This window comes from Pseudomonas morbosilactucae (assembly GCF_023241715.1).
GTDB classification, from domain to species: Bacteria; Pseudomonadota; Gammaproteobacteria; order Pseudomonadales; family Pseudomonadaceae; genus Aquipseudomonas; species Aquipseudomonas morbosilactucae.
Genome location: NZ_JALQCW010000090.1, coordinates 57126 through 114796, shown reverse-complemented (window position 1 = coordinate 114796; position 57671 = coordinate 57126). Strand labels below are relative to the sequence as shown.

Below are 57671 nucleotides of genomic sequence, written 5' to 3'. Positions count from 1 at the left end.
TCTCGCTCACAGGCAAGCGCTACGGCTTCTAGAAGAGGACTGGTCAAGTGATGGCGGGCCTTTACAGTTCAAGTCGGCAGTGGAGCGGCCGTTAAAGGGATGCAGAATAAATGCATTCGCGGCCTGTTCTAGAGAGCTGCGTCAAACATTTGCAATGTTTTCACCACTGCCCGGAAGACGGGCGGCATTATACATGCGATGCCCTACTCTAAAGAGGGCTTATTTCCTCAGGTTGTGTCCAGATGTCAGGTGAAATCAACATCCCTCTATTGCCCCAGCTGACGCCCGCCAGCGCCCGCCTGTCGAGCCTCGCTGGAGAGTTGCTGAAGCTGGCCCAGCCCCTGGAAGGCCTGATCGCCGCCGGCCAGACCGCCAAGGCGGAAGTGCTGTCACTGAAGCAATCGGACCAGGCCTTTCAGCTCTTGCTCAAGGTCACCCTCGACAACGGCAAGCAGACCACCTTGCAGGCCACCAGCAGCCAGCCTCTGCCCCAAGGCACCAGCCTGGCGGTGAGCCAGCCCTCGGCCGGCAACCTGGCGATCACCGTACAACAGGCCCTGGCCTCCAGCGTTGCCACCCTGACCCGCCTCGACACGGCACAACTGCCTGCCGGGACCTTACTGCAAGGCAAGGTCCTGACCAGCCAGGTGCTGCCACAGGGCCCCGGCCAACCGGTGATCTACCGCTCCTTGGTGAGCCTGCTCAACACCGCACAGAGCGGCAGCACCCTGAGCCTCGAAAGCCCCCAGCCGCTGCGCATCGGCAGCCTGCTGAGTGCCTTGGTCGAAGACTCCCAGACCTTGCGTTTCGTACCCTTGAGTGGTCGCCAGGATCAATTGGCCGTGGCCCAGCAACTGGCCACCCAGCAGAATCGCCAAGCCTCTCTGAGCGGGCTGATCAGTGCCTTGCAGAACCTGCCAAGGACGGACGCCACGTCCACCGACCTTCGGGCGGCGGTGGATAAACTCTTGGCAGGGCTGCCGGACCTGCAGCAATTGAGCAATCCCAAAGGCCTGGCCCTGGCCCTGGCCAACAGCGGTGCCTTTCTTGAGTCGCGCTTGCTGGGCGGTGATAACCCGGCCCTGACGCCGGACCTCAAAGGCAACCTGCTGCGACTGATCGCCCAACTGGCGCCGGGGTTGCCGGCCAATAGCAACTTCAATGCGCTGATCGCCGCCAATACCCTGGCCCAGGCCTTACCGAGTTTTGTCCGCAGCGCCTTGGGCACCTTGGGCCAGGTCAGCGCCAAACCGACGCCCGGCGGCTTCCCCCTGCCCTCTCGGCTGCTCCAGAGTCAGGACGGCGAAGGCGACCTGGAGCACCTGCTGCGCCTGGCCGCAGCGGCCGTGTCGCGGCTGCAAAGCCATCAATTGGCGAGCCTGGAACAAAGTGGCCTGACCGACGATGGCCGCCTGCAAACCACCTGGCAGTTGGAAATCCCCATGCGCAACCTGCAAGACATCGTGCCCTTGCAGGTCAAGTTGCAGCGCGAGGAGCCGGCGGAACCCGAGCCCCAAGACAAGCGCGAAGAGAAGGAAGCCAAGCAGCCCCTGTGGCGGGTGGAACTGGCCTTTGACCTGGATCCCCTGGGCCCGCTGCAAGTACAGGCGCAACTGATTCAGGGCCGCCTGTCCAGCCAGCTCTGGGCCGAACAGCCCTACACCGCGAGCCTGATCGAAAGCCACCTGGGCCGCCTGCGCGAGCGCCTGCTGGCGGCCGGCCTGAACGTGGGCGACCTAGACTGCCACCTCGGCAGCCCACCCCAGGGCCCGCAAACCCGACTGGAACAACGCTGGGTCGACGAAACCGCATGAGCACTCACACACCCCGCCAGGCCATCGCCCTCAAGTACGACGGCCAGCAAGCCCCAACCCTGACCGCCAAAGGCGACGACGAGCTGGCGGAAGCCATCCTGAAAATCGCCCGCGACTATGAAGTGCCGATCTATGAAAACGCCGAGTTGGTGCGGTTGTTGGCGCGCCTGGAACTAGGGGACAGCATTCCGCCGGAGCTGTACCTGACCATCGCCGAGATCATTGCGTTCGCCTGGAACCTCAAGGGCAAGTTTCCAGTGGGGCATGACCCACGAGTGGCGCAGCAAGAGAAGGACGTCACCGAACGCGGGGACGATTATTAGGGAAGAGCAGCGGCAAGTTGTAAGCGGCAAGCTTGAAGCTTGAAGCTAAAAACTTGCCGCTCGCCACTAGCCTTTATGCAACTTACTCATGAGCTCCGCCTCGGCCTGGGTCAGGCCGCAGGACTGGGTCAGCTCATCGATGCTGGCGCCCATGCCCACCAGACGTGCGGCCTGGGCGAAGGACAGGCTGGAGGGATCACGCTGCTCAAGCTGCGCCAGTTTGTCCGGCAACGGCCCGACCACCGCGCGCAGCTCATGCAAGTCCTCGCCCATGCGCACCGTACCGTTCTGGTAGTCGTCGACACGCTTGGCCAGGTCCTTGATGCGCTGGTCACGCACCGCATCCCCCTGGGCTTGCTGCTCGGCAATCTGCCGCTGGTTACGGGCATAAGACAAAAAGAACGCGACAGAGGCGATCCACAGGATCGCCAGGACGATGACAGCCACCTCAAGCATCAATCAGATACTCTCCAGTTCCGACCACTCTTCTTCGCTCATCATCTTGTCCAGCTCGACCAGAATCAGCAGCTCGCCGTTCTTGTTGCAGACGCCTTGAATGAACTTGGCCGACTCTTCGTTACCCACGTTCGGTGCGGTTTCCACTTCCGACTGACGCAGGTAAACCACTTCCGCCACGCTGTCGACCATGATCCCGACCACTTGCTTGTCGGCTTCGATGATGACGATACGGGTGTTGTCGTTGACCTCGGTCGGCACCAGGCCGAAGCGCTGGCGGGTGTCGATCACCGTGACCACGTTGCCGCGCAGGTTGATGATGCCCAGCACGTAGCTTGGCGCACCGGGTACCGGAGCGATCTCGGTGTAGCGCAGGACTTCCTGGACGCGCATCACGTTGATGCCGTAGGACTCGTTATCCAGCTTGAAGGTTACCCATTGCAGGATCGGATCTTCGGAACTCTGTGCAGACGACGACTTATTCATACCCCTGACCCCTCAAATAACCGTTGAAAACGGCGTGTGTTCTGTAGGGCCGCACCCTGGAGGCGCGGCCTGTTATTGACTTATATCGGCCGCGGGGCCGGTTTACTGATATCCATATGCTTCGCGCCGCCACTGGCAATCAACTCTGCCAGTTCGGACACGTCCAGCAACGCACACATGTGTTCGATGACTGTGCCAGCCAGCCACGGACGTTGACCACGATGGCTGCGCCATTTGATTTCATTGGGGTCCAGGCGCAGCGAACGGCTGACCTGATGCACCGCCAGCCCCCACTCGTAGCCCTGGACCGAGATCACGTATTGCAGGCCCTGGCGGAAGTCATCGCGATAGCGATCGGGCATGACCCAGCGTGCGGTGTCCAGCACCTTGAGGTTGCCGGCCTGGCTCGGCAGGATCCCGAGGAACCATTCCGGCTGACCGAACAGCGGCGTCAGCTCGTGACCGGCCAGGGAATAGATCGAGCCCAGGCACACCAGAGGCACTGCCAGGGTCAGGCCGGCGACGTCGAACAGCAGGCATTCAAAGGGTTCGGCAGCCCAGCTTGGGCGATCGTTGCCCGGCACCACCGGCGGCGGGCTGCTGGGCGGCAGATGGACTTCCACCACCGGCTCGATCAACGCCTGCGGCACAGGCTTCACTGGAGCAGGCGGCGCTACCGGCTCGGCCAGCACCTCGGGCATCGGTGCCACCGGCAACAGCGAAGGCAGCAGCGGCGCGGGCGCCTCTGGCGGTGGAGCGAAATCCACCGGAGCCTGGGGCTGCGTCTGCGCTTGCACCTGGGCGCGAGCCTGGGGCGCCGGGCTTGGTCGCGGCGCGGCAGCGGCCGCATCCCGGGCCTGCTCTTCAAGCACAGCCAGCTGGAACTCATCGAGCACCGGGCTCGGCTCCGTCACCGTTGCAGGTGCAGGTGCAGGTGCAGGCGACCAGTCTTCCTCGGTCGCCTCGTGCAACAAGGAATCCAGGTAGGACTGCAAGGCCAGCTGCGGCCGACTCTTGGTATCGAGAGGACGGTTCATAAGGATGCCCACGAAAAAACCCCGCCACAGAGACCTGTGGTGGTTATCGGCACGAGCACCAACAGACTTGAGTGAAGAACCACGTCAGGCCACCTGCGCCACAAGCTGCTGGGCCAGCAGGTGTTTGAGCAAGGCGCGGTAAGCCAGGATGCCGCGGCTCTTGCCGTCGAACTGCGAAGGCGTGAGGCCAGCTCGGCTGGCATCCCGCAGGCGCGTGTCCACCGGGATGTAGCCCTGCCAGATCTCATCGGGAAACTTGTCGCGCAACACCCGCAGGGTACCCAGGGACGCCTGGGTCCGCCGGTCGAACAGGGTGGGCACGATGCTGAATGGCAGCGGTTGTTTACGCGAGCGGTTGATCATTGCCAGGGTGTTGACCATGCGCTCCAGGCCCTTGACCGCCAAGTGCTCGGTCTGCACCGGGATCACCAACTGCTGGCTGGCCGCCAAGGCATTGACCATCAGCACGCCCAGCAACGGCGGGCTGTCGATCACGGCGTAATCGAAGTCCTGCCACAACTGCGCCAGGCTCTTGGCGATCACCAGGCCCAAGCCGCTCTGGCCGGGCGACTGACGCTCCAGGGTTGCCAGGGCCGTGCTGGAGGGCAACAGGGAAATACGTTCGTCGCTGGTGGACAGCAGCAACTGCCCCGGCAGGTCCTGGGGTACGCTGCCGCGATGCAGGAACAAGTCGTAGCAACTGTGTTCAAGGCTGTCGGGGTCATAGCCAAAATAACTGGTCATGGAGCCGTGGGGGTCAAGGTCGACCATGACCACGCGCTTGCCCGCCTCAGCCAGCAAACCGGCTAAAGCGATGGAACTGGTGGTTTTACCAACACCACCCTTTTGATTGGCGACTGCCCAGACTCTCATTGGAATTGTTCCTCCCGGCAGGCGCAGAGCCTGCCGAGAAATAGCGCTCAGTTATAAAGCGGGTGACGGAGAATTGACGGCACTCCCCGGCACCGGCGTCTTGACGGGGGTTGGTGCAGTTTGTGTGCCAGCACGTCGCAACGCCGCGTCGGGGGTCGCATTGGCCGTACCGGTACCGGTCAGGCTGCGACGCACGTCGAGGTTGCGCGAGACCACCAGTACCACCCGGCGATTGCGCGCACGGCCTTCGGCCGTCGCGTTGTTAGCCACTGGCTGGAACTCGCCGTAACCCACGGAAGCCATGCGCGCCGGGTTCACACCCTGCATCGCCAGCATGCGCACGATGCTCGCCGAACGGGCCGAGGACAGCTCCCAGTTGGTCGGGTACTGGGCCGTCTGGATCGGCTGATTGTCGGTAAAGCCTTCGACGTGGACCGGGTTGTCGAAAGGCTTCAGGACCTTCGCCACCTTGTCGATGATGTTGAACGCCAAGTCACTGGGCATGGCATCGCCGCTGCCGAACAACAGGCTGGAGTTGAGTTCGATCTCGACCCACAACTCGTTGCCACGCACGGTCATCTGGTTGGAACTGATGAGGTCGCCAAAAGCCGCGCTGATGTCATCGGCGATGCTCTTGAGCGGGTCGCTGGCGCCGGCGATGCCGGCATCGGTCTCGTCGCTGTCCTTGACCAGGGGTTTGGCCGGGGTCACGGTCTTCGGCCGCTCGTCACCGATGGGGATCGGCTTCAGGGCCCGATCCGAATCGGTGAACACGCCGATCAGCGCCTCGGAGATCACCTTGTACTTGCCCTCGTTGATCGAGGAGATGGAGTACATGACCACGAAAAATGCGAACAGCAAGGTGATGAAGTCCGCGTAGGACACCAGCCAGCGTTCGTGATTGACGTGTTCTTCAGGTTGGCGACGACGAGCCATGGTTCATTCTCCCCATCAATCCATGAAGCCTTGCAGCTTCAACTCGATGGAACGAGGGTTCTCACCTTCGGCGATCGACAAAATACCTTCGAGCAGCATTTCCCGGTAACGGGACTGGCGCAGGGCAATCGACTTGAGCTTGGCGGCCACCGGCAGCAGCACCAGGTTGGCACTGGCCACGCCGTAGATGGTGGCGACAAAGGCCACGGCAATACCGCTGCCCAGTTGCGACGGATCGGCCAGGTTGCCCATGACATGGATCAGGCCCATGACCGCACCGATGATGCCGATGGTCGGCGCGTAGCCGCCCATGCTTTCAAAGACTTTGGCCGCTTCGATATCACGGCTTTCCTGGGTGTAGAAGTCCACTTCCAGGATGCTGCGGATGGCTTCGGGTTCGGCCCCGTCCACCAGCAACTGCAGGCCTTTGCGCGAGTAGTTGTCAGGCTCGGCATCCGCCACGCCTTCCAGGCCCAGCAGGCCTTCCTTGCGGGCGGTCAGGCTCCAGTTCACCACCCGATCGATGCCACCTGGCAGGTCGACACGCGGCGGAAACAGGATCCACACCACGATCTGCATCGCCCGTTTGAACGCGCTCAGGGGCGACTGCAACAACGCCGCGCCAATGGTGCCGCCAAGCACGATCAGCGCCGCCGGACCGTTGGCCAGGGCCGACAGGTGCCCACCTTCCAGGTAGTTGCCACCGATGATGGCGACGAACGCCATGATGATCCCGATAAGGCTGAGCACATCCATCAGAGACAGGCCTCGACCAGGTGCTTGCCGATATCGTCCAGGCCGTACACGGCGTCTGCCAGGTCCGCTTTGACGATTGCCATCGGCATGCCGTAGATCACGCAGCTGGCTTCATCCTGAGCCCAGACCGCGCTGCCGCCCTGCTTGAGCAGGCGCGCGCCTTCACGACCGTCGGCGCCCATGCCGGTGAGAACCACCGCCAGAACTTTGTCGCCGTAGGACTTGGCCGCGGAACCGAAGGTGATGTCCACGCACGGCTTGTAGTTCAGACGCTCATCGCCCGGGAGGATTTTCACCGCACCGCGGCCATCGATCATCATCTGCTTGCCACCAGGGGCCAACAGCGCCAGGCCCGGACGCAGGATGTCACCATCCTCGGCTTCCTTGACGCTGATGCGGCACAGCTTGTCCAGACGCTCGGCAAAGGCCTTGGTAAAGGCCGCCGGCATGTGCTGGATCAGTACGATGGGCGCGGGGAAGTTGGCCGGCAGTTGGGTCAGGACCCGCTGCAAGGCCACAGGGCCACCGGTGGAGGTACCAATCGCCACCAGCTTGTAGGCCTTGCGCTTGGGCACGGACGACGAACCAACGGCAGCACGGGCAGGCGCCGGGGCTGGAGCGGGTGCCGGACGTACAGGCGCACTGCTGCCAAAACTGCTGGTGCTCGATGCGGCTGGAGTCGGCGCGGGAGCAGGAGCGGCCACAGGTGCCGGGGCGCTGTAGCTGCTGAAACGACGGTTACTGCGGGAGATGCTGTGAACCTTCTCGCACAGCAACTGCTTGACCTTCTCGGGATTGCGCGAGATGTCTTCGAAATTCTTCGGCAGAAAGTCCACCGCCCCGGCGTCCAACGCATCGAGGGTGACTCGCGCGCCTTCGTGGGTCAGGGAAGAGAACATCAATACCGGAGTCGGGCAGCGCTGCATGATATGCCGCACCGCCGTGATGCCATCCATCATCGGCATCTCGTAGTCCATGGTGATCACGTCCGGCTTGAGGGCCAGGGCCTGATCGATCGCCTCTTTACCGTTGGTCGCCGTACCGACGACCTGGATATTCGAATCCGCTGAAAGAATTTCCGAGACGCGGCGGCGGAAAAACCCCGAATCATCCACCACCAGGACTTTGACTGCCATAAACACTCCATTAGGCGGCGAGACAGATCGCCCCGCCGCCGTAAATCAAATACGCCGTGCGGCGTAACGCTTGAGCATGCTCGGAACATCAAGAATCAAGGCGATGCGGCCGTCACCGGTGATGGTGGCGCCGGACATGCCCGGGGTTCCCTGGAGCATTTTGCCCAATGGCTTGATGACCACTTCTTCCTGGCCCACCAACTGATCGACGACGAAGCCGATCCGCTGAGTGCCCACCGAAAGGATCACCACGTGGCCTTCGCGCTGCTCTTCATGAGCGGCGGAGCTGACCAGCCAGCGCTTGAGGTAGAACAGCGGCAACGCCTTGTCGCGGACGATGACCACTTCCTGACCGTCGACCACGTTGGTGCGCGACAGGTCGAGGTGGAAGATCTCGTTGACGTTGACCAGCGGGAAGGCAAAAGCCTGGTTGCCCAGCATGACCATCAGGGTCGGCATGATCGCCAAGGTCAACGGCACCTTGATGACGATCTTCGAGCCCTGGCCCTTGGTCGAGTAGATGTTGATCGAACCGTTGAGCTGGGAAATCTTGGTTTTCACCACGTCCATGCCCACGCCACGCCCGGACACGTCGGAAATCTCGGTCTTGGTCGAGAAGCCCGGGGCGAAGATCAGGTTGTAGCACTCGGTGTCGCTCAAACGGTCGGCGGCGTCCTTGTCCATCACACCGCGCTTGACCGCGATGGAACGCAGGACATTGGGGTCCATGCCTTTGCCGTCATCGGAAATCGACAGCAGGATGTGGTCGCCTTCCTGTTCGGCTGCCAGCACCACTTTGCCGCCCCGGGCCTTGCCCGACGCTTCGCGCTCTTCCGGCGACTCGATACCATGGTCGACCGCGTTGCGCACCAAGTGGACCAGCGGGTCGGCCAGGGCCTCGACAAGGTTCTTGTCGAGGTCGGTTTCTTCACCGACCAGCTCCAGGTTGATCTCTTTCTTCAGTTGCCGCGCCAAGTCACGAACCAGACGTGGGAAGCGGCCAAAGACTTTCTTGATCGGCTGCATCCGGGTCTTCATCACCGCGGTCTGCAAGTCAGCGGTCACCACGTCCAGGTTCGACACCGCCTTGGACATGGCTTCGTCGCCACTGTTGAGGCCCAGGCGCACCAGACGGTTACGCACCAGCACCAGCTCGCCGACCATGTTCATGATCTCGTCGAGCCGCGCCGTATCGACACGTACAGTGGTTTCAGCTTCGCTGGCAGGTTTTTCCGGCGGTGGTGCTGCGGCTGCACGGGCTGGCGCCGGAGCGGCAGCAGGTGCAACGGCTGCCGCTGGCTTGGCGGGTTCTGCCTTGGGCTCGGGTTTCTTCGCTTCTGGCTTGGCCACGGCTGCCGGTGCGCTGACAACAGCCGCCGGTGCCTGGGTGGACGCGACAGCGCCGGTCGCGCCGGCCACTTCGGTGAACTTGCCTTTACCGTGCAGCTCATCGAGCAACGCTTCGAATTCGTGATCGCTGATCAGGTCGCCGCCCGCGGCTGCCGCTGTAGGTGCGGCCGCAGCCGGCACCGAAGCCACTGCGGAGTCGAGGGCTTCGACGGCAAAGTTGCCCTTGCCGTGCAACTGGTCCAGCAGCGCTTCGAATTCGTCGTCAGTGATTTCGTCACCGGCCGGTTTCGCGCCCGGAGCGGGCGACTCGCTGGCCATGACCACGGCGTCCGGCGCGAACTGGCCTTTCCCGTGCAACTGATCCAACAGGGACTCGAACTCGGCATCGGTGATTTCGTCGCTGGCGGCGTCGCCACCCGCAGCCGGTGCCACTGCCGCCGGGGCCGCAGCCTCGGCTTTGGCGGTGTTCAGGGAGTCCAGCAGCAGTTCGAATTCGTTATCGGTGATATCGCCCGATTCGCTCTCGGCGACGGGCTCGACGCTTTCCTCGACCACGGCAGCGACCGGCTCGGGTTCAGCGCCGGCAGGCTCGGCCAGACGGGCCAGGGCTGCAAGCAATTCCGGTGTCGCGGCGGTGATCTCGGTGCGTTCGCGGACCTGGCTGAACATGCCATTGACCGCGTCCAGCGCTTCGAGCACCACATCCATCAATTCCGAGTCGACACGACGCTCACCCTTACGCAGGATGTCGAAGACGTTCTCGGCGATGTGGCAGCACTCCACCAGCTCATTGAGCTGGAGGAAGCCGGCGCCCCCTTTTACAGTGTGAAAACCGCGAAAAATTGCATTGAGCAAGTCCGCATCATCCGGGCGGCTTTCCAGCTCGACCAGTTGTTCGGACAGTTGCTCTAGAATCTCGCCGGCCTCAACCAGGAAATCCTGAAGGATCTCTTCATCGGCGCCGAAGCTCATTAATGGGTGCTCCTAGAATCCAAGGCTGGAAAGCAAATCGTCTACATCGTCCTGACCGGACACAACGTCTTCCCGTTTATCGGCATGAATCTGCGGACCTTCACCCTTGGCGAGATGTTTTTGCGGATCTTTTTCCGCAAGCATCGATTCGCGGTCGTGTTCGATACCGGCAAAACGGTCGACCTGACTGGCCATGAGCACCAGTTTGAGCAAGTTGCTTTCGACTTCCGTGACCAATTGGGTCACGCGCTTGATCACCTGGCCCGTGAGGTCCTGATAATCCTGCGCCAGCAGAATGTCGTTGAGGTGGCCAGAGACGGTGCGGGTTTCCTCTGCGCTGCGCGACAGGAAACCGTCGACTCGGCGGGCCAGTTCGCGAAACTCTTCAGCACCGACCTCGCGCCGCATAAAGCGTCCCCAGTCGGTGCTCAAGGCCTGGGCATCAGTGCTCAGGCTGTTGACCAACGGGGTGCTGCTTTCGACCAGGTCCATGGTGCGGTTGGCCGCAGCCTCAGTCAGCCTGACCACATAGGACAGGCGCTCGGTGGCATCCGTGATCTGTGAGACTTCCTCGGCTTGCGGCATGTGCGGGTCAATCTGAAAATTGACGATCGCGCTATGCAGCTCGCGGGTGAGCTTGCCGACTTCCTGGTACAGGCCGCGGTCACGGGTCTGGTTGAGCTCATGGATCAGTTGCACAGCGTCGCCGAACTTGCCTTTTTCAAGGCTCTCGACCAGTTCGCGGGCATGTTTTTTCAGGGTCGATTCAAAATCGCCCAATGAAGATTCGTTATGCTCCATAGCTCCCCCGTGGCGGAATTCATCAACCGATGCGTTCGAAGATTTTTTCGATCTTCTCTTTCAACGCCTGGGCCGTGAATGGTTTGACCACATAGCCGTTTACACCGGCCTGGGCAGCTTCAATGATCTGTTCGCGCTTGGCTTCAGCGGTCACCATCAGCACCGGCAGGTGCTTGAGTTTTTCATCGGCGCGCACGTGGCGCAGCAGGTCTATACCGGTCATGCCGGGCATGTTCCAGTCCGTTACCAGAAAGTCGATGCTGCCGCTGTTGAGGACCGGGATAGCGGTAGTGCCATCGTCAGCCTCGACCGTGTTGGTGAAACCCAGATCACGCAACAGGTTCTTAATGATCCGCCGCATCGTTGAGAAGTCATCAACGATGAGGATTTTCATGTTCTTGTCCAATTCGACCTCCAAGCAGTCTTAAACGCGCCCAGCACCTGAACGCGCCATTCAATCAATACGGCGTAACACTCAACGACTGCATGAAGCACCCAACACAAGAACGGCCTGGCATGACGCCCAACCGCTCTTGTTCGCAGTGTCCCCACACTGCCTGTCAGCGCGCTCGCCACTCCCCCAAACGCCCCCGCAAGCGGGCCGCGCACTGGCTGTGTAACTGGCTGACCCGCGATTCGCTGACCCCCAGGACCTCACCGATTTCCTTGAGGTTCAGCTCTTCGTCGTAGTACAGCGCCAACACCAGTCGCTCGCGCTCCGGCAAATTGGCAATCGCATCCGCCAGCGCTGCCTGGAAACGTTCATCTTCCAGATCGCGCGACGGCTCGAGATGAGCACTGGCGCCATCCTCGTGCAGCCCTTCATGTTCGCCGTCCTGCAACAGGTCGTCGAAACTGAACAGGCGGCTGCCCAAGGTGTCGTTCAAAATCCCGTAATAATCGTCGAGACTCAATTCAAGTTCGGCCGCAACTTCATGATCTTTAGCGTCGCGACCGGTTTTAGCTTCAATTGCTCGAATCGCGTCACTGACCATGCGGGTATTGCGGTGCACCGAACGGGGTGCCCAATCGCCTTTACGCACCTCGTCGAGCATCGCGCCACGGATACGGATGCCCGCGTAGGTCTCGAAACTCGCGCCCTTGCTGGCGTCGTACTTGGTCGACACTTCGAGCAAGCCGATCATGCCCGCCTGGATCAGGTCTTCCACCTGCACGCTGGCCGGCAAGCGCGCCAGCAGGTGGTAGGCGATACGCTTGACCAGGGGCGCATAGCGCTCGATCAATTCGTACTGGCTGTCACGCGCCGATTTTTTGTAAAGGTTATAGCCGCTGGCAGTCATAGAACCGGTCCCGCTGTTTGATGCACAAGCCGCTCGACAAAAAATTCCAGATGCCCCCGCGGATTGGCAGGCAGGGGCCAGGTATCGACTTTTTGGGCGATGGCCTTGAACGCCAGAGCACACTTGGAACGAGGAAAGGCTTCATAGACCGCACGCTGCTTTTGCACGGCCTTGCGCACGCTTTCGTCGTAGGGAACTGCGCCGACGTATTGTAAAGCCACGTCCAGGAAGCGATCCGTGACCTTGGTCAATTTGGCGAACAGGTTGCGACCTTCCTGAGGGCTCTGGGCCATGTTGGCCAGGACCCGGAAACGGTTCATGCCGTAGTCGCGGTTAAGCAGTTTGATCAGGGCGTAGGCGTCAGTGATCGAGGTGGGTTCGTCGCAGACCACCAGCAACACTTCCTGGGCGGCGCGAACAAAACTGACTACTGAGTCACCAATACCGGCAGCGGTGTCGATCACCAGCACATCGAGGTTGTCGCCGATGTCGCTGAATGCCTGGATCAGGCCGGCATGCTGGGCCGGGCTCAGGTGCACCATGCTCTGGGTGCCGGACGCAGCCGGAACGATACGAATGCCACCAGGCCCCTGCAGCAATACGTCGCGCAGCTCGCAGCGCCCTTCGATCACATCGGCCAGGGTGTGTTTGGGGGTCAAGCCCAGCAGGACATCGACGTTGGCCAGGCCCAGGTCGGCATCCAGCAGCAGGACGCGTCGGCCGAGCTCTGCTAGAGCCAGGGACAAGTTCACTGACACGTTAGTCTTGCCGACGCCACCTTTGCCGCCGGTCACCGCGATCACCTGTACGGGATGCATGCTGCCCATGTTCTTTCTTTACCTTGTCTTACTTAGACGGGGCCACATAACTGGCTGCGCGTTCACCATTGGAACAATGCATGGCAGACCATCGATGTAGATACACTGCAATCTATTCATGATTCCCTCAGCCCACTCGCTTGGTCGGACTGTGGTAGAGGTCGGCGAACATATCGGCCATGGCCTCTTCACTGGGTTCTTCCTGCATTTGCACGCTGACCGCACGGCTGACCAACTGATGCCGGCGAGGCAGGTGCAAATCGTCCGGAATTCGCGGACCGTCGGTGAGATAAGCCACCGGCAACTCGTGACTGATGGCCAGGCTCAGCACTTCGCCCAGGCTGGCGGTTTCGTCCAGCTTGGTCAGGATGCAACCTGCCAGGCCGCAGCGCTTGTAGCTGTGGTAAGCGGCCGTTAGAACCTGTTTCTGGCTGGTGGTTGCCAATACCAGATAATTTTTTGCCTTGATGCCGCGACCGGCCAGGGTGTCCAACTGCATGCGCAGTGCTGGATCGCTGGCTTGCAGGCCGGCGGTGTCGATCAACACCACACGCTTGCGCAGCAGCGGGTCCAGCGCCTGGGCCAGGGACTGCCCCGGGTCGACGTGGGTTACCGAGACGTTGAGGATGCGGCCCAAGGTCTTGAGCTGCTCCTGAGCACCGATACGGAAGCTGTCCATGCTCACCAGGGCAATGTTCTGCGCGCCGTACTTGAGCACGTAGCGCGCTGCCAACTTGGCCAGGGTGGTGGTCTTGCCCATGCCGGCCGGGCCGACCATGGCAATTACACCGCCCTCTTCCAAGGGTTCCATTTCCGGTGTCGAGATCATCCGCGCCAAGTGCGCCAACAGCATGCGCCAGGCTTGGCGAGGTTCGTCAATTTCAGTCACCAGTGCCAGCAGGTCGCGGGCCAGAGGGCCGGACAAGCCAATGCGTTGCAGGCGGCGCCAGAGGTTGGCCTGCTCCGGGCGACTGCCTTGCAACTGGCTCCAGGCCAGGGAGCCCAGCTGGACTTCCAGCAGCTCACGCAGCCCGTTGAGTTCAAAGCGCATGGAGTCGAACGCTTGCTGATCCACGGTCGGCGTCACCACCGGTGCCGGCGCCGGGCGGCGAGGCTCGGAGAACGTCGGTTCGATCAGCGGTTCGGCAGCGGTCAGCGGCAAGCCGGCAAACAGCTGCCGGTTGGTGGTCGTGGTATCGCCTTCACCCCGCAGGCTCAATTCGGCTTGGGCGGTCACGATCCGCGACTGTGTCTTGCGCAGCTCGTCTTCGAGCTCGACATTGGGAATCCGCGGCGCCAGGGCCGACAGCTTGTAATCCAGGGCAGCCGTCAGCTCGACACCGCCGGCAATACGACGGTTGCCGATAATGGCAGCTTCAGCGCCCAACTCATCACGAACCAGTTTCATGGCCTGACGCATATCGGCGGCGAAAAAACGCTTAACTTGCATAAACCACTACCTCAGCCGTTGGGCCCTACTGTCGCAACGATGGTCACTTGCTTGTTGTCCGGGATTTCCTGGTACGCCAGCACATGCAGGCCTGGAACGGCGAGACGCCCGAACCGCGACAACATGGCGCGTACCGGACCCGCCACCAACAGAATCACCGGTTGACCTTGCATCTCTTGACGCTGCGCCGCTTCGATCAGCGAACGCTGCAGCTTCTCAGCCATGCTTGGCTCCAGCAGAACGCCTTCATCCTGGCCTTGTCCTGCCTTCTGCAGACTATTGAGCAATATTTGTTCCAACCTTGGCTCCAAGGTGATCACAGGCAGCTCAGACTCAGTGCCTACAATGCTTTGGACGATGGCACGGGACAATCCGACCCGCACCGCAGCGACCAAAGCGGCAGTATCTTGACTCTTGGCGGCGTTGTTGGCGATGGCTTCGGCGATGCTGCGGATATCCCGCACTGGCACCTGTTCGGCCAGCAGGGCTTGCAGCACCTTGAGCAACTGCGACAGCGACAGCACGCCCGGCACCAGCTCCTCGGCCAGTTTCGGCGACCCCTTGGCCAGCAACTGCATAAGCTGCTGGACTTCTTCGTGGCCGATCAGCTCGCTGGAGTGCTTGTACAAAATCTGGTTCAAGTGGGTGGCGACCACAGTACTGGCGTCCACCACGGTATAACCCAGGGACTGGGCCTGAGGCCGCTGACTGACTTCGATCCACACCGCTTCCAGGCCGAAGGCCGGATCCTTGGCGGTGATGCCGTTGAGGCTGCCGTAGACCTGCCCCGGGTTGATCGCCAGTTCGCGATCCGGGTAGATCTCGGCTTCAGCCAGGATCACCCCCATCAGGGTCAGGCGATAGGCGCTTGGCGCCAGGTCGAGGTTGTCACGAATATGCACAGTGGGCATGAGGAAGCCCAGGTCCTGGGAGAGCTTCTTGCGCACCCCCTTGATCCGCGCCAGCAGCTGGCCACCCTGGTTGCGATCCACTAGGGGAATCAGCCGGTAGCCGACTTCCAGGCCAATCATGTCGATCGGCGTCACGTCGTCCCAACCCAGCTCTTTGGTTTCCAGGGCACGGCTCGGCGACGGCAGCAGCTCTTGCTGGCGCTTGACCTCTTCCAGCGCCTTGACCTTGACCACGTTCTGCTTTTTCCACAGCAGGTAGGCTGCGCCACCGGCCACGGCCGCCAGGCTGAGGAAAGAGAAGTGCGGCATGCCCGGCACCAGGCCCATGACCGCCATCAAGCCCGCCGCCACGGCCAGGGCCTTGGGCGAAGCGAACATCTGCCGATTGATCTGCTTGCCCATGTCTTCGGAGCCCGAAGCACGGGTCACCATGATCGCCGCCGCAGTGGACAACAGCAGTGATGGCAATTGCGCCACCAAACCGTCACCGATGGTCAGCAAGGCGTAGACCCGGCCGGCATCGCCGAAGGTCATGCCGTGCTGGAAGATACCAACCGCCATACCACCGATCAGGTTGATGAACAGAATCAGCAGGCCGGCGATGGCGTCACCACGGACGAATTTACTGGCACCGTCCATGGAACCGTAGAACTCGGCTTCCTGGGCCACTTCCTGACGGCGCATCTTGGCTTGGTTCTGATCGATCAGGCCGGCGTTCAAGTCGGCGTCAATGGCCATCTGCTTGCCGGGCATGGCGTCCAGGGTGAAACGTGCGCTGACCTCGGAGATGCGCCCGGCACCCTTGGTCACCACCACGAAGTTGATGATCATGAGGATCGCGAACACCACGATACCGACCACGTAGTTGCCGCCGATCACCACTTCACCGAAGGCCTGGATCACCTTGCCCGCGGCGGCGTGACCGTCCTGGCCGTGGAGCATGACCACCCGGGTCGACGCCACGTTGAGCGCCAGGCGCAGCAGCGTGGCCACCAGCAGGATGGTCGGGAATACGGCGAAGTCCAGCGGTCGCAGGGCGTAGACGCAGACCAGCAGGACGACAATGGACAAGGCGATGTTGAAGGTAAAAAACACGTCCAGCAGGAACGGCGGGACGGGCAACATCATCATTGCCAGCATCACCAACAGCAGCACCGGCACGCCCAGATTGCCTCGGCTGAGGTCAGCAACGTTGGTGCGGGCACTGTTGATAAACTGAGAGCGATCCACCGGTTTTCCCCGTTCCTTTAAAGCAAACTTTTGACGCCTAGAGGCGCCTCAGGCCGGCTATTGCAAGAACCCTTCCAACTTTTGCAGCGAGCGCAAACAGAAGCGTCACAACGGCGACCTGCGCCTGGCGGGCGAGCCGGCCAGGACCAGAGGGGGATCAGTTGTCGCGACGCAGATCCGGCGGAATCGGCAGGTCCTTGAGCGGTTCCGGACGCTTGCCCTTGCCCGCCCGATGCTGACGAATCTGATAGACGTAAGCCAACACCTGGGCCACCGCCAGGTAGAGGCCGGCGGGAATTTCCTGCTCCAGTTCCGTGGAGTAAAAAATCGATCGCGCCAGGGCAGGCGATTCCAGTAACTGCACTTCGTTGGCCACGGCAATCTCACGGATCTTCAGCGCAAGGAAATCACTGCCCTTGGCCAGCAACACCGGCGCCCCACCCTTCTCGGCGTCGTACTTGAGGGCCACCGCATAGTGCGTCGGGTTGGTAATCACCACGTCGGCGTCAGGGATGGCGGCCATCATGCGCCGCTGGGACATATCGCGCTGCAGCTGGCGAATTCGCTGTTTGACCTCAGGTCGCCCCTCCTGGTCCTTGTGCTCGTCACGCACTTCCTGCTTGGTCATCAAGAGCTTCTTGTGGCTCTGATAAAGCTGCACCGGCACATCCACCGCGGCAATCAGGATCAACCCGCAAGCCATCCACAACGTGCTCCAGCTCACCACTTGCACACTGTGGATGATCGCCTGCTCCAGCGGCTCATGGCCGATACGCAGCAGATCGTCAATGTCCGAAGACAAGACCTGCAAAACCACCAGCAGGATCAGCAAAAACTTGGCAAAGGCCTTCAGCAACTCGATCAGCGCCGTGGGCGAGAACATCCGTTTGAGGCCGTTGGCCGGGTTCATCCGGCTGAACTTGGGCGCCAAGCTTTTTGCCGCGAACAGCCAGCCACCCAGGCAAATCGGCCCGATCAGCGCCGCCACCAGCAAGGTCAGGAGGAACGGCAAGGCCGCCAGGATGGCGATATTGCCCGAATGCAGCAGGTACAGACCCATGGCTCCCGGGCTGAGCAACACCTCCCGAGGCAGGGAGAAGTTCAGGGTCATGATGTCCTTCAGATCCTGGGCCAGCCCGGGCCCGCAGATCAGCAGGCCAGCAGCGCCAGTCATCATGATGATCAGGGTGTTGAGTTCTTTGGAACGGGCAATCTCACCCTTTTCCCGGGAGTCCGTTTTACGTTTCTCCGTGGGGTCTTCCGTCTTGTCCTGACCGCTCTCGCTTTCTGCCATGACTCAGCGCGCCCGTGCCAGTTCGCGTAAAAACTGCAAGGCCTCGCTGGCCAGCGGTTGATACTGATTGAGGATATCGGCCAGGCTGATCCAGACGATGGCCATGCCCAGCACCAGGGTCAGGGGAAACCCGATGGAGAAGATGTTCAACTGAGGTGCCGCCCGGGTCATCACGCCGAACGCGATGTTCACCACCAATAACGCAGTGATCGCCGGCAACACCAACAGCAACGCCGCCCCCAGCACCCAGCCGAGCTTGCCGGCCAACTCCCAGAAATGATTGACCATCAGCCCACTGCCCACGGGCAAGGTGGTGAAACTTTCGGTGAGCACCTCGAACACCACCAGATGGCCATTCATCGCCAGGAACAGCAAGGTCACCAGCATGGTGAAGAACTGCCCGATCACCGCCACCGACACGCCGTTGGTGGGGTCGACCATGGACGCAAAGCCCATGCCCATCTGAATGGCCACAATCTGCCCGGCCACCACAAAAGCCTGGAAGAACAGTTGCAAGGAGAACCCCAGCACGGCGCCGATGATGATCTGCTCGGCAATCAGCAACAGCCCACTCAGGTCCAGGGCATTCACCGGCGGCATGGGCGGCAGCGCCGGGACGATGGCGACCGTGATCGCAATGGTGAAATACAGGCGCACCCGACGCGGCACCAGGGTTGTGCCGAACACCGGCATCACCATCAGCACGGCGCCGACCCGAAACAGCGGCAACATGAAGGTGGCGACCCAGGTACTGATCTGGGTGTCGGTCAAGGCCAGCAAAGACATGGCTTAGCCAATCAACTGCGGAATACTGCCGTACAACTGCAGGATGTATTCCATGAAGGTTTGCACCAGCCAGGGACCGACCACGATCAGGGTCACCAGCATCACCAGCAGGCGCGGCAGGAAGCTCAGGGTCTGTTCGTTGATCTGGGTCGCCGCCTGGAACATGGCAACCATCAGACCCACCAGCAGGCTGGGCACCACCAACACTGCAACCATCATGGTGGTCAGCCACAGGGCTTCGCGAAACAGGTCGACCGCGACTTCAGGAGTCATTGCGCATTACCCGCATACAAGGTTCTAGACACCACCGAAACTGCCCGCCAGGGTGCCGATGATCAGGGCCCAGCCATCCACCAGCACGAACAGCATGATTTTGAATGGCAAGGAAATGATCAGCGGCGAGAGCATCATCATACCCATGGCCATCAGCACACTGGCCACCACCAGGTCGATGATCAGGAACGGAATAAAGATCATGAAGCCGATCTGGAACGCCGTCTTCAACTCCGACGTGACAAAGGCCGGGACCAGAATGGTCAGCGGCGCCTGGTCCGGCGTGGCGATGTCGGTGCGCTTGGACAGGCGCATGAACAACTCAAGGTCGCTACTGCGGGTCTGGGCCAGCATAAAGTCCTTGATCGGCACTTCAGCCTTGGCCACCGCGTCCTGGGCCGTGAGCTGTTCCGCCAGGTAGGGCTGCAGCGCGTCCCGGTTCACCCGATCGAACACCGGCGCCATGATGAACATGGTGAGGAACAGCGCCATGCCGGTAAGGATCTGGTTCGACGGCGTCTGTTGCAGACCCAGGGCCTGACGCAGGATCGAGAAAACAATGATGATCCGCGTGAAGCTGGTCATCAGCATGACAAACGCCGGGATAAAACTCAGCGCAGTCATGATCAGCAGGATTTGCAGGCTGACCGAATATTCCTGCTGGCCGTTGGCCCCGGTGCCCAGGGTGATCGCCGGGATCGACAACGGATCGGCGGCAAAGGCCAGTGGCGCTGCCAGCAGCAGCACCAAGGTCAAGAGGAAACGCGACAGGCTACGCGAAGGCATAGCGAGCGACGGCAAGACAGGGTTTTGCGCGCGCGTAGAAAACGCCCAGCCCGCAAGGGTTCTCATGTGGCCTGACAACGGCATTACTTCCTATCCTTCTGATCCTTGCCCAGCAACTCCATCAGGCGCTGGGCAAACTCGGGCGTCGCCTGCTCGGCACTGGGGGTTGGCACCGGCTCTTTGAGTACATGCAACGGGGTGATGGTCCCCGGGCTCAGGCCCAGGAGGATCTGCTCATTGCCGACCTGCACCAGCACCAGGCGATCGCGCGGTCCCAAGGCCCGGGAACCGATCAACTCGATGACCTGGCCCTTGCCGGCAGGACCGGCCTGCTGCATGCGACGCACCGCCCAGGCCAAGGCAAAAATCAGCCCCAGCACCAACAGCAAGCCCAGCACCAATTGAGTCAACTGGCCGCCGACACTGCCGACACTGGCAACCGACGGCGCGGCCGTCGTGGCAGTGGCCACCGGCTCTGCCGCCCAGGCCGCTAGCGGCGAGAACAGCAACACCCCCAAGAGCTTTTTCACTTAGCGCAGCTTCTTGATGCGTTCGCTAGGGCTGATCACGTCGGTCAGGCGGATGCCGAACTTCTCGTTGACCACCACCACTTCACCGTGGGCAATCAGCGTACCGTTGACCAGCACGTCGAGGGGCTCGCCGGCCAGGCGGTCAAGCTCGATCACCGAACCCTGGTTGAGTTGCAGCAGGTTGCGGATGTTGATATCGGTGCTGCCCACTTCCATGGAAATCGACACCGGGATATCCAGGATCACGTCCAGGTTCGGCCCTTCCAGGGTCACCGGGTCGTTGTTCTTGGGTACGCTGCCAAACTCTTCCATCTGCAGACGGTTACCCGAAGCTGCACCGGCATCAGCGGCCAGCAAGGCGTCGATATCGTCTTGCCCGGCATCACCGGTTTCTTCCAGGGCCGCAGCCCACTCGTCAGCCAGGGCCTGGTCGTCTTGGGAGTTCATTTCGTCAGCCATCATTTGTCCTCAGCGGGCAAAAATTCAGTTAAAAGCGAATACGGACCAGCGCCTCAGCGGCGCCCGATCGGCTCCAGTACCTGCAAGGCCAGGTTGCCCTTGTGGGAGCCCAGCTTGACCTTGAAGGACGGCACGCCGTTGGCGCGCATGATCATTTCTTCCGGCAGTTCCACGGGAATCACATCCCCCGGTTGCATGTGCAGAATGTCCCGCAGGCGCAGTTGGCGACGGGCCACGGTGGCGCTCAACGGCACCGCCACGTCCAGCACGTCTTCGCGCAGGGCCTTGCTCCAGCGTTCGTCCTGGTCGTCCAGGTCGGACTGGAAGCCGGCGTCGAGCATTTCCCGGATCGGTTCGATCATCGAGTACGGCATGGTCACGTGCAGATCGCCGCCACCGCCATCGAGTTCGATATGGAAGGTGGAGACCACCACCGCCTCGCTAGGGCCGACGATGTTGGCCATGGCCGGGTTCACTTCGGAGTTTATGTACTCAAAATTGACCGGCATGATCGCTTGCCAGGCTTCCTTCAAATCGATGAAGGCCTGTTCCAGCACCATGCGCACTACCCGCAACTCGGTGGGGGTGAATTCCCGCCCTTCGATCTTCGCGTGACGCCCGTCACCGCCAAAGAAGTTGTCCACCAGCTTGAACACCAGCTTGGCGTCAAGGATGAACAGGGCCGTCCCGCGCAGGGGCTTGAGTTTCACCAGGTTGAGGCTGGTAGGCACGTACAGCGAGTGCACGTACTCACCAAACTTCATCACCTGCACGCCGCCCACCGCCACGTCGGCCGAACGCCGCAGCATGTTGAACATGCTGATCCGGGTATAACGGGCGAAACGCTCGTTGATCATCTCCAGGGTCGGCATGCGTCCACGGACGATGCGATCCTGGCTGGTCAGGTCGTAGCTTTTGATGCTGCCGGGTTCGGCAGCACTGTCGGTCTGTACCAGACCGTCATCGACGCCATGCAACAGCGCATCGATCTCATCCTGGGACAGCAGGTCTTGCACGGCCATGTCGTGTTCCTACTGCAGTACGAAGTTAGTAAAGAGCAACTGCTCGACCACCACCTTGCCGACTTCCTTCTGCGCCACTTCCTGCACACTGGCAGTGGCTTTCTGACGCAGCATTTCCTGACCGACCGGGGTCGCCAGGGTGTCGAAGCTCTGCCCGGAGAAGAGCATCACCAGGTTGTTGCGGATCACCGGCATGTGCACCTTGAGTGCGTCCAGGTCGGCCTGGTTACGCGCCAGCATGGTGATGCTCACCTGCATGTAGCGCTGACGGCCGTTCTGGTTGAAATTGGCCACGAAAGCCGGCGCCATTGGCTCGAAGATCGCCGCCGGCTTGACGTTGCTGGCAGCCTCCGGAGCGGGGGCCGGTTTGCTTTGGGCACTGTGCATGAAGTACCAGGTCGCGCCGACGGACGAGCCGATCGCCAACAACAAACCCAGGACTATCAGGAGGATAAGCTTGAGTTTGCTTTTCCCTGCGGGTGGTTTCTCTGCTGCTTCACTCTTCGCCATGCCAATAATCCGTCACTAATCGGGTTTTCACAGTCGCACGGCAAGGCAAGAGCAAGTGTTATGCCAGATTTGTCTGAATAGTCTTCAGCCGAAGGCCCAGAGTGATGCCGCGACGACTGGGCGCTGGAACGCAGGCGGGAATAAAGCAGAAGGCGGGAGCGAGCGCTCCCGCCCCTGGGGTCAGGCGTAGTAGTCCACGGCACTGGAGCCGATCACTGTCGCAGGAGCGGCGGCGATTTCCGCCACGCCTTGCGGCAGTTCATCGTCGGCCGCATCCAGCAAGCCGCCGGACTGAGTGCCGCTGCTGCGGTTCTGGCCCTGCTGCGCCTGCTCCTGGCCCTGCCAGCCACGGTTCTGGTCAGACACATTGACATCCACCTGGCCCAGCCCCTGCTGGTTGAACATCTCACGCATACGGTGCATTTGCCCTTCAAGGGCCTCACGCACACCGGCATGGGCGCTCATGAAGGTCACCTGGGTCTGCTGGTCGGGAATCATGTTCACGCGGATATCCAGGCGCCCCAGCTCGGCCGGCTGCAACTGGATGTCCGCCGACTTGAGGTTGACGCTGGACAGGTACATGACCCGGTTCACCACCTCTTCGCTCCAGCCGCTCTGGTGCATGGCCAGCGGTTGGTTGACCGGCACCACGTTGGCGGTCTTCGGCGTGGCCGCCTGAGTCAGGGCCGCCAGACGGTTGGCAAAGTCATCCACCCGGGTATCGCTGGACGCGCCCTTGAGGTCTTTCAGGCCGTCGTCGATCAAACCGCTGAAGGCTTTGTCGCCGCCTTGCTCGGTGCTGTCCTTGCTGGCTTGCACGTCGAGCATGCTGGCCATGCCATTGGCGAAGTTCTGGGCCGACGTCAGTTCGCCGTCGGACGCAGTACTGGCCGTGCTCGGTGCGGCTTTCGGCTGGGCCTGGCTGGAGGCCGATACATGACCGCCCTGCTCCATGGCCAGACGGACCGCCGGCAAGGCGTCCAATGGGTCGGCCTCGGGATCGAAATCAGGCTCGGCCGGCAAGGCTGCCGCCGTAGCCACCACCGCAGCAGCAACCACGGGCTGCACTTCCACCTCAGGCTGAGTCACTTCGACTACCGGTGCAGGCACGTCCGGCAGTGGCGCGGGCTGGGTGACTTGAAGCTGGCTCGGATCCAGGCTCGGGTCGGCCGGGGCGGCATCCGCCAGCGGAGCGTCGCTCGGCTGACCATCGTCGCTGGCCACGGTGTCATCGCTGGCGCCCGGTTTATCGGCAGGCAAGGTATTGCCGCTATCGGCAACCTCCGGCTCGGGGGCGGCAGCCTTATCGGCAACGGCGTCTTTCTTGCCGCCGGCATCGGCACCCTTGTCACGGGCCGGACGGACCGGCGCATCGTTGACGCTGGCTGGGGAGTTCTGCGATTGCTTGGCATACACCTGTGCGAAGCTGGACGCTTTATCCCCGGGCTCAGCAACGTTCGCCAGCGGATTGGCAGGGGCGGCTTGCGTCTTGGCCTGGGAAGCGGCCTGAAGCAGCACATTGGGGGTAAGAGGCATAAATCGGTCTCCGCTGCACGGGTTCGTAGGTACAGGTAGAAGACTTGACTGCAAAGGTCGGGCCAGGTTGCTCAAGATGGCCGATCAAGCTCGCACTCAGCAGTGAAAACGCTGGCGCTCTTGCTCGCAGAGGCGCCGTACAATGGCGAACTCGCCATCGATTTCACCCACCAGCCTATCGATACCCACCCGCGACGGTTGCCTGGCGCACAGCTCCAGTTGATGGCACAGCTCGGCGAGGCGCAAGGCCCCCATGTTGCTGCTGCTGCCTTTGAGGCTGTGGGCTGTGGCGACCACCACTTCATAGGCATCATCCGCCCTGTGCAGCGAGCGCAGGCGCTCTTCGGAGTCATACACAAAGGTGTCCAGCAACACTGGATACTCGTCCTCCATGACTTCTTGGAGGGCACTCAGCACGTCTTGGCTCAGATGAATCTCAGACACTTGTTCACTCCTTGATCAAGAATGGACGGATTATGCCAGAGCCTCCCAGGAAAACTCCACGCACGCGCAGCGCCCATCGTCCGACCAGGTCGCCTGCTGACTCAGCTGGCGAATCAGGCTCAGCCCCCTGCCCGACAGGCGCCCGACATCGGCAGGGCGAGCCAGCACCCGCGCCACATCGAAGCCTTCGCCGCTGTCCTCGACCCGAATGATCAAGCGCCCGCCCTGCCCCTCGGGCAATACCTGCAAGTGCACCCGGACAAACCCTTGCTCCAGAGCCGCCAGGCGACTGCTGCGCTCGCCGTAATAGCGGGTGAACCCCTGGGCATCGCGCTTGAGCCGAGAGTCCAGCTGCAACACCCCGTGCTCCAGGGCGTTGGAATAGAGCTCGGCCAGCACGCTGTAGAGGGCGCTGCTCTGCCCTCGTAGGCCGTGCACTTCAAGCAGCAGTTGCAACAGATAGGGCAGCGGATTGAAACGTTTGAGGGTGTCCGCACGAAACTCGAAGCTCAGGGACCAATCCAGGGGGCAGGACTGACCGCTGTCGGAATACACCGGCAGCGACGGCCTGACTTCGCCCAGCGGCAACAGACTGACTTCGACCATGCTGACGTCATCGCGCGCCTGCCCGCCAAAATCCGCCAATGCCTGCTCAATCTCCTCGAACAGCCGGGACGCCTGGCGATTGGCGCGCAATACCCGCAGCAGGCGCTCGACGCCAAAGAGTTGATCACGGGCGTCGCAGGTGTCGATCACCCCATCGGACAACAGGAACACCCGATCCCCAGGCGCCATGGCAAAGACTTCGGTGCGGTCGTCAAAATCCTGGGCCGCCAGCACCCCCAAGGGCAAGTGCCGGGACACCAGCGGCGTGCGTACCCCACTGGCCACGGCGTGCAGGTAGCCATCAGGCATGCCGCCATTCCATACCTCCACGGCGCGCCGCTGGAAGCTCAGGCACAACAGGGTGGCGCAGCAGAACATATCCACCGGCAGGATGCGCTTGAGCTTGGCGTTCATCTCGCGCAGGGTTTCCGGCAAGCCGTAACCCTTGGCGGTCATGCCGTAGAACACCTCCGCCAAAGGCATGGCACCCACCGCCGCGGGCAAGCCATGCCCGGTGAAATCCCCCAGCAGTATGTGCATGTCGCCGGCCGGGGTGTAGGCGGCCAGCAGCAGGTCGCCGTTGAACAAGGCATAAGGCGATTGCAGGTAGCGAATGTTCGGCGCGTCCAGGCACCCCGAATGGGCCACCTTGTCGAACACGGCCTTGGCCACGCGCTGCTCGTTGAGCAGGTAATCGTGGTGCCGGGTGATCTGGTCGCGCTGCTGGAGCACCGTGTCTTGCAAGCGGCGCAGGCGATCCATGGCCTTGATCTTGGCGGCCAGGATCACCGGGTTATAGGGCTTTGCCAGAAAGTCGTCGCCCCCGGCGTCCAGGCACCGGGCCAGGGCCTCGCCCTCGGTCAGGGAGGTGAGAAAAATAATCGGCACCAAGGCATCGCCGGCCAGTTGTTTGATCTGCCGAGCCGCCTCGAAGCCGTCCATCACCGGCATCAAGGCGTCCATCAGGACCAACTGCGGACGCAAGCGCCTGAACAGCGCCACCGCTTCGGCACCGTCACAGGCCGTCAGCACTTCGTGCCCCTGACGGCGCACGATGCTGGCCAGCAACAGGCGATCGGCTGCGCCATCCTCGGCGATCAGCACACACAGGGGCTCAGCCATGGACGACAGGCCGCTCAAGAGATATCGAAGAGCTTGTCGAAGTTGGAAATGGCGAGAATCTTGCGCACGTCGGAATTGCTGTTGATCACCCGCACATCGGAGTGGTCGCCGCCGGCGTGATCACGCAGCAACAGCAGCATGCCCAGGGCCGAGCTGTCGAGGTAAGTGGCGTCCTTGAGATCCACCACGATGGAATCGGGGCGAGTGTCGAGCCGCTCGTAGGATTCGCGGAATTCCTGATGCCGCCCGAAATCGAAGCGACCTTTGATGGAAATCGTGAGTTTTTGCCCGTCCGGCGACATTTCAGTAACGACTGACATGAACAGCTTCCTTGTCATTGACGACGAGTAAAAGGTTTAGCACCCACTCGGGACATGGACAACCCGCTCAAGACAAATAGGCGTCAAGGGTAGAGGTTCTGTCGCGGCAAGCGCTGGGACAGCTCGTCCAGCAGCTTCTGCTCGCGCTTGTCCTCCAACTGCCGCGCCTCATCCACATAACGCTGGACCAGCTTGCGCAGGCCCTCGACCCGAGCGTAGGCCTGTTGCCAGGTCTCACGGGCGCGATTGAGGTTGTTCTGGTGCCAGGCCAGGCTTTGCCGCTGCTGAGCCACAGCCGTTTCCAGCTGATTGAGGAAGTGCTGGTAGTTCATCAGCCAATGGCCGGAAACCCCGTGCTGGCCGCGGTCGATCCACTGCTGTTGGTATTCGCCGCGAAAGCGCTCCAGGTCCCCCAGCTTGCTTTCCGCCAGGCGTACCTGACCCTGGAAATGCCCGAGACGCTGGGCAGCGGTGCGCTCGGCGCTTTCAGCCATGTCCACCACGGGCGCCAGGCGCGCTGCACGGCTAGTGGCCATGGCCGGTTAGCCGCCCGCCGCAGGGGCGAAGACCATCTCCAGATGGGCCTCGCTTTCACCCAGGCTGATGCTGTCGTTCAAGCCCTGGCGCAAGTAGACCGCCATCGACGGCTGCAGGGAGATGGCCGCATCGGTTTCCCGGTCGCCGCCAGGCACATAGGCGCCGACGCTGATCAGGTCCCGAGCCTGTTGGTAACGCGACCACAACTGCTTGAAGTACTGCGCACGAGCCATGTGCTCCGGAGACACCACCGCCGGCATGACCCGACTGATGGAGGCTTCGATGTCGATTGCCGGGTAATGCCCTTCCTCGGCCAGACGCCGGGACAACACGATGTGCCCGTCGAGCACGCCCCGCGCCGAGTCGGCAATCGGGTCCTGCTGGTCGTCGCCTTCGGAGAGCACGGTATAGAAGGCGGTGATCGAACCTCCCCCGGCTTCGGCGTTACCGGCCCGCTCCACCAGCTTCGGCAGCTTGGCGAACACCGACGGCGGGTAGCCTTTGGTGGCGGGCGGCTCGCCAATGGCCAAGGCGATCTCCCGCTGAGCCTGGGCAAAACGGGTCAGGGAGTCCATCAGCAACAGGACATTCTTGCCCTTGTCGCGAAAATATTCGGCAATGCGCGTGCAGTACATCGCAGCGCGAAGACGCATCAGCGGCGCGTCGTCCGCTGGCGAGGCCACCACCACAGAACGCTTGAGGCCTTCTTCACCGAGAATGTGCTCGATGAATTCCTTGACCTCACGCCCCCGCTCACCGATCAGCCCGACCACGATAATGTCGGCCTCGGTAAAGCGAGTCATCATGCCCAGCAACACACTCTTGCCCACGCCGGTACCGGCGAACAGCCCGAGACGCTGGCCGCGGCCGACCGTCAATAATCCGTTGATACTGCGAATGCCCACGTCCAGCGGCTGGCTGATGGGGTCGCGTTTGAGGGGGTTGATGGTCGGGCCGTCCATCGGAACCCAGTCCTCGGCCTTCATCCCGCCCTTGCCATCGAGGGCGCGGCCGGCACCGTCCAGCACCCGACCGAGCATGCTCATGCCCATGGGCAGGCGACCGGCGTCGGCCAAGGGCACCACTCGGGCGCCAGGCGCGATCCCGGCAACGCTGCCCACCGGCATCAGGAACACTTTGTTGCCGGAGAAGCCCATGACTTCGGCTTCTACCTGCACCGGGTGGTAACTGTCGTCGTTGATGACCATGCAGCGAGTGCCCATGGCCGCTCGCAAGCCCTCGGCTTCCAGGGTCAGGCCGACCATGCGCAGCAAGCGCCCTTCCAGGATCGGCTGGCCCGGCAGTGCCACGGCCTCGGCGTAAGTGCCCAGGCGCTTGGCGAAGCTGGTGCGTTCAAGGCGCATCGGGTTTTTCCAGTTCAACCTCGGCGACGGCCGCGGTCGCCGGCGCACTCACGGCACCCAACTCGACCTGCAGGTCCGCCTCGGCCGGATGCAGCGCCTGCTCATGAAGCTGATCGAGCACCTGATCCATGGCCTTGGTGATGCGGGTTTCCATGCTGGCGTCGATCCGGCTGTGCTCGGTTTCGACCCGACAACCGCCCGGCAGCAGCGCTTCGTCCTCGACGATGCGCCAGCTCTCTTCATGACGCTCGCGCAGGCTTTTGATCTGCTCGAAGTCCTGAGGATTGACGTACAGCCGCACATTACCCACGCCCAGGGGCAGGAGTTTTAGGGCTTCGCGCATGACGTGTTCGATCTGGCTGGAATCCATCGCCAGCTCACGCTGGATCACCTGGCGGGCAATGTGACGCACCAGATCCACCAGGGACCTTTCAATCTGCGTGTCCTGCTCGGCAATCGGCTCGAAGAGGTTGCCCATGAGCAACTCCAGGGCCTGCAGCTTGGCGCCCAGGGCCACTTCGGCTTCCTGGCGGACCTTCAAGGTGGTGCTGTGGAAACCTTCACGCTCGCCGGTGGCAAACCCTTCGTTATAGGCTTCCTGGCGAATGCTCTCGAGCTCTTCGAGGGTCAGTGGCTGGACTTCCTCCAGCGGCACCTCCTCCATCTCCACCGGCAGTTCTTCGACCGGTTCGGGCTCTGGCTCAGGCACATGGGGATCAAAACTGGGCAGCGCCCAGATGTCGAAACCTTCGACATCCCGGGCGCGAATCAGGTCGCTATGGGCTTCATCACTGCTGGACGACATAAAGCGACCTTAGATCATTTCTTCGCCGCCCTTCCCACCGAGAACGATTTCTCCGGCTTCGGCCATACGGCGGGCAATGGTAAGGATTTCCTTCTGCGCGGTTTCCACATCGCTGACGCGCACCGGGCCTTTGGCCTCGAGGTCGTCGCGCAGCAGTTCCGCCGCCCGTTTGGACATGTTCTTGAAGATCTTTTCCTTGACGCCTTCGTCCGAACCCTTGAGGGCCAGGACCAGCACATCGGAAGAGACTTCGCGCAGCAACGCCTGAATACCCCGATCATCAACATCGGACAGGTTGTTGAACACGAACATGAGGTCTTCGATCTGACCGGACAGGTCTTCGTCGACTTCGCGGATCGAGTCCATGAGCTGGCCTTCGATGGAGCTGTCGAGGAAGTTCATGATGTCTGCCGCACGCTTGATACCACCCAAGGTGGTGCGCGAGGCATTGGAGTTGCCGGAGAACTGCTTCTCGAGAATCTGGTTCAGCTCTTTCAGGGCCGCCGGCTGCACGGTGTTCAACGACGAGACCCGGAGGATGATGTCCAGCCGCGCCTTGTGGTCAAAGTTACCCAGCACTTCACCGGCCTGGTCGGGGTCGAGGTACGCCACCACGATCGCCTGGATCTGTGGGTGCTCGTAGCGGATCACGTCGGCCACGGCCCGCGGCTCCATCCATTTCAGGCTGTCGAGGCCGCTGGTGTTGCCGCCCAGGAGGATGCGATCGATCAGGCCGTTGGCCTTGTCTTCGCCCAGGGCCTGGGTGAGCATTTTACGCACGTAGTCATCGGAACCGACGCCAAGGCTGGTCTGATCGCCGACAATGTCGACGAACTCGCTCATCACCTGTTCGACCTGCTCACGGTGCACGTTGCCCATCTGCGCCATGGCCACACCCACACGCTGGACCTCTTTGGGCCCCATGTGGCGCAGCACTTGCGCGGCATCGGTGGACCCCAGGGACAGCAGCAGAATCGCGGCTTTGTCGACCCGGGTCAGTTTGGCGGTAGCGGCTCGGTTATCACTCATCTGCGTTAATCCACTCTTTCACGACCTGAGCCACACGACCCGGGTCTTCAGCCACCAGACTCTTGATTGCGTTCAACTGAGCGTCATAACCCTCGCTCGGGCTTGGCAGCAGAATGCTCTGCGGACCACCGAGGCTGACGCGATCGTTGGCCAGTTCGCCGTCCAGGCCGCCCATGCCACCGAGTTCGACATCGCTGCCCAGGCCTGCCAATTCCTTGCTTCTGCCGCCACCGGTGATGTTGTTGAGCACCGGACGCAGCACGCCGAACACCAGCACCAGGATGAACAGGACACCCAGCACTTGCTTGACGATGTCCCAGAACCAGGGTTGCTGATAGAACGGCGTTTCGGCGATCACTTCACCGCGATCAGCCGAGAACGGCACGTTGATCACGCTGACACTGTCGCCACGACTGGCGTCGAAACCGACGGCGTCCTGCACCAGGCGTGTGAAGCGCGCCAATTCGTCGGCGCTCCATGGGGCACGGGTGGTTTCACCGTTGGCGGCATTGACCTTGGTTTGATCGTCCACAACCACCGCCACAGACAGGCGATTCAAGCGACCCTGCTGTTGCTTGGTGTGGCTGATGGAACGGTCAAGTTCGAAGTTCTTGGTAGATTGTTGACGCTTGTCGGCCGGGTACGGGGCCAACATCGGCTGGCCGGTGGCCGGGTCCATGATCTGTTGGCCGTTGGCATCAAGCAGCGGCTGGCCGGGCTGCACCATCCCCGCCGAGGCGGTGGCGCCACCGGTGGTTTGCGGCGCGCTGGCCGGTGACGGTGGCTGGTTGCTCAGGGCACCCGGAACGCCTTGCGGGCCGTTGCTGCTGGAGCGCTGCTCATTCACCGACTGCTCGCTGCGCAGGGCCGGCTGGTCAGGGTTGAACTGCTCCGAAGTCGATTCGACGGCACTGAAGTCCACGTCAGCGGACACTTCGGCCTTGTAGCGGTCGTTACCCAGCACCGGTTGCAGGATGTTGTGCACACGCTGAGTGAGCATGCTTTCCATGCGGCGGCTGTAATCGAATTGCTTGCCGGCCATGGTCAGTTCGGAGTTTTCCGCCTGATCGGAGAGCAGGTTGCCCTTCTGGTCGACCACAGTGATCTGTGACTTGCTCAACTCGGGAACACTGGTCGCCACCAGGTTGATAATCGCCAGTACCTGGCCCGGCTCCAGGGAGCGACCGGAATACAGCTCAACCAATACCGAGGCGCTAGGCTTGCGTTCATCACGCACAAACACCGAGCTTTTTGGAATCGCCAGGTGCACACGGGCACCCTTGACGTTGTTCAGGCTGGAGATGGTCCGCGCCAGCTCGCCTTCCAGGCCGCGACGGTAACGGGTCGCTTCCATGAACTGGCTGGTGCCCAGGCCTTGCTCTTTATCGAGGATTTCAAAACCGATGTTGCCATCACCCGGCGCTACGCCAGCGGCGGCAAGTTTCAGGCGCGCCCGCGACAGGTCGTCAGCCTTGACCAGCAAGGCGCCGGAATTGGGCTCAACGGTATAGGGAATGTCGGCAGACGCCAGGGTGTCCATGACTTGCTTGGCATCCATACCCGCCAGGCTGCCATACAACGGACGGTAGTCGGGCTGCTGAGACCACAGCACCACGCAAAACCAATCGCCACGCTCGCAGCCAGACCGACCAACAGGCCTATCTGACGCAACATGGTCATCTCGGAAAGGTTTTCCAGAAAGGACAAGCCGAACAGCGGCGGTTTGCCGTCTATCGGGGTGGCCTTGGCCGGTACGTTATCGGCGACTGCTTCTGCCATGACTCAATCTCGTCCTTAAACCGGCATCTGCATGATGTCTTGGTAGGCCTGAACCAACTTGTTACGCACTTGGGTCAACGCTTGAAAAGACACACTGGCCTTTTGCGAGGAAATCATCACGTCCGTCAGATCAACGCCGCTCTTGCCAATTTCAAAGGCACTGGCCAGCTGACTGGAAGCCTGCTGAGTGTCATTGACCTTGTTCACGGCCTGCCCGAGCAAGTCGGAGAAGCTGCTGCCGCTGACTTCCGGCACTGCGACGGATTTCGGCTGAGCCATGGCATCCATTTGCATGGTGCGCATGTCCAACATCAACCGATTAAATTCAATACCTTGGCTCATGGTCTACTCTCTCTGACGACCCGCAATTTTTTGACACTCACGCAGCGGTTAGTGAGGTGTTAGCAACAAGGGTGCCAGCTCCATGGCTGCACCGACAAAAGCCCTTCGCGAAGCCGATTCCACAACACTCAGGTGGCAAACAAGTAAGCCTCGACATCCATTCCGGCATCGCGCATCTGCGCCAGTTTGTAGCGTAGGGTGCGCGGGCTGATGCCCAGGCGCTCTGCAGCTTCCTTGCGACGCCCACGCTCGGAGCGCAGGGTGTCGATGATCATCTGGAACTCGCGGCGACGCAGATCATCACCCAGCGCCCCCGCCGACTCGGCCGCCAGGGCATCGACTTCCTTGGGTACGATGCGCAAATGGCTGGACGGCGCTGCGGCCAGGGCCGGCAGCGGGGCGCAGGCCACCGGGCCGGCCAGGCAGAAATCTTCCGGCTGGATCAAGCCGCCCTGCTGCAGGATCAATGCGCGCTGGATGGCGTTATCCAACTCACGCACATTACCCGGCCAAGGGTAAGCCTCCAGGCAAGCCTGAGCCTGGACGGAGAGCCGAGCCGCCGCGTGCTTCATTTTATTGACGTGCTTGGCCAACAAGCGCTCGGCCAGCGGCAGGATATCGGCGGTGCGCTCGCGCAACGGGCGCCAGGCCAGGGGAAACACCGACAAACGGTAGTAAAGGTCTTCACGGAAACGTCCGGCCGCCACTTCACCGGCCAAATCACGGTTGGTGGTGGCCACCACCCGGATGTCCAGACTGATCGGCTTGCGCGCCCCCACCCGCTCCACTTCCCGCTCTTGCAGCACGCGCAGCAGCTTGGCCTGCAAGCCCAGGGGCATTTCGGAAATCTCATCCAGCAACAGGGTGCCGCCGTCGGCTTGCTCGAACTTGCCCGCCTGGGCCGCGATGGCTCCAGTGAAGGAACCCTTCTCATGACCGAACAAAGTGGCTTCGAGCATGTTGTCGGGAATGGCCGCACAGTTGATGGCGATGAACGGTTGATTGGCACGATGGGAATGCTGATGGATATAGCGCGCCAGCACCTCCTTGCCGGTCCCGGACTCACCGGAAATCAGCACCGTGGAGTCACTGCGCGCCACCCGAGCAGCCAATTCCAGCAGCTGCGCACTGGCCGGCTCGAAGGCCACCGGCCCCTCGGATTCTGCACCGCTCAGAGTACCCAGGGCATGGCGCGCCACCAGATCCAGCAAGGCCCGAGGCTCGAAGGGCTTGACCAGATAATCGGCAGCACCTTGACGCATAGCCTCCACCGCTCGCTCGACGGCACCATGGGCCGTCATCAGCAGCACCGGCAACTGGGGCTGGCGACTACGCAGCAAGCCGAGCAACTGGTGACCGTCCATGCCCGGCATATTGACGTCACTGACCACCAGACTGAAGGCTTCTTCCGCTACCGCGCTCAGCGCCTCTTCCGCACTACCGACAGCACGATAGTCGTGACCAGCCAGCAGCAGGGTATCCGCCAGGGCCTCGCGCAATGCGCGATCGTCTTCGACCAGTAACACCTTGATTGCCATGTTCTTCATTCCCCTCCATGGGCGCCGCAGAACAGCGGCAACGTGACCAGCGCACAGGTGCCGCGCCCCGGGCGAGAACGCAGGGACAACTCACCCTGGTGAGCACGCGCCACAGCCTTGACCACGGTCAGGCCCAGCCCGGTGCCGTTGACCTTAGTGGTGTAGAACGGCTCGCCCAGACGAGCCAGTACGGCAGCATCGATACCGCTGCCGCTGTCACTGACGCACAGGCGCAACTGGTTATCGCGGCTATACAGATGCACCTTCAGGCGCGCCTGTCCGGCGCTGGCTTGAATGGCGTTTTCCAGCAAATTGAGCAATGCCCCGACCAGGGTGTCGCGATTGCACAGCAACTCGCCGATATGGCTGTCGCACTGCCAGCGAATCGACACGTCCTGGACCTGGGTCAGGGCCGCCGCCTGCAGCGACTGCATCAAGGCACCCGGACTGACCCGATCGGTCAACGGCAACTCGCCGCGGGCGAACACCAGCATGTCGCGCACCTGGTGCTCCAACTCGTGCAAACGCTCCTTCAAGCGCCCGGCGAAACGCTGCTGGGTGGCGACCGGCAACTCTTGCTCGGTCAAGTGGCTGGCATAGAGCAAGGCGGCGGACAGCGGCGTGCGGATCTGGTGAGCCAGGGAGGCGACCATGCGCCCCAGAGAGGACAAGCGCTCATGACGCGCCAGTTGATCTTGCAGATGTCGGGTTTCTGTCAGGTCATTCAGCAGCACCAACTGCCCGGGCTCGGCATCCAGTGAGCGGGTGGCAATGGACAGACGCCGACCGTCCTTGAGGGAAATTTCGTGCCCATCGTCCTCTCGCGGCGCAAAGCTGCGGGCGATGATATGCCGCCACAACTCCCCCTCAAGGGGCAGGCCCAGCAGTTCGCAGGCAGCGGGGTTGGCTTCACGGACAATGCCCTGGCCATCGATGACGATCACGCCACCCGGCAACAGGTCGAGGAGATTTTGCAGACGATTGGCCAGACGCTCTTTTTCCGCCAATTCCTGCATACGCTGGGCGCTGACGACGGCCAGTTCGCCCTTGAGCTCGGTCACCCGCGCCTCAAGCATGCTGTAGGAGTCAGTAAGTTGGCTCGACATCTGATTGAACAAGGCAAAAGCCTGCTCAAGCCCCTGCCGGCTCGCCTGCTCTACGGACGACGATTGACCCTGGGCATCAGGGACAGGAGACATCTGGGCGGCTTGGGGCATCGTGCTCTCTCGCGTGGCTGACCGTCAGTTAAACGGAACGTTGCAAGAGACTTAGCAATACCCGTGCCTAAAAAAAACAGACCGCTTTTCAATGGCTTGAAAAACAGGCGTCAATCATCCGCCTGTTCATCACCCTCACGCCGACTCATGCCGTACTTGCGCATCTTCTCCACCAGGGTGGTGCGACGGATACGCAGGCGTTCAGCGGCGCGCGCCACAATGCCATTGGCATCATCCAGGGCCTGCTGGATCAAGCCTTGCTCAAGGCCACCGAGGTAGTCCTTCAGGTCCAGGCCTTCAGGCGGCAACATCGCGGTGGCGGAGAAATCCGGAGTGTGGCCATTGATGGCAACACGCTCTTCCAGATCGCTGCGCAGACTGTCCACCAGTTGCTCGTCCTCATCGTCCACGTAGCGGAATTTCTTCGGCAGCTCGACCACGCCGATCACGCCATAAGGGTGCATGATCGCCATGCGCTCCACCAGGTTGGCCAACTCACGGACGTTGCCCGGCCAACCGTGACGGCAGAGCGACATGATGGCGGCAGAGTTAAAGCGAATCGAACCACGCTTCTCGTGCTCCATGCGCGAGATCAGTTCGTTCATCAACAACGGAATGTCTTCCACGCGTTCACGCAGCGGAGCCATTTCGATGGGGAATACATTCAGGCGGTAGTAGAGGTCTTCGCGGAAACTGCCCACCTCGATCATGCTCTCGAGGTTCTTATGGGTCGCGGCGATGATGCGCACGTCGACGCCCTGGGTCTTGTTGCTACCCACGCGCTCGAAGGTACGTTCCTGCAGGACACGCAGCAACTTGACCTGCATCGGCAACGGCATGTCGCCAATTTCGTCCAGGAACAGGGTGCCGCCATTGGCTAGCTCAAAACGCCCGGCACGGCTGGTGATGGCGCCGGTGAACGCGCCCTTCTCGTGACCGAAGAGTTCGCTTTCCAGCAGTTCGGCAGGAATCGCCCCGCAGTTGACCGGGACGAACGGCGCCTCACGACGCTTGGAGTGATAGTGCAGGTTGCGCGCGACCACTTCCTTGCCAGTTCCCGACTCGCCGAGGATCAGCACACTGGCATCGGTATCCGCCACTTGCTGCATCATCTGCCGCACGTGCTGGATCGCTCGACTGGTACCTACCAGACTGCGGAACAGATTGGGTTCACGGTGACGACCGCGCTCACGGGCCTGATCGTACATTTCACGATAGACCTGGGCACGATGCAGGGAGTCGAGCAATTTGCTGTAGCTGGGGGGCATTTCCAGGGTGGATAGCACACGACGGCGCTGGTCTTCCGGCAACTCGACGGAAGAATTTTCACCCATTAACAAAACTGGAAGGAACTCATCCCAGGCAGAGAGTGTCTTTAGCAAGCCCAAAAGCGCACCAGGAGCACTGACAGTCCCGATGAGGACGCAAATGACTTCACGACTAGATGACAAAGAGCCGACAGCCTGCTGCCAGTCATGGCTACCGCAGGGTAAATTTTCTTCACCAAGAAAATTTAAAATCACCGCCAGGTCGCGGCGGCGGACGCTATCGTCATCGATCAGCAGAATTTTGGTTTCACGCCACATGCAATAGCAACTTCCCTAGTCAACTCAATGCCCTGGATTTAGGGGCAAGCTAGACGCGCTTTTAGACACTTCTGCCTTGTAGACGCCTGAAATCTGAAAACAGCCACTAGTTAAGTCAAAAAAGCGTGCACAGTCAAATTTATGGCGCGCCGAGGTCGGATTAACTCAACATTAACCGAATAGATGGTAAACCTTTGCCGCATTTTGCGCTTGGTGGATCTGTTGCATCTCGTCGACTATTGCCTGGCGCTCCCCTGTCGCCACCTCGAGCAATTGCCGGTATACCCCCAACAACTCCTCAAGATTCTCGCGCAAGGCGGTCTCATCGACCTGAGCCTCGCTGAGCACGTCCTCCATGCACGAACGGCAGGCCAGGTCTAATTCACCGATGGCTTCCCAGTTACGCTCCGCCAAGGCACCTACCAAGGCTTCACGGGTTTGTTCGATACGCTGCAGGACAGCACTCATGGCAACCTCCTTAAAACTGCGAGCCCGGCTCGGCGATGGCATCCCAGCCATCTTTCACCGTGCGGAGCAGATCGGCGACCTCATCAAGAATCTTTGTGTCGGTCTTGATGTTGGCCTCAGCCAGACGCTTCATCATGTAGGTGTAGAGGCTGTCCAGATCCCCCAGGCTATCCAGCGAGTTTTCCAGATCCAGACCTTCACGCAAGCCACCAATGATGCCGATGGCCTTGCTGATAAATACGCCTTTGTTGGCGACATCTTTGCGCTCGATCGCGCCCTTGGCCTGAGCGATACGATCCAGGCCACCTTCCATCAACATCTGCACCAGGCGATGTGGGCTGGCGACGGAAGTTTGCGCCTGGGCACCAATTTTCTGGTACTGCCGAAGGGCTAGCATCGGATTCATGTTGTACCTCATCAAAACTCAAGGGTTCGTATAAGCAGTGTATCGACACCGCGTCAAAAAACTTTAGATCAAAAGCAAAAAGCCCGGAACGCTGGAATAGCGTTGCCGGGCTTTTGGCGCAGGCTGAATATTAGCCTTTTTGCTGCGCGGTCAACGCCTCAAACATCGACGTAATGTTGCTGGCAGTGGCTTTAAGCTGCCCGACCAATGTATCCATCGCAGCGTACTTTTTGGTCAACACAGATGTCAGGGTTTCAATACGGCGGTCCAGCGCCTCCTGATCAGCGGTCAGGCGGTTCTTGGTCACCGACAAGGCCTTGGAGCGCGCTGTCAGGATACTCTCTTGCGTAGGGGTAGCGCCCTGAGTGAATTGCTTGGTGGCGCTGTCCATCCGCGCCAGCAGACCGTTGTCGCCGGTAAACATCTCCTGGACTTCACTGCCGAGTTTCTTGTCGTTCATCGCCGTGGCGTACTTGGTGGTATCGAAATCCAGAGCACCGGTCTTCTGGTTGGTGGTAATCCCCAACTGAGCCAGTACCGTCAGATTTGTACCCGCACCAACCTCGGACAACGGCTTGCGAATTTCCGCCAGGATCGACCGCGGCAACGCATCGCCCGTCATGGCCGCTGACGTGGTGGTGCCATCGTCGTTCACAGTGGCTTTGGTCAGAGCCGTAATGCCGTTAGCCACCGCGTTATAGGCATCGACGAACTTCTGGATCGAGGCTTTCAAACCGTCGGTGTTAGCCGCCACGGTAATGGTGGTGGAGGCCGCTGGGTCGGCAGCCACCAGATTCAGGGTCAGGCCCGAAATCGCCTTATCAATGGTGTTCTTACTGCTGGTCAGCGTCAGTCCGTCAACCGAATACTTGGCATCCTCCGCCACCTTACCGATTGCACCGGAGGAGGTAGCGGTTGGAGTAGCGCCCATCAAGGCAGTACCGTCGATTTCCAGCCCGGCGATGCCGCTAACGGAGATATCTGAACCCGCACCGGTGGTAGTGGATCCCAGCACCAAACGCGAGCCAAAGGAGTCGGTGACGATGTTGGCGCTGATACCAGCATTCTTCAGCGCAGAATCATTGTTGATCGAGTCGCGCACCGATTGCAGGGTGGCGCCGCTTTTAACTGAAAGATTGTAATCAGTGCCATTTTGACTGATTTTCAGGTCACCAGTCGGAATAGCACTGGTCGTACCGCCGGCGAAGGCAGCACTGGCTACTTTCGAGGAGGTCGCCAGGTTATCCACCTTGACTACGTAAGTACCCGCCACTGCCGTATTGGTGGCAGTGCCTGTAACTGCTTTGTCATTGGTGGTTGTGGCGGCAAAACCATTGAACTGCGGCGTAGTGGTGCTGCCGAGTGTCTTGATGGTGGTTTGGAAAGTCGCTAGCAACGACTGCAGCTTGGCAATACCCGAAATGCTCGCAGTATTGGTCGCGGTCGCGCGCGTAATCTGACCCTGCTTGGCAGCCTTGTCAGCATTCACCAGGGCTTCGACGATGCCACTGATGTTCAGGCCGGAGCCCAGACCAGTACTCGGTACAATTGGACTTGCCATGTTGATCTCCCTTTTCGTGTGCCGCCGGTCTTTTTGACCGCTACAAGGCTCAAAAGAACTTAACAACAATATTCGTGCCAGCCGTCAGACTTTAGCACTGAACAACAGGCTGCTCGCATCATTCAAACTGTTGGCCAAACGCAGGACTTCTTCATTGGGGATCTGCCGAACCACCTCACCCGAATCACTGGCAATCACTTTGACCACCACTTTTCCGGAAGGCTCATCGATCGAGAACTCCAGGTTACGCTTGACCGACTGCACGAACTTTTCAATTTCCTGAACAGCCATCTTCAGTTGGTCCTGCTCGCTTTGAGGGTCTTTTTTACTCTCGTCACTGGTAGCCGACAACTCCGCCACAACGACCTGAGGCTTCTCCAGCGGCTTTTCAGCAACCGGGGCTGCAGCATGCGCCGTCGGATAAGACAAGTTCAGCTTCACGCTCATATCCATGTCCATCACCTCTAAAAGTAAAAAAGCGGGAGAGCACGACCAGCGCACTCACCCGCCAAAGCTTAGCCAGCTATTACTGAAGCAGCTTCAGTACAGCGGATGGCAGTTGGTTGGCCTGGGCCAGAACTGCGGTGGAAGCTTGTTGCAGAGTTTGTTGCTTGGTCAGCTGTGCAGTTTCAGCAGCGAAGTCGGTATCTTGTACACGACCCAGTGCAGCACTGGCGTTTTCGTTGATGTTCTGCAGGTTGGAGATGGTGCTGGTCAGACGGTTCTGTGCAGCACCGAGGTCGGCACGGCTGGTGTTGATGGTTTTCAGAGCCGCGTCGATTGCAACCAGAGCAGTGCTGGTGCTGGCCTCTGCAGTGGTGCTGTCGTTACCGGTGATGGAAATGGTAGCCGAGTCAACACCCAGGGTGGTGGCGTCGAAGCCGCTGTCCAGGGTGATGGTGATCTGGTTGGTTGCGCCAGTGTTGGAACCGACCTGGAAGGTCATGGTGCCAGCGGAACCGTCGATCAGGTTTTTGCCGTTCAGGTTGGTCGACGCTGCGATACGAGTCAGCTCGTCCGACATGGTCGCGAATTCTTTGTTCAGAGCGACACGGTCATCAGTACCGTTGGAGTCGTTTCGCGCTTGAACAGCCAGTTCACGCATACGCTGCAGAATGTTGGTGGATTCTTGCATCGCGCCTTCAGCGGTCTGGGCGATGGAGATACCGTCGTTGGCGTTTTTGATCGCCATAGTCTGACCGCGGATCTGCGAAGTCATACGGGTAGCGATTTGCAGGCCGGCGGCGTCGTCTTTAGCGCTGTTGATTTTCAGGCCGGAAGACAGGCGAGTCATCGAAGTCGACAGAGCATCGGAAGCCTTGTTCAGGTTTTTCTGAACGTTCAACGATGTGACGTTAGTGTTTACTGTTAAAGCCATGACGAATTCCTCGTTGGTTGGGTACTGCGGCTTCCGGCCCTGGCAACCGCCGGGTATGGCCTAGAGAACCTTCGTAATAGTTATCGTCGGCAATGCAAGTTGCTTGAGGGCTTTTTTAAAAAAAATTGCCATCACACTGCCACCCCCCGTAAAACAAGGGCTTAGGCACGAGACACCCAAGAAAATGACGCCAGAAAAACACCGGGATAAAGACCGATCCCGGTATCGACACCCAAACGATCAGGCCGCGAACGCTGCCTGCAACCATTGCACCAACTCGTATTCCATGTAATCCGCCACGCCCAGCCAGTCTTGCGCCTCCTGGCGCCCCAGCATCTGGGTCAACCAATGGGCCCATTCTGGTTCGAGCTCCACCCGCTCCTCGAGCAACGCCTGCACCCGCGCACAGAGTTCAACCATCAATAACGACGCTTCGACATCCCGCCCCAGGCGAAACAAGCCGGCCCCCTGCTGCAGGCCAACGGACAACGACTCGACCTCATTCACGGCATGTACTCCCCACGGAAGGTGGTGCCGGCGATCATTGCCCCGGCTCGACTGGTGTTGAAGAACGCCACATCGGGCTGCCCGGCAATAAAACGCTCTAGCTCGCACAGGTAGCTGCGGAAGTTGAGCTGGGTCCTGACCCGCTGCCCATGGCCATCGAGCAACCAATGCTTGGCGACGCCCAGTTGGGGCCCAAGGTGGCCATCCTTCCAGCCCGCGTGGGTTTTGTTCATGGGGAAGGCAAAGTCAGCACCGAACAGTGTCACCCGACGCGCACCCAGGCGCACCGCCAGGTCCACCGCCGGGTGAATCACACTGCCCCCGGTATGCAACTGCGCCCGAGGCACCTGCTGGCGCAGCGCCTGATACACCGGGCTGGCCGAATAACCGACGTAACGCGCCCCCTGCCAGCCCTGCAACACCAAGGGGTTGGCCAGAGGCATGTACACCAGGCCGACGTCCGCCGAGTCATCGGGCGGCAGATGGCGCAGGTTGATCAAGCGATCGACGGTCACCACCAGATCAGGCTTGATGCCCTGGGCCAACAATGGCTGATACGCCGTATCCACGCAGATCAGCAGCGGGCGCGGGGCCTGCTGGCGAATGTCGCGAAGACGCTGGAAGTGGTGCTCCAGGCTGGGGCCCGTGGCGATGACGAAAACTTCGCGCCCAGGCTGACTATCAAACAGCTCGGCAACATCCCGATCGCGCTGCACCCACTCTAGGCTGGCCGCCAGGCGCTGGGCAATCTCCGGATGATCGGCAGAAAACTGCCGATTGTTGAACCCCAGGTGAGTCTCGCTCACCAAGCGATCGCGGATCTTGGCATTGAAGTCATCCGCCAGCACCAGTTCGGCCGGCAGCGCAAAGAACGGAAGCTGGATCTCCGGCAAGTCGCCGGCGTAACACAGCTCTACACGTGGGTCCTGCAGCCAATCCTGCTGCTCCAGCAACTGCAGCACCAGCTTGAACACCGCGCCATTGAGAATATGCACCCAGAGGTGCTTCAGCCCCGGGCGCTCCAACAGCACCCTGACCAGGTCTCCGAGCCCGGTGCCGTAGAGATGCAGTTGCGCGCTGTCGGGCAGGCTATCGGCCTGTAAATGCGACTCCCGCAGACGGTCATGGCGACTGCTGAGCTGAATGCCGGCAATGCTCAGGGTCGAACCTATGCCCTCCATCAGTTCGGCCTGCAACACCTCGCTGTCCTCGGCCTGCACCCGGTCGAGCAATACCGGCCATCGCGCCTGCAGCACCAGGGCATTGCGCTCGAAGATCTCACTCATGCCGCCTCGCTCATCATTCGTGCAAAAAAATAGCGCTCAAGGTTACACCCTGAGCGCTATGTGTGAAGCCTGAAGAACTGTCAACTCATGGACGATGAAGGATCGCCGAACCCCATGACAGGCCTACGCCGAACCCACTCAGGGCCACACGTTTCCAGTCCGAGTCCAGGACATGCTTCTCCAGCAGCAAAGGAATGCTCGACGACACGGTATTACCGGTCTCGACCATGTCCTTGATGAATTTCTCCGGGTCGCCCTCGAAGCGCCGCGCCACGGCGTCGACAATCGCCGCGCTGCCTTGGTGAATGCAAAACGCATCGATATCGTCGGCACTCAAACCGGACTCATTCAGCAGCTCGTGCAAATGCGCCGGTACTTTCAGCAAGGCAAAATTGAACACCTGACGACCGTTCATAAAGAACACGCCGTCGCTGACTTTCAAATGGGGAGCGCCGGAACCGTCAGTACCGAATTTGGCCTTGCCCAACTGCCAGGCGGCGTCTTCACCCATCCAGGTGGCGGTCGCTGCATCACCGAAGAGCATGGTGGTATTGCGGTCTTCGGGGTCGACAATCTTCGAATACGGGTCAGCGGTGACCAGCAAGCCGTTCTTCAGGCCTGCCGCTTCCATAAAGCCCTTGATCGCGTAAATGCCGTAGACATAACCGGAGCAACCCAGGGAAATATCAAACGCCGCGACCGTGGTCGGCAGGCCCAATTTGTCCTGGACGATAGCGGCGGTGTGCGGCAAACCTTCTTCGTCACCGTTCTGGGTCACGACGATCAATACGTCGATGGCTTCGCGCTTGAGTTCAGGATTGCTGGCGAACAACGCATTGACCGCTTCGACACACAGGTCCGAGGTTTCCTGGCCATCATCTTTGCGCGGCAGGAAAGCGGAACCGATCTTGCCCAGGATGAACTCTTCATCCTTGGCGAATTTTGCACCTTGTGCGTAATTGTCCACGCCGGCTACAGGCACGTAGCTCGCAATGCTCTTTATGCCAATCATTACGGCTTCCCAATAATAAACAGCCCAATACCCTCCATCGATAAACGATCGAGGGCTGCCGATAAACAGGTTTTTGTTGCCCTCGCCAAGAGGGCACCGGAAGAACAAAGGGCTATCACAGGACCAAACACCGGCCTGGCGCCATCTCCCCGGCCAATACAATACAGTGAAGATGCGCGTTATGACTCGCAGGTCACGCTATTTTGCCGAATCCACCGACAAAGGCCCGTTCGACAGATGCCTAATTCCGGGCCCCGACCATCGATCGAACCTGGAATCATTGCACCTCGCCGCCAGCCTTCAGTGCCGCATAGAGGTACTCGGCACGCAGCCAGTCCTCTTCGGTATCGATGTCCTGCACCAGGTGCCGGGGCAGGATCACCGGCAGGCTCTGCGAGGAAAACATGACCTCTCCGGCCAGCCATGCCTGGGTACGCCCCCAATAAAACTGCCCGGCATCCTGATAGGCCTCGGGCAAATCCTGGGAGCGGGTGTCGCGAAACTCGGGGTACAGCGGCGTCAAGGCGCCCTCCCCGTCCAGGCACAAAGCCCGTTGCACCGGAAACCCGAAGCCGCAGACGGAAAAGGCAAAGGACTTGTCCGGGTGCTGCAGCAGCGCTTCCAAGCCTTGGCGCAGATAGCGCGCCTGCAGCAACGGCGCCGTGGCGTAGATGCAACAGCTGTAATCGAACGAACGCCCCTGATCGCCAACCGCCTCCAGTGCATGCTGGATCACAGCAGTGGTACCCGTGAAGTCATCAGCCAATGCGGCTGGCCGCACAAACGGCACACTGGCTCCGCTAGCCCGAGCCCACTCGGCAATCTCCGGGTCATCGGTACTGACCAGCACCTCATCGAACAGCCCCGAATCCAATGCTGTACGAATAGAACGCACCACCATGGGCGTGCCGTCGAACAACTTGAGGTTCTTGCGCGGAATACGCTTGCTGCCGCCACGAGCGGGAATGATTGCAATGGCCGTCACAGCGTCTGAGGCTCCTGCAACAGTCGACGCAACTGGGCAACGACATAATCCTGCTGCTCGTCGGTCAGCCCTGGAAACAGCGGCAGGCTGATCGCTTCGGCGTAGTACCGTTCCACCTCAGGGAAGTCGCCCCGGGAAAAACCGAACTGCGCGTAATCCGGCTGCAAGTGCACGGGAATGTAATGCAGGTTCACGCCCACCCCAGCCTCCCTCAACGCCTCGAAGATCTCCCGGTGAGAACGCTGAAGCCGATCCAGCCGCAAGCGCACCACATACAAATGCCAGGCCGATAGTGCATCTGCCTGGGCCACAGGCAACGACAGCGGCAGATCACTCAACAGTTCGGTGTAGCGCGCAGCCAACTGACGGCGTCGCGCCACAAAGCCCTCGAGCTTATCCAACTGCGACAACCCAAGGGCCGCCTGGATATCAGTGATCCGGTAATTGAAGCCCAGCTCGATCTGTTGGTAGTACCAAGGGCCGTGAGAGGCCTCGGTCATGTGCTCCGGATCGCGCGTCATGCCATGGCTGCGCAACCGTCGCAAACGCTCGGCGAGCTGCGGGCTGTTGGTCATGACCATGCCACCTTCAGCAGTGGTGATGATTTTCACTGGATGAAAGCTGAATACCGTCATTACGGCAAACTCACCACACCCAACTGGGCGCCCCGCATAACAAGCGCCCACTGCATGAGAGGCGTCTTCGATCAAGGTAAAACCGTAGCGTCGGGACAACTCGCCGAGGGCCCGTAAATCACAGCTCTGCCCGGAGAACGCCACTGCCACCACAACCTTGGGCAGACGACCGGATACTTCAGCGGCCTGCAATTTGACAGCCAGTGCCCCGGCGTCGAGGTTCCAAGTCTGCGGATCAATGTCGACAAAATCCACGGAGGCGCCGCAGTAGCGCCCGCAGTTGGCTGATGCCAGGAAGGTATTGGGGGTGGTCCATAGCCAGTCACCTGGCCCCAGCCCGGCCGCCAGACAAGCGATGTGCAGCGCCGCCGTGGCATTGCATACCGCCACGCCGTGGCCGGCTTCGCAGTGCGCGGCCATGGCCTGTTCGAAACGCTCAATGGTCGGCCCTTGCGTCAGCCAGTCAGACTGCAGCACCGCCACCACCGCATCGATATCGGCCTGGTCAAGGCTCTGCCGGCCATACGGAATCATGCTGACAGCTCAGCGTGCAGCTCAGCTATCTGGCCGACATCGAGAAACTCAGGATTGGTATCGGAGCGGTACTCAAACGCCTCATCCACCGGCCGCCCGCGCTCCCCGACCCCATCCAAGGCGAAGTCGATACCGGTCTGGGTAAAGCGGATCGACGGCTGGATGGTGTAGTGGTCAGCAAACTCTAGGGTCATACGCGCGTCATCCAAAGGCACCATCAACTCGTGGAGTTTCTCCCCCGGACGAATGCCCACATGCGTGTGCGGCAAATGCCCGGCCATGCCCAGGGCCAGGTCGACAATACGGATCGACGGAATCTTCGGCACGAAAATCTCGCCCCCCTGCATACGGGCAAAACTGTCGAGTACAAATTGCACCCCATGGTCCAGGGTGATCCAGAAGCGCGTCATACGCTCGTCGGTAATCGGCAGGCTCTGGGCCCCCTCGGCGATCAACTTGCTGAAAAACGGCACCACTGACCCACGGGAACCGGCCACATTGCCGTAGCGCACCACAGCAAACCGGGTCTGCTGGTCTCCGGCGATGTTGTTGGCTGCCACAAATAGCTTGTCCGATAACAACTTGGTCGCGCCGTACAGATTGATCGGGCTCGCCGCCTTGTCAGTGGACAGTGCCACCACTTTCTGCACGCCATTATCAATGGCTGCAGCAATGATGTTTTCCGCACCGTTGACATTGGTGCGAATGCATTCCGTAGGGTTGTACTCGGCCGCCGGTACCTGCTTCAAAGCCGCGGCATGGACCACGAAATCGATGCCGCGCATGGCCTGACGCAGTCGCTCTGCATCACGCACATCACCCAGAAAATAACGCATGCACGGCGCATTGAAGGTTTGCTGCATCTCATACTGCTTGAGTTCATCCCGAGAGAACACTACCACCCGTTTAGGCTGATAGCGCTCAAGCAAATGGCGGATGAAGTTGCGCCCGAATGAGCCGGTGCCGCCAGAGATGAAAATAGATTTGCCGTTGAACATATCGGATCCTTTTACCTGCCAGCGAGGCTTAAGCCAGCAACTGCGCCCAGTCCACACCGGAGGCGGCACTGAGGGTGAAAGCCTTGCCCGTCAAGGCCAGGTTCTGGTTATAGGCCACATCCTGGGCAAAACGCGCCGACCACTTGTCCACCAGGGCCGCAGCGGCCTGTGGGTGGTCCGGCAGGATGCCCGAATGAACCATTTGCGCCCGCGGCGTCCACACCGTCAGGTAGCCGGCATCGGCGGCCTTCAGGCACAGGTCGACATCGGCGAACGCCTCGGCGAAATGCTCTTGATCCAAGCCACCCAGGGCTTGGTACAACTCTTTGCGGACCATCAGGCAGGCGCCCGATACAGCACTGTAGTTCTGCTCGGCCCACAGACGATTCAGATAACCGGCTTCGCTCTTCGGCGCGCCGACAAATGCCGCCCCCACGCCACCATTGAGCCCCAGGATCAGGCCGGCCTGAGTGGTAACGCCCTGCTCATCCACCAGACGCGCGCCGACAATCCCCACTTCCGGACGCTGAGCCTGATTGACCAGGCTGTCGATCCAGTTGGCGTTGCCCACTTGAGCGTCCGCCGACAGCAGTACCAAGTACTCTCCCCGTGCTTCCTGGCTCAGGGCATTGGACAGCTCAGCCGGGCTCAGGCGCTGCTCAGTCCGCAACACTCGTACGCGGTTGCCCTGCTGCTCCAGGCTGCCCAGCCAGGTCGTCAGGTCCTCGCTCTGATTGTGGTTATCGCCAATCAACACTTCATAACGCGAGTAGCGGGTACGCTGCAGCACGCTGACCAGGCAGGCTTGCAGCTCGGCGAAGTTATCCTCGGCCTGCAACAGGATGGAAACCAGCGGCCGCTCAGCATGGCGATAATCGACCTGGTAGACACCCGGCTGCTCAGTGCCAATCTGCGCACGGTAACCACGGATCCCCAAGTGACGGGTGAGCATACGCTTGACCAGGCCGGCCTCGAGAGGCTCCTGGACCTCGCTGATCAACAGCGGCTCGGCCAAGTGGGCCAGGCCCGCCAGGCCACCCTGCTCGATCAGGCGCAGCACCAGGTCGAATTCCAGGCCCGGCGCGAAGTCGACCGAGTAGCCACCGACATCGGCCCAGACCTCACGACGCACCAACCAGTGTCCAGCCATCAGGTCCGGAACGCTCTGCAGCAGGTCGAGGTTGACCCCGGGGCGGAACACATCCCTCAGGGTGCCGTCGGCCTGGCGCTGGACCTCGTCCATCGCCACCGCACGGCAGCCAGAAGCGTCGAGCAGTTCCAGGCTGGCACGCAACAGACCGCTCTGGGTAAACAGATCCCCTGCGCGTATCAGCAGCAACCAGTCCGCAGTGGACTGGCCGGCGAGCTGATTGAGGCGCTCTACATAGTTGCTGGCAGTGACTTTGACGAAGTGCACCGTGTCTTGCGGTCGCGTGGTCGCTGGCAGATCACCCGCGGTCAACACCACCACCTTGAAGGCCTTGCAATGACTGGCCACCAGGCTGTCGAAGGTCGCCTGCAACTTAGCCATGTCGCCCTCAAGATCAAGCAACAGGATGCAGAACTGCGGCCCCCCCTTGTGCTTGGCCAGGTGTGCGGCAATCGCCTTGAGTTGCAGGGTGTCCGGCTTACGCGCGTCCAGCCAGTTCAGCAGGCGCCCCGACGGCATACCGTCCAGCAGGGTGCGGCTGTGCGTGGTCGGCACGGCCTCCAGGCGCTCGACCCAGGCCTGCAGTTGCGCCACCAATTGCGGCTCATCACTGCCCGCCAGGGACTGCAGCAGGCGCTTGACCACCCGTAGGTTGAAGACGCTGCTATCCAAAGCGACCCAAAGACGGTTGCGGATCGTCGCCTCGGTGTCGTTGGGCTGGACCCGCAGCAGTTCTTCCTGCTTGAGCAATATGCCTTCCAACTGCTTAAGCTGCGGCCGGCTGGTCGGCATGCTGTGGATCAGGAATTCGAACTGGGTCAACAGATCGAACACTTTCTGGTTATAGAACGGCATCTCGACAAATTGACGCTCGCCGAAGCTGCGCACTGGCGCCATGGTCGACTCCAGCCACTTGGAGCGGAAGATCCGCACCCCCTCAAGGGAGCGCCCGCTTTGCAGGCAATCGCCCATGGCCTGGAAACTGTCGAGCAGCAATTGCTTGCGCTCTGCCACGGAACCCTCGAGCCCGGTGGGCAGCGACGCCAGAAGCTCGGCGAATTGTTCACGCTGGGCAACACTCTTGGCATCGTTGTAAAGCAATACCGTGAGCACATTAGTGTTGTGTTGGGAGCCGCCTGAGTTGACTTCGCGCACGGCATAAGGAATCGGCAGGATCCGCGCCTTGGCGCAGGCCAGCAGGTAGATTGCATGGCCAATTTCCTGCCACTCGAAGCTGACCCCTGCAGGTAACTGGCTGAACCACTGCTGCAGCAGTTCGGTGCGGGTCACCCCATAGAACGGCGGCAGAAACTGGCTCATGAACTCCATGACCCGTTCACCGGCCTGCTCCGAGCAGTAGTCTTCACAAACTCGGCGGTCACGGCGGAAATACTGGACTTCGTTAGCGTGCGCCGAGTACATGATCCCGTAGCCATGGCACAGGCCGTAGTCGGGGTTGGCCTGGAGGAAGTCCACAGACTCGTTCAGAGCGTCGAACAACAGAAAGTCGTCATCGGCGGCAAACGCCATGTACGGCGTGGTCACCTGGGCCACCCCGTAATTCAGCTTGTCTTGCAGACCCGAGTAAGCGAACTGCGGCAAGTGACGGTAATCCGCTGCGGGATAATCCGCCGCCAGGCGCTCATCACCTTCCGGAGACGAATCCAGCACCAGGACCTTGCCCGCAAACCCCTTGTAGTACTCCATGGTGCGGCGCAAATAGGCTTTACGGTTGTGGGTAATCACGACCAGAGTAAAGCGCTCACTAAGTGGTGCGACGTCTTGAACCATGTTCTGAACCTGCATATTCCTGTCCCCACAACCGGCTGACCGCCGGCATTCTGAAAGCGATGGTAATTAGCGAACCCGGCGCAGATAACCGTCTGGCGCCACAGTGATCAGCAGCTTGTTCTGCATCTGCTGGTCGATTTCAAAATCGCGATTTTCTTCCAGGTAGGCCCAGACCGCGGTCTTGGGGTTGTCACCCGGGCCCCACGGACGATCAGGGAAGAAGTCCGCCGGCATGTCCTCGACCACGGTGTCCATCACCACGCAGTAGCTGTCCACCGACACCAACGGCGCGTACAGGCGCAATTCTTCGAGTACATGCTCGTGAGTGTGGTTGGAGTCGAGCACCAGAATCACCTTCTTGCCCGCGGCCAATGCGCGAACCTGCTCGACCACCGCCAGGTCAACGCTGGAGCCTTCGATCATGCTGATGCGCTTGAACATCGGATGGCTTTCGATGGCCTCGCGGTTGTGCGGGCGGATGTCGCGATCAATGCCCAGCACTTCACCGTGGCCCTGCAACTCCAGCAGCGAGGCGTAGTAGATGATTGAACCGCCATGGGCGATGCCACACTCGATCACCAGGTCCGGCTTGACCTGCCAGATGATCTCTTGCATCGCCATCATGTCCTGGGGCAGTTGAATGATCGGCCGGCCCATCCAGGAGAAGTGATAGCTGTACTTATGCTTGGCCGACTCGTTGAAGAAGTCCCGGGCCAGGCCCTTGAGGTTTTCATTCTCGCCCTGAGCGCGGATTTCCGCCTGGCTCTCGGCTTCGAATGCTTGTGCGTGTGTTTGAGTCATGTCCGGTCTCACTGAAAAGTCATTGGAATGCGGCACTGTCGACGGCGTGATAGACGTAGCGCCCATCGGTCATGCGCTGGATTTCTTCCAGGTAATTCGAATTCATCACCAGCAGGTGGGCACCCGCCGGCAGGCTGTCCAGGGCTTCCTGCGGGGAAGACACGCGCGCACCGCTCAACGGCAGGTAACGCCCCTGCTTGGACGGGTTGATGTCCACCACATGGTCCACCGTTACCCCGGCCCGCTGCAGGAACAGCGAGTAAATGACACCCTTGGACGATGCCCCCCAGATGCCCACGCCCTGGCCGGCGCTGCCCTGAATCAGCGACACCGCGTGCCGCAAACTGGCAGTGAAGTGCTCCGCCAACTCCAGGCGCTGTACCGGCTCTTCGCAGTCGCGGCGCAAGGTCGACAGGTCGGCCACCAGGTACAGGTACTGCCCGCCGAACAAGTGCCCGGCTTCATGCACGGTGCCGAACAGACGGCGTAGATCGCCGAGGCGGAAATAATTCACGTGCTCGTAGAACACATCGAACCAGGCGTTGTGTTCGACGATCCAGTCGAAGCACGGCACCTCGATATAGATCTGCCCGCCTTGGTTGGCCGCAGCGATCTCTTCGAGGAAACCCACCGGGTCGCTGATGTGTTCCAACACATGGCGCAACACGATGGCATCGGCGGCCAACCCCAGTTCACGGGTGAACGGCGCCTTGATCACCTCCGGGTTATCGCCCTCATAGGAGGGGTCGATGCCGGTGATCGAGTAGCCGCGATCGCGCAGCATCTCGAGGAAATAGCCCTTGCCGCAGCCCACCTCGATCAGTTTGCGGTCCTTGAAATGCCGGGCGATCACACCTTCGACATCCTGCAAGTGCCGCTGGAACTGGCCGGAATGGGCCTGTTCGTTCTGATAGTCGCTGTCGTAGCTGAGCTTGTCGGCGTCAAAGGCCTGATTGAAGATCAAGCCGCTGTCGTCGTCCTGCACCAACACGATATCGGCGCTGCCTGAAGCCCGAGCCTGCTCGGCCGTGGCGAAGGTGCGATTCTGCAACACCGGCAAACCGGTGGCGCGATACAACTCATGCCTCATGGGCGTCTCCTGCCAGGCGCTGCAACCGCTGGTTCACACCCCAAAACGCCAAGGGTTCGTGGGCGGCGTAAGGGTAGTGCCCAAGGTTCAGGGCAATATTCGAGTGACGTTGCCGGACCCGCTGTTCCACCAGGTCCCGCAGGGAAACCGGCTGACCACTGCAACAGTTGATCACTCCGGCCACGTCGCGCCGGGCCAGCAAACGGGCCAGCCACTGGGCCGCCTCTTCAATGGCCAGGTAGTCACGCAATTGATCACCGGCCGACATGTCGAACACCGCATCACCGGCATCGATCGCCCGATCCAGGCTGGCCAACAGGCTCTTGGGGTTCTGTCCCGCACCGTGCAGGTAGAACAGGCGCGCCCACTGCAGGTTAAACGGCTGTTCGCGCTGCAAGGCTTCAAGGAACAGGCGAAGGGTATTTTTGGCCAGCCCGTAGGGCGTGACAGGCTGCGGCGCAGTGTCTTCACTCAAGGCACCGTTTTGCAGGCCGTATTCAAAACAGGTACCGGTGACCAGCACCTGCTGTACGCCGCTTTGCACCACCTGTTTGATAAAGCCGTAGTCTGCCGGCAAGGTGCGCTCGAAATGGCTCAAGGCCTGATAGTTCGGCAAGCCGGGCCAGGCCAGATGAGCCAGGGCGTCAACCCCGGCGGCCAAGGCAGCCACGTCGAGATCGGCAGCGTGCACATCGGCTTCGACGAACTCCACCGCCGCGAACCAAGGCAAGCACTCAGCCGGTTCACGTCGCCGGGCCACGGCGCGCACCGCAAAACCCCGATCCAGCAAGGCACTCACCAAGTGCTGGCCGACAAAACCGGTGGCACCGGTGACCAGCACCTTGATGGCCGGCAAGATCACAGGCGCACGCCCGGGAATTGCGCGTCCAACAGCGGATGGCAAGCGTCCTTGGCCGACAGGTTGCGCACCGGCAGCGGCCAGTTGATGGCCAAGGCCGGATCGCTCACCGACAGCCCGGCTTCATGCTCCGGGGCGTAGTCGGCATCGGTGAAGTACAGCACTTCACTGTCCTCTTCGAGGGCCTGGAAGCCATGGGCAAAACCACGGGGGATCAGCAGGCTGCGTCCATCATCGGCGCGCAGCTCTTCGGCATGCCACTGCAGGAAGGTCGACGACTCGGGACGCAAGTCCACCGCCACGTCCCAGATCGCGCCCCGCAGGCAGGTAATCAGCTTGGCTTCGGCAAACCCGGCCTGCTGAAAGTGCAGGCCACGTACACTGCCGCGTTCCGAGGTCCGCGAGTGGTTGATCTGGCGAATATCGAAAGAACGTCCTTCCAGGGTCAGGCGAGTCTGGCAAAACAGTCGAGCAAAACGTCCGCGCTCGTCGCTGAAGACCTTTTGCTGGATCAGATAAAGCCCTTCCAGGCGCAATGCCTGGAGCTTGACTTCATTCATGCTCGTTCCTTGTAGAGATTCAATTGGTTGAGGCTGACCACACGCATGTCTTCACCTGCGCGCCAGGCCAGGTGCCAGTCCAGGGTCTGCTCCAGGCATTGCTGCAACGACCAGCGCGGCTGCCAGGCCAGGCGCTGGCGGGCACGACTGCTGTCCAGGCGTAGCAACCCAGCCTCATGCAGGTCACTGGGTTCGACCCGTAGCCCTGGGGATTCGGGCCAACGCTGGGCCAGCAATTCCACCACCTCGCCGACGCTGCACATGTCCGCCTCGCCCGGGCCGAAGTTCCACGCCCCATTGAACGCCGGCCCCTGCTCATACAGGCCGGCGGCCAGTTGCAGGTAGCCGGCCAGGGGCTCCAGGGCATGCTGCCAAGGGCGCACCGCTTGGGGATAACGCAAGGTCACCGGCTCCCCTGCCGACCAGGCCTGGAGCACATCGGGAATCAAGCGTTCAGGGGCAAAGTCGCCGCCGCCCAGAACATTGCCCGCCCGTGCCGTGGCCAGGGCCAGGCCGTGCTCGGCATGGCGCTCGGGGGCAAAAAAAGAAGCCGCGTAAGACTGTGCCAGCAACTCGCAGCAGGCCTTGCTGCTGCTATAGGGATCGTGACCGCCCAGGGCTTCGTTTTCCCGATAGGGCCAGAGCCATTCCTGATTGGCGTAGACCTTGTCGGTGGTCACCAGCACACAGGCACGCACCCCGCCGACCTGACGAATCGCCTCAAGCAGGTTGAGGGTGCCCATGACATTGCTGGAGTAGGTGCCAAGAGGGTCTCGATAACCTTCACGCACCAGGGGCTGGGCCGCCAGGTGCAGGACGATTTCCGGCTGGGTCTCGGCGATCAGCTCAAGCAAGGCACCCAGGTCTCGCAGGTCACCGCGCTGGTCATTGAGGCCCTCGGCCACGCGGGCCAATTCGAACAGACTTGGGGTGGTCGACGGGTCCAGGGCAAAGCCCGTGACCTCGGCCCCCAGGCTCTGCAACCACAGGGCCAGCCAACTGCCCTTGAAGCCGGTATGACCGGTGAGCAAGACACGCTTGCCCTGCCAGAACGCCGGGCTCAGTCCCATTGTTTCCATGGGGCCTCCCCGCTCTGCCACAACTGTTCCAGGTGATTCTTGTCGCGCAGAGTGTCCATGGGTTGCCAGAAGCCGCCGTGTTCAAAGGCGTGCAACTGCCCTTCCTTGGCCAGGCGTTCCAGGGGAGCCGCCTCCCAACTGACGTGATCACCGTCGATGTAACCCAACACCTTGGGCGACAGGACAAAAAAGCCGCCGTTGATCCAGCCACCATCGCCCCGGGGTTTTTCCGTGAAGCCCAGCACCTGGTCGCCGCTGCGTTCCAAGGCGCCGTAGCGGCCCGGCGGCTGCACTGAGGTCACGGTCGCCAACTTGCCGTGGGCCTGGTGGAAGTCCACCAGCGCGCGAATATTCAAATCAGACACGCCATCGCCGTAGGTGAAGCAAAACGCCGGATCATCCTGCAGGTACCGCGCGGCACGCCGCAGGCGCCCACCGGTCATGGTTTCCTCGCCGGTGTCGATCAGGGTCACGCTCCACGGCTCGCTGTAGTTCTGATGCACGTCCATGCGGTTGTTGCGCATGTCGAAGGTCACATCGGAGGTGTGCAGGAAGTAGTTGGCGAAGAAGTCCTTGATTGCGTAGCCCTTGTAGCCCAGGCAGATGACGAAGTCGTGGATTCCGTGGGCGGAGTACTGCTTCATGATGTGCCAAAGAATTGGCTTGCCGCCGATCTCGATCATCGGCTTGGGCTTGAGGTGCGACTCTTCGCTGATTCGCGTACCGAGACCACCTGCCAGAATTACTGCCTTCATCGCTGTCCTCTTGCTCCGTGTACGGCCCACTCAGCCTGGCAGGGCTGCGCGGGGCGCCCGCTGCACATCATTGACCGGCCACCTGCACCGCGACGCGATGAAGGTTTTATGGCGATATCAGGCAGGCTTGCAGGAAGTGCGCCAATTGCAGGCGGGGCGCACCTTGAGGTGGCAGCAGAAGATCGGGCGCGTTGAACGCGCCCTTCACACAAGGGAAAAGAACAGCCGAAAGGGCCTCAAGCACGCCCTGAATACCCGGTGAGCCCCTCAGGCATTCAGGACAACAACGCCCCATCAGTCCGGCAGCCAACCCCACAGCCAGTGCTGCAGATTGTCGCTGCGCAGCATGAAGTCACGGTGCACCGCTTCACGCAACTCATCGCCCATGCGGTAGCTGGCCTCGGGATCGGCCAGGTGCACGCGAATCGCCTGCAACCATTCCTCAGTGCTGTTGCTATGGACCTTGGTGCACGGCAGGAAGCCACGATAGGCCTCGGTGTCGGTGCAGATCACCGGGTAACCACAGGCGCCGTACTCCAGCAGGCGCAGGTTGCTTTTACAGTCGTTGAAGATATGGAACTCCAACGGCGCCAACGCCAGGTCGAGGTTGAGGCTGGCCAGCTTGAAGGGGTAGTTGCGCAAGGAAATCGAGGAGTGGAACTCATGCACGTATGGGCGCAGGCCCTCAGGGCACATACCGAAGAACACCCACTCCACCTCATCGGCCAACTCACGCACCACGTCGGCAATAAGCTCCAGGTCGCCGGTATGGCTGGTGCCTCCGCCCCAGCCAACCCGTGGTTTACTGGACGTGCCACGGCGACTTTTCAAGCCCGCCCAGGGATCCGGCGACAGCATATTGGGCACCACGCGAATATCGCTGTGCATGCTCGACAAGGCATCCGCCAGGGGTTGGGTGGTCACCACCACCCGATCACACAAGGCAATGCCCCGGCGTAACAAATCTTCGGTGTTCACCGGCTTGTTGCGAGCGTGAGAATTCTTCTTCGGTGCGCTGACGATGTAGTCGTCGATTTCAAAGATGCGCAACGCACTGGAGTATTTTTTCATCCGCAGAATATCGTCGGCCGCACCTTCGCTGTAGCGCCCCTGAAGCACAATGGTATCGGGGGCAATGCGCTCGATCTCCACGGTCGACGGCGACTCGTAGGCAACCCGGGCAATCACCCGCCCCGCCGCCTCCAGCGCCGCCAGCGGGCCGATGACCCGGTAATGCCCCACGGCAGAATCGTTCACCGGCAAGCCGAGAATCAACGGCAAGCTTCGACTGCAGAACGGACTCCAGTTGTTGCGCAACGAAGGCTCCAGGCTAAAGCTGGAAAAACCCAGGCTGAGGGCCGGGTTATAGGCCGGATCGCGGGCGACCTTGGGCATCCACTGGTGATAAAAGGCCTCATGCTCGGCCTCTTGCACTTGCAAGGTGCCTGGGGCCTGGTCGACCGCGGTATCAGGGCCGAGGATCAGGCTGGCATAAGGGGTCCAGACCACCAGGTAGCCGTTACGGTCGACCCGCAGGCACAAGTCGGTGTCACTGAGGCCGAGGGTGAAACGCGCTTCATCCAGGCCTCCGACGCTGTCGAACACCTCTTTGCGCACCATCAGGCAATCGCGACTGACCGCACTCCAATTCTGTGCCACCTGCAAGCGCTGCATGTAACCACGCGCGGTAGCGGTGTCGCCGGCAAAGGGCGAACCCACCGGCCCCGCCAGGCCGAGGATCTGCCCGGCATGGGCGATGGAGCCATCAGCCGCCAGCAGCTTGGCCCCCACTACACCGACTTCCGGACGCTGGGCATGGTTGAGCAGCTCGTCCAGCCAATCGGCGGCGCAGATCACGCTGCGCGCGCTGAGCAGCAGCAAGTAATCACCACGGGCCTGGCCGGCGGCGAAGTTGCCGATGGCCGCGTCATTCAGCACACCGGCATACGGCAATACCCGCAGCATGGCCGCGTCCAATTGCGCCATCGCGGCCAGCCAGTCGCCCATGGCCGGGTTGGACCGATCGCTGGCCACCAGCAGAATTTCGTAGCGGCTGTAGGCGGTCTTTTCGATCAGCCCTTCAATGCAACGCTGCAGCGACGCCAGGGAATCGCCACAGCGAATGATGATCGACACCAACGGACGCTTCGCATGCAGGTAGTCAATGCGGTTGAGCAACGGCAAGTCGCCAAGACGAATCCGGTGCTCGGCACCGATGCGTGACAGGTGTGCACTGACCAGCCGTGCGCTGCCCTCGACGACGTCGGGCAGAGACAGCCATTGGGCAAAGTCGAAGACGGACTCAAGCTGGATCTCAGCGATGTGCTCCACACACTGCGGGCCCGCCTCTTCCACCAGGCGCCAGAGCAGGTCATGGGGCGCCAGTTCACCCTGCTGGGAATCAAACCCGCCCATGGCCATGAAGCGCTCACGCTGGAAGGCCAGGGTCCGCCCGACATAGGGATAGGAGCGCATCAGGTCGACATTGAAGTCCGGCTTGAATACGGGGTCCGTGGAGCCCACCTCGGCCAAGGCGCCCTCATCGCTGTAGGCGCAAAACATGCCCGGGGTGTTGGCAATGCGCTCAGCCAGCACCAGCAAGGCCGACTCCTGCAAGCGGTCACCGGCCTGCAACAAATAGAACCATTGACTGCCTTCCAACTGCGGCAACAGACCGTTGAGTTGCTGCGCCCAGTTATCCGCCAAGGGTAACTGCACCACTCGCGCGTCCATCTCGAACACTGCGTCGGACAGCAGCAACACTGCCGGCGGCTGGTACAGCTGCCCGGCGATGCTCTCCAGTGTCTGGCGCAGTACTGCCGCATCGCCACCCCGATCAATCACCACCGGCACAATCTGCGGACGCATGCTCCAACTGCCGATGCGCTGATCCATATGGCGTTGCTCGACCGCCGAGAACCGGCGCACGGCCAGCCACTCACGATAGAACTCCTGGTAACTCTGGGCCTCACAACCCACCCGCCCTTCGATCACCGTGGTGCGATTGCCCAGGACTCGGCCTACACCGACTTCCTGCCATTGCCGTGGCTGCTCGGCAGCCTTGCGCAGCTCAACGTATCGCACCCAGCCGCTGGCCGGTGCCGACTCGCCGTTGCGCACCGCCAGCATCTGCCGGATCCACTCCCACTCGGTGGTCCTCGCCTTGAGCATTTCCGGGGTATTGCTCAGGCGCTCAGGGTACAAGCGCTCGGTGCTCAACACCGTGTTCAGGGCTGCTAGGTTGCCCCGCCGCATCAGGCAGACGAACAGGGCAAAATCCA

Annotated in this window: 54 protein-coding genes and 2 pseudogenes (1 of these 56 only partly in view); 2 read left to right on the top strand and 54 right to left on the bottom strand. The window is 61.1% G+C overall.

Features of this window, described 5'->3' with window-relative positions; translation table 11 throughout:
* The first annotated feature begins 242 nt into the window (after nucleotides 1-242).
* Together fliK and M1B34_RS29900 are read left to right on the top strand one after the other, a co-directional pair.
* Nucleotides 243-1814 carry a flagellar hook-length control protein FliK gene (gene fliK, locus M1B34_RS29905; protein ID WP_123330159.1) on the top strand — a complete coding sequence of 524 codons (1572 nt, stop codon included), beginning with the start codon at nucleotides 243-245 and terminating at the stop codon, nucleotides 1812-1814.
* Nucleotides 1811-2137, top strand: a complete 327-nt coding sequence (locus M1B34_RS29900) for an EscU/YscU/HrcU family type III secretion system export apparatus switch protein (protein ID WP_123330157.1) — start codon at nucleotides 1811-1813, stop codon at nucleotides 2135-2137. The genes fliK and M1B34_RS29900 overlap by 4 nt, the downstream gene beginning before the upstream one ends.
* Before the next feature lie 66 nt (nucleotides 2138-2203).
* Here the strand turns inward: M1B34_RS29900 and M1B34_RS29895 are convergent, their stop codons facing one another.
* From M1B34_RS29895 to M1B34_RS29630, 54 genes and pseudogenes are all read right to left on the bottom strand, one after another.
* Entirely contained in the window at nucleotides 2204-2596 is a 393-nt protein-coding gene (locus tag M1B34_RS29895; RefSeq protein ID WP_123330155.1) for a DUF2802 domain-containing protein, read from the bottom strand.
* Nucleotides 2597-3079 (bottom strand): chemotaxis protein CheW, encoded by a 483-nt coding sequence (locus M1B34_RS29890; protein ID WP_007922496.1) that lies wholly within the window; start codon nucleotides 3077-3079, stop codon nucleotides 2597-2599.
* Between the two features lie 80 nt (nucleotides 3080-3159).
* The gene (locus tag M1B34_RS29885) at nucleotides 3160-4116 is read right to left on the bottom strand and encodes a CheW domain-containing protein (protein WP_268267003.1); all 957 of its coding nucleotides are present in this window, start codon (nucleotides 4114-4116) and stop codon (nucleotides 3160-3162) included.
* A gap of 84 nt (nucleotides 4117-4200) precedes the next feature.
* Nucleotides 4201-4989, bottom strand: coding sequence for a ParA family protein (locus M1B34_RS29880; RefSeq protein WP_123330151.1), 789 nt, complete (start codon nucleotides 4987-4989; stop codon nucleotides 4201-4203).
* A 51-nt stretch (nucleotides 4990-5040) separates the two neighbouring features.
* Complete coding sequence (motD, locus tag M1B34_RS29875) at nucleotides 5041-5925, bottom strand: flagellar motor protein MotD (protein WP_123330149.1); 885 nt, start codon at nucleotides 5923-5925, stop codon at nucleotides 5041-5043.
* A gap of 15 nt (nucleotides 5926-5940) precedes the next feature.
* On the bottom strand, nucleotides 5941-6681 hold the full coding sequence (locus tag M1B34_RS29870; protein WP_123330146.1) for a flagellar motor protein: 741 nt from the start codon (nucleotides 6679-6681) through the stop codon (nucleotides 5941-5943).
* Nucleotides 6681-7817 (bottom strand): protein-glutamate methylesterase/protein-glutamine glutaminase, encoded by a 1137-nt coding sequence (locus tag M1B34_RS29865; protein WP_123330144.1) that lies wholly within the window; start codon nucleotides 7815-7817, stop codon nucleotides 6681-6683. The genes M1B34_RS29870 and M1B34_RS29865 overlap by 1 nt, the downstream gene beginning before the upstream one ends.
* A 45-nt stretch (nucleotides 7818-7862) precedes the next feature.
* Nucleotides 7863-10139: a chemotaxis protein CheA gene (locus tag M1B34_RS29860; RefSeq protein WP_268267002.1), complete on the bottom strand. Its 2277-nt coding sequence runs from the start codon at nucleotides 10137-10139 to the stop codon at nucleotides 7863-7865.
* A gap of 12 nt (nucleotides 10140-10151) precedes the next feature.
* Nucleotides 10152-10940 carry a protein phosphatase CheZ gene (locus tag M1B34_RS29855; RefSeq protein WP_123330140.1) on the bottom strand — a complete coding sequence of 263 codons (789 nt, stop codon included), beginning with the start codon at nucleotides 10938-10940 and terminating at the stop codon, nucleotides 10152-10154.
* 22 nt (nucleotides 10941-10962) lie between these two features.
* Nucleotides 10963-11334 (bottom strand): chemotaxis response regulator CheY, encoded by a 372-nt coding sequence (locus tag M1B34_RS29850; RefSeq protein ID WP_003183998.1) that lies wholly within the window; start codon nucleotides 11332-11334, stop codon nucleotides 10963-10965.
* Nucleotides 11335-11500: 166 nt separating this feature from the next.
* Nucleotides 11501-12241 carry an RNA polymerase sigma factor FliA gene (gene fliA / locus M1B34_RS29845; protein ID WP_123330138.1) on the bottom strand — a complete coding sequence of 247 codons (741 nt, stop codon included), beginning with the start codon at nucleotides 12239-12241 and terminating at the stop codon, nucleotides 11501-11503.
* On the bottom strand, nucleotides 12238-13068 hold the full coding sequence (gene fleN, locus M1B34_RS29840; protein WP_011060002.1) for a flagellar synthesis regulator FleN: 831 nt from the start codon (nucleotides 13066-13068) through the stop codon (nucleotides 12238-12240). Before fleN ends, fliA begins: the two co-directional genes overlap by 4 nt.
* A 118-nt stretch (nucleotides 13069-13186) precedes the next feature.
* On the bottom strand, nucleotides 13187-14509 hold the full coding sequence (gene flhF, locus M1B34_RS29835) for a flagellar biosynthesis GTPase FlhF (RefSeq protein ID WP_123330136.1): 1323 nt from the start codon (nucleotides 14507-14509) through the stop codon (nucleotides 13187-13189).
* An 11-nt stretch (nucleotides 14510-14520) separates the two neighbouring features.
* Nucleotides 14521-16650, bottom strand: coding sequence for a flagellar biosynthesis protein FlhA (gene flhA / locus M1B34_RS29830; protein ID WP_123330134.1), 2130 nt, complete (start codon nucleotides 16648-16650; stop codon nucleotides 14521-14523).
* A 157-nt stretch (nucleotides 16651-16807) separates the two neighbouring features.
* Nucleotides 16808-17944, bottom strand: a complete 1137-nt coding sequence (flhB, locus tag M1B34_RS29825; RefSeq protein WP_123330132.1) for a flagellar biosynthesis protein FlhB — start codon at nucleotides 17942-17944, stop codon at nucleotides 16808-16810.
* Nucleotides 17945-17947: 3 nt separating this feature from the next.
* Nucleotides 17948-18730 carry a flagellar biosynthetic protein FliR gene (gene fliR / locus M1B34_RS29820; protein WP_123330130.1) on the bottom strand — a complete coding sequence of 261 codons (783 nt, stop codon included), beginning with the start codon at nucleotides 18728-18730 and terminating at the stop codon, nucleotides 17948-17950.
* Nucleotides 18731-18733: 3 nt separating this feature from the next.
* Nucleotides 18734-19003, bottom strand: coding sequence for a flagellar biosynthesis protein FliQ (gene fliQ / locus M1B34_RS29815; protein ID WP_123330128.1), 270 nt, complete (start codon nucleotides 19001-19003; stop codon nucleotides 18734-18736).
* Nucleotides 19004-19027: 24 nt separating this feature from the next.
* Nucleotides 19028-19789 carry a flagellar type III secretion system pore protein FliP gene (fliP, locus tag M1B34_RS29810; protein ID WP_123330125.1) on the bottom strand — a complete coding sequence of 254 codons (762 nt, stop codon included), beginning with the start codon at nucleotides 19787-19789 and terminating at the stop codon, nucleotides 19028-19030.
* Nucleotides 19790-19872: 83 nt separating this feature from the next.
* The gene (fliO, locus tag M1B34_RS29805; protein ID WP_123330123.1) at nucleotides 19873-20319 is read right to left on the bottom strand and encodes a flagellar biosynthetic protein FliO; all 447 of its coding nucleotides are present in this window, start codon (nucleotides 20317-20319) and stop codon (nucleotides 19873-19875) included.
* Complete coding sequence (gene fliN / locus M1B34_RS29800; RefSeq protein ID WP_123334300.1) at nucleotides 20320-20778, bottom strand: flagellar motor switch protein FliN; 459 nt, start codon at nucleotides 20776-20778, stop codon at nucleotides 20320-20322.
* Nucleotides 20779-20831: 53 nt separating this feature from the next.
* On the bottom strand, nucleotides 20832-21800 hold the full coding sequence (gene fliM / locus M1B34_RS29795) for a flagellar motor switch protein FliM (RefSeq protein ID WP_123330121.1): 969 nt from the start codon (nucleotides 21798-21800) through the stop codon (nucleotides 20832-20834).
* A 9-nt stretch (nucleotides 21801-21809) separates the two neighbouring features.
* On the bottom strand, nucleotides 21810-22310 hold the full coding sequence (gene fliL, locus M1B34_RS29790; protein WP_123330119.1) for a flagellar basal body-associated protein FliL: 501 nt from the start codon (nucleotides 22308-22310) through the stop codon (nucleotides 21810-21812).
* A gap of 180 nt (nucleotides 22311-22490) precedes the next feature.
* Entirely contained in the window at nucleotides 22491-23846 is a 1356-nt protein-coding gene (locus M1B34_RS29785; protein WP_268267001.1) for a flagellar hook-length control protein FliK, read from the bottom strand.
* Nucleotides 23847-23942: 96 nt separating this feature from the next.
* The gene (locus M1B34_RS29780; protein WP_341870563.1) at nucleotides 23943-24290 is read right to left on the bottom strand and encodes an Hpt domain-containing protein; all 348 of its coding nucleotides are present in this window, start codon (nucleotides 24288-24290) and stop codon (nucleotides 23943-23945) included.
* Nucleotides 24291-24320: 30 nt separating this feature from the next.
* Complete coding sequence (locus M1B34_RS29775; protein ID WP_425273556.1) at nucleotides 24321-26018, bottom strand: ATP-binding SpoIIE family protein phosphatase; 1698 nt, start codon at nucleotides 26016-26018, stop codon at nucleotides 24321-24323.
* Between the two features lie 14 nt (nucleotides 26019-26032).
* The gene (locus tag M1B34_RS29770; protein ID WP_123330112.1) at nucleotides 26033-26338 is read right to left on the bottom strand and encodes an STAS domain-containing protein; all 306 of its coding nucleotides are present in this window, start codon (nucleotides 26336-26338) and stop codon (nucleotides 26033-26035) included.
* Nucleotides 26339-26421: 83 nt separating this feature from the next.
* On the bottom strand, nucleotides 26422-26874 hold the full coding sequence (fliJ, locus tag M1B34_RS29765; protein ID WP_123330109.1) for a flagellar export protein FliJ: 453 nt from the start codon (nucleotides 26872-26874) through the stop codon (nucleotides 26422-26424).
* A 6-nt stretch (nucleotides 26875-26880) separates the two neighbouring features.
* Nucleotides 26881-28239 carry a flagellar protein export ATPase FliI gene (gene fliI, locus M1B34_RS29760; protein ID WP_123330107.1) on the bottom strand — a complete coding sequence of 453 codons (1359 nt, stop codon included), beginning with the start codon at nucleotides 28237-28239 and terminating at the stop codon, nucleotides 26881-26883.
* A complete protein-coding gene (gene fliH, locus M1B34_RS29755; RefSeq protein ID WP_268267000.1) occupies nucleotides 28229-29044 on the bottom strand; it encodes a flagellar assembly protein FliH in 816 nt (271 codons plus the stop codon). The genes fliI and fliH overlap by 11 nt, the downstream gene beginning before the upstream one ends.
* A 9-nt stretch (nucleotides 29045-29053) precedes the next feature.
* Nucleotides 29054-30073: a flagellar motor switch protein FliG gene (gene fliG / locus M1B34_RS29750; protein ID WP_123330103.1), complete on the bottom strand. Its 1020-nt coding sequence runs from the start codon at nucleotides 30071-30073 to the stop codon at nucleotides 29054-29056.
* Nucleotides 30066-31852: pseudogene (gene fliF / locus M1B34_RS29745) on the bottom strand (flagellar basal-body MS-ring/collar protein FliF). Before fliF ends, fliG begins: the two are co-directional and overlap by 8 nt.
* Before the next feature lie 15 nt (nucleotides 31853-31867).
* On the bottom strand, nucleotides 31868-32194 hold the full coding sequence (fliE, locus tag M1B34_RS29740; RefSeq protein ID WP_123330099.1) for a flagellar hook-basal body complex protein FliE: 327 nt from the start codon (nucleotides 32192-32194) through the stop codon (nucleotides 31868-31870).
* A gap of 128 nt (nucleotides 32195-32322) precedes the next feature.
* The gene (gene fleR, locus M1B34_RS29735) at nucleotides 32323-33732 is read right to left on the bottom strand and encodes a sigma-54-dependent response regulator transcription factor FleR (RefSeq protein ID WP_268267010.1); all 1410 of its coding nucleotides are present in this window, start codon (nucleotides 33730-33732) and stop codon (nucleotides 32323-32325) included.
* Between the two features lies 1 nt (nucleotide 33733).
* Nucleotides 33734-34931: pseudogene (locus M1B34_RS29730) on the bottom strand (sensor histidine kinase); the annotation flags it as partial.
* Between the two features lie 128 nt (nucleotides 34932-35059).
* Nucleotides 35060-36535 (bottom strand): sigma-54 dependent transcriptional regulator, encoded by a 1476-nt coding sequence (locus tag M1B34_RS29725; RefSeq protein ID WP_123330095.1) that lies wholly within the window; start codon nucleotides 36533-36535, stop codon nucleotides 35060-35062.
* A 171-nt stretch (nucleotides 36536-36706) separates the two neighbouring features.
* A complete protein-coding gene (fliT, locus tag M1B34_RS29720) occupies nucleotides 36707-37003 on the bottom strand; it encodes a flagellar protein FliT (protein ID WP_123330093.1) in 297 nt (98 codons plus the stop codon).
* Between the two features lie 10 nt (nucleotides 37004-37013).
* Complete coding sequence (gene fliS, locus M1B34_RS29715) at nucleotides 37014-37409, bottom strand: flagellar export chaperone FliS (protein WP_123330091.1); 396 nt, start codon at nucleotides 37407-37409, stop codon at nucleotides 37014-37016.
* A 130-nt stretch (nucleotides 37410-37539) separates the two neighbouring features.
* Nucleotides 37540-38970, bottom strand: coding sequence for a flagellar filament capping protein FliD (gene fliD, locus M1B34_RS29710; protein WP_268266999.1), 1431 nt, complete (start codon nucleotides 38968-38970; stop codon nucleotides 37540-37542).
* An 84-nt stretch (nucleotides 38971-39054) separates the two neighbouring features.
* Nucleotides 39055-39423, bottom strand: a complete 369-nt coding sequence (locus M1B34_RS29705; RefSeq protein WP_268263372.1) for a flagellar protein FlaG — start codon at nucleotides 39421-39423, stop codon at nucleotides 39055-39057.
* Between the two features lie 73 nt (nucleotides 39424-39496).
* Nucleotides 39497-40348, bottom strand: coding sequence for a flagellin domain-containing protein (locus M1B34_RS29700; RefSeq protein WP_268266998.1), 852 nt, complete (start codon nucleotides 40346-40348; stop codon nucleotides 39497-39499).
* A 240-nt stretch (nucleotides 40349-40588) separates the two neighbouring features.
* Nucleotides 40589-40855 carry a hypothetical protein gene (locus M1B34_RS29695; protein WP_123330083.1) on the bottom strand — a complete coding sequence of 89 codons (267 nt, stop codon included), beginning with the start codon at nucleotides 40853-40855 and terminating at the stop codon, nucleotides 40589-40591.
* Nucleotides 40852-42141 (bottom strand): motility associated factor glycosyltransferase family protein, encoded by a 1290-nt coding sequence (locus M1B34_RS29690; RefSeq protein ID WP_268266997.1) that lies wholly within the window; start codon nucleotides 42139-42141, stop codon nucleotides 40852-40854. The genes M1B34_RS29695 and M1B34_RS29690 overlap by 4 nt, the downstream gene beginning before the upstream one ends.
* A gap of 85 nt (nucleotides 42142-42226) precedes the next feature.
* Nucleotides 42227-43153 carry a ketoacyl-ACP synthase III gene (locus M1B34_RS29685; RefSeq protein WP_123330079.1) on the bottom strand — a complete coding sequence of 309 codons (927 nt, stop codon included), beginning with the start codon at nucleotides 43151-43153 and terminating at the stop codon, nucleotides 42227-42229.
* A gap of 277 nt (nucleotides 43154-43430) precedes the next feature.
* On the bottom strand, nucleotides 43431-44138 hold the full coding sequence (gene pseF, locus M1B34_RS29680) for a pseudaminic acid cytidylyltransferase (protein ID WP_268266996.1): 708 nt from the start codon (nucleotides 44136-44138) through the stop codon (nucleotides 43431-43433).
* On the bottom strand, nucleotides 44135-45307 hold the full coding sequence (gene pseC / locus M1B34_RS29675; RefSeq protein WP_268266995.1) for a UDP-4-amino-4,6-dideoxy-N-acetyl-beta-L-altrosamine transaminase: 1173 nt from the start codon (nucleotides 45305-45307) through the stop codon (nucleotides 44135-44137). Before pseC ends, pseF begins: the two co-directional genes overlap by 4 nt.
* Nucleotides 45304-46305 (bottom strand): UDP-N-acetylglucosamine 4,6-dehydratase (inverting), encoded by a 1002-nt coding sequence (pseB, locus tag M1B34_RS29670; RefSeq protein WP_268266994.1) that lies wholly within the window; start codon nucleotides 46303-46305, stop codon nucleotides 45304-45306. The genes pseC and pseB overlap by 4 nt, the downstream gene beginning before the upstream one ends.
* A 28-nt stretch (nucleotides 46306-46333) precedes the next feature.
* Nucleotides 46334-49261 carry a TIGR00180 family glycosyltransferase gene (locus tag M1B34_RS29665; RefSeq protein ID WP_268266993.1) on the bottom strand — a complete coding sequence of 976 codons (2928 nt, stop codon included), beginning with the start codon at nucleotides 49259-49261 and terminating at the stop codon, nucleotides 46334-46336.
* Nucleotides 49262-49312: 51 nt separating this feature from the next.
* The gene (locus M1B34_RS29660) at nucleotides 49313-50047 is read right to left on the bottom strand and encodes a cephalosporin hydroxylase family protein (protein ID WP_268263379.1); all 735 of its coding nucleotides are present in this window, start codon (nucleotides 50045-50047) and stop codon (nucleotides 49313-49315) included.
* Between the two features lie 19 nt (nucleotides 50048-50066).
* On the bottom strand, nucleotides 50067-51137 hold the full coding sequence (locus M1B34_RS29655) for a class I SAM-dependent methyltransferase (protein ID WP_123330070.1): 1071 nt from the start codon (nucleotides 51135-51137) through the stop codon (nucleotides 50067-50069).
* Entirely contained in the window at nucleotides 51127-51984 is an 858-nt protein-coding gene (locus tag M1B34_RS29650; protein ID WP_268267009.1) for an NAD-dependent epimerase/dehydratase family protein, read from the bottom strand. The genes M1B34_RS29655 and M1B34_RS29650 overlap by 11 nt, the downstream gene beginning before the upstream one ends.
* A gap of 11 nt (nucleotides 51985-51995) precedes the next feature.
* Complete coding sequence (gene rfbC / locus M1B34_RS29645) at nucleotides 51996-52556, bottom strand: dTDP-4-dehydrorhamnose 3,5-epimerase (RefSeq protein ID WP_123330067.1); 561 nt, start codon at nucleotides 52554-52556, stop codon at nucleotides 51996-51998.
* Nucleotides 52553-53635, bottom strand: a complete 1083-nt coding sequence (gene rfbG, locus M1B34_RS29640) for a CDP-glucose 4,6-dehydratase (protein WP_123330065.1) — start codon at nucleotides 53633-53635, stop codon at nucleotides 52553-52555. The genes rfbC and rfbG overlap by 4 nt, the downstream gene beginning before the upstream one ends.
* Nucleotides 53617-54390, bottom strand: a complete 774-nt coding sequence (gene rfbF, locus M1B34_RS29635) for a glucose-1-phosphate cytidylyltransferase (RefSeq protein ID WP_268266992.1) — start codon at nucleotides 54388-54390, stop codon at nucleotides 53617-53619. The genes rfbG and rfbF overlap by 19 nt, the downstream gene beginning before the upstream one ends.
* Before the next feature lie 294 nt (nucleotides 54391-54684).
* Nucleotides 54685-57671, bottom strand: the 3' portion of a protein-coding gene (locus M1B34_RS29630) for a glycosyltransferase (RefSeq protein WP_268266991.1). 586 nt of this gene lie beyond the right edge of the window; the window shows 2987 of its 3573 coding nt (coding positions 587-3573); its start codon lies off the right edge, out of view; it ends in the stop codon at nucleotides 54685-54687.

Bases quoted from the DNA above. Each gene is read 5' to 3' on its own strand.
- fliS (WP_123330091.1), bottom strand. From the start codon at position 37,409: ATGAATCCGATGCTAGCCCTTCGGCAGTACCAGAAAATTGGTGCCCAG.
- M1B34_RS29870 (WP_123330146.1), bottom strand. From the start codon at position 6,681: ATGGATGTGCTCAGCCTTATCGGGATCATCATGGCGTTCGTCGCCATC.
- fleN (WP_011060002.1), bottom strand. From the start codon at position 13,068: ATGGGCAGCATGCATCCCGTACAGGTGATCGCGGTGACCGGCGGCAAA.
- fliL (WP_123330119.1), bottom strand. From the start codon at position 22,310: ATGGCGAAGAGTGAAGCAGCAGAGAAACCACCCGCAGGGAAAAGCAAA.
- fliM (WP_123330121.1), bottom strand. From the start codon at position 21,800: ATGGCCGTGCAAGACCTGCTGTCCCAGGATGAGATCGATGCGCTGTTG.
- fliA (WP_123330138.1), bottom strand. From the start codon at position 12,241: ATGACTGCCAGCGGCTATAACCTTTACAAAAAATCGGCGCGTGACAGC.
- pseC (WP_268266995.1), bottom strand. From the start codon at position 45,307: ATGATTCCGTATGGCCGGCAGAGCCTTGACCAGGCCGATATCGATGCG.
- rfbF (WP_268266992.1), bottom strand. From the start codon at position 54,390: ATGAAGGCAGTAATTCTGGCAGGTGGTCTCGGTACGCGAATCAGCGAA.
- pseB (WP_268266994.1), bottom strand. From the start codon at position 46,305: ATGTTCAACGGCAAATCTATTTTCATCTCTGGCGGCACCGGCTCATTC.
- M1B34_RS29885 (WP_268267003.1), bottom strand. From the start codon at position 4,116: ATGAACCGTCCTCTCGATACCAAGAGTCGGCCGCAGCTGGCCTTGCAG.
- flhF (WP_123330136.1), bottom strand. From the start codon at position 14,509: ATGCAAGTTAAGCGTTTTTTCGCCGCCGATATGCGTCAGGCCATGAAA.
- M1B34_RS29725 (WP_123330095.1), bottom strand. From the start codon at position 36,535: ATGTGGCGTGAAACCAAAATTCTGCTGATCGATGACGATAGCGTCCGC.
- M1B34_RS29705 (WP_268263372.1), bottom strand. From the start codon at position 39,423: ATGGATATGAGCGTGAAGCTGAACTTGTCTTATCCGACGGCGCATGCT.
- motD (WP_123330149.1), bottom strand. From the start codon at position 5,925: ATGGCTCGTCGTCGCCAACCTGAAGAACACGTCAATCACGAACGCTGG.
- fliK (WP_123330159.1), top strand. From the start codon at position 243: ATGTCAGGTGAAATCAACATCCCTCTATTGCCCCAGCTGACGCCCGCC.
- M1B34_RS29855 (WP_123330140.1), bottom strand. From the start codon at position 10,940: ATGGAGCATAACGAATCTTCATTGGGCGATTTTGAATCGACCCTGAAA.
- M1B34_RS29785 (WP_268267001.1), bottom strand. From the start codon at position 23,846: ATGCCTCTTACCCCCAATGTGCTGCTTCAGGCCGCTTCCCAGGCCAAG.
- M1B34_RS29690 (WP_268266997.1), bottom strand. From the start codon at position 42,141: ATGAGTGAGATCTTCGAGCGCAATGCCCTGGTGCTGCAGGCGCGATGG.
- fliQ (WP_123330128.1), bottom strand. From the start codon at position 19,003: ATGACTCCTGAAGTCGCGGTCGACCTGTTTCGCGAAGCCCTGTGGCTG.
- M1B34_RS29770 (WP_123330112.1), bottom strand. From the start codon at position 26,338: ATGTCAGTCGTTACTGAAATGTCGCCGGACGGGCAAAAACTCACGATT.
- M1B34_RS29660 (WP_268263379.1), bottom strand. From the start codon at position 50,047: ATGACTCAAACACACGCACAAGCATTCGAAGCCGAGAGCCAGGCGGAA.
- M1B34_RS29865 (WP_123330144.1), bottom strand. From the start codon at position 7,817: ATGGCAGTCAAAGTCCTGGTGGTGGATGATTCGGGGTTTTTCCGCCGC.
- M1B34_RS29880 (WP_123330151.1), bottom strand. From the start codon at position 4,989: ATGAGAGTCTGGGCAGTCGCCAATCAAAAGGGTGGTGTTGGTAAAACC.
- M1B34_RS29860 (WP_268267002.1), bottom strand. From the start codon at position 10,139: ATGAGCTTCGGCGCCGATGAAGAGATCCTTCAGGATTTCCTGGTTGAG.
- M1B34_RS29685 (WP_123330079.1), bottom strand. From the start codon at position 43,153: ATGATTGGCATAAAGAGCATTGCGAGCTACGTGCCTGTAGCCGGCGTG.
- fliH (WP_268267000.1), bottom strand. From the start codon at position 29,044: ATGTCGTCCAGCAGTGATGAAGCCCATAGCGACCTGATTCGCGCCCGG.
- fliI (WP_123330107.1), bottom strand. From the start codon at position 28,239: ATGCGCCTTGAACGCACCAGCTTCGCCAAGCGCCTGGGCACTTACGCC.
- M1B34_RS29700 (WP_268266998.1), bottom strand. From the start codon at position 40,348: ATGGCTTTAACAGTAAACACTAACGTCACATCGTTGAACGTTCAGAAA.
- rfbC (WP_123330067.1), bottom strand. From the start codon at position 52,556: ATGAATGAAGTCAAGCTCCAGGCATTGCGCCTGGAAGGGCTTTATCTG.
- M1B34_RS29890 (WP_007922496.1), bottom strand. From the start codon at position 3,079: ATGAATAAGTCGTCGTCTGCACAGAGTTCCGAAGATCCGATCCTGCAA.
- M1B34_RS29775 (WP_425273556.1), bottom strand. From the start codon at position 26,018: ATGGCTGAGCCCCTGTGTGTGCTGATCGCCGAGGATGGCGCAGCCGAT.
- M1B34_RS29850 (WP_003183998.1), bottom strand. From the start codon at position 11,334: ATGAAAATCCTCATCGTTGATGACTTCTCAACGATGCGGCGGATCATT.
- fliT (WP_123330093.1), bottom strand. From the start codon at position 37,003: ATGAGTGCTGTCCTGCAGCGTATCGAACAAACCCGTGAAGCCTTGGTA.
- M1B34_RS29900 (WP_123330157.1), top strand. From the start codon at position 1,811: ATGAGCACTCACACACCCCGCCAGGCCATCGCCCTCAAGTACGACGGC.
- fliN (WP_123334300.1), bottom strand. From the start codon at position 20,778: ATGGCTGACGAAATGAACTCCCAAGACGACCAGGCCCTGGCTGACGAG.
- rfbG (WP_123330065.1), bottom strand. From the start codon at position 53,635: ATGGAAACAATGGGACTGAGCCCGGCGTTCTGGCAGGGCAAGCGTGTC.
- flhB (WP_123330132.1), bottom strand. From the start codon at position 17,944: ATGGCAGAAAGCGAGAGCGGTCAGGACAAGACGGAAGACCCCACGGAG.
- M1B34_RS29665 (WP_268266993.1), bottom strand. From the start codon at position 49,261: ATGCAGGTTCAGAACATGGTTCAAGACGTCGCACCACTTAGTGAGCGC.
- fliE (WP_123330099.1), bottom strand. From the start codon at position 32,194: ATGAGCCAAGGTATTGAATTTAATCGGTTGATGTTGGACATGCGCACC.
- fliG (WP_123330103.1), bottom strand. From the start codon at position 30,073: ATGAGTGATAACCGAGCCGCTACCGCCAAACTGACCCGGGTCGACAAA.
- fleR (WP_268267010.1), bottom strand. From the start codon at position 33,732: ATGGCAATCAAGGTGTTACTGGTCGAAGACGATCGCGCATTGCGCGAG.
- M1B34_RS29655 (WP_123330070.1), bottom strand. From the start codon at position 51,137: ATGAGGCATGAGTTGTATCGCGCCACCGGTTTGCCGGTGTTGCAGAAT.
- fliR (WP_123330130.1), bottom strand. From the start codon at position 18,730: ATGTCTTTGCTGGCCTTGACCGACACCCAGATCAGTACCTGGGTCGCC.
- fliP (WP_123330125.1), bottom strand. From the start codon at position 19,789: ATGCCTTCGCGTAGCCTGTCGCGTTTCCTCTTGACCTTGGTGCTGCTG.
- fliJ (WP_123330109.1), bottom strand. From the start codon at position 26,874: ATGGCCACTAGCCGTGCAGCGCGCCTGGCGCCCGTGGTGGACATGGCT.
- fliD (WP_268266999.1), bottom strand. From the start codon at position 38,970: ATGGCAAGTCCAATTGTACCGAGTACTGGTCTGGGCTCCGGCCTGAAC.